Raw genomic sequence first — 57,671 nt, forward strand, 5'->3', positions numbered from 1 at the left:
CCTGTTGGAAGAGTACAATGTTGATGGTTTCCGTTTTGATCTCAGCAAAGGTTTTACGCAAAAACAATCTTCAGATGATGGTGTATTCAGGATATACGATCCCAACCGAATCTCATACCTGAAGGAATACCATTCGGTCATCAAGGCAAAAAAACCGGATGCGTTGGTAATTTTGGAACATTTTGCCGACGACAGGGAAGAGACCGAGCTCGGTAATGCCGGAATGATGGTATGGCGAAATATGAACGACGCCTACTGTCAAACAGCGATGGGTTATCCGATTGACCAGAACAATCCCAATCGTTCAGATTTCTCGAGAACCTATTACAATGCCAACCCACCCCGTCCGGCAAACAGTTTGGTATCGTACATGGAAAGCCACGATGAAGAGCGTGCTGCTTTCAAACAGGTGGCTTTTGCCCAAACACCTCTTCATTCGGATTTAACAGCCCGAATGAATCAATTGGCTACAAACGCAGCTTTCTTCTTCCCTGTTCCCGGACCTAAGATGGTATGGCAATTTGGTGAATTAGGATACGATGTTTCGATTGATGAAAACGGACGTACCGGTAAAAAACCTATCAAGTGGGATTATTATGATGTTTCACAACGAAAAGCCCTCCACGATACATACGCAAAACTGATCAATTTGAGAAAGAACCACAGTGAATTGTTTACATCTACCGCCACATTAAACTGGAAAGTTTCAGCAAGCGACTGGACGGGAGGCCGTTTCCTCACCCTCTCCTCGTTCGGAAACAGCAAGCAGATAGTTGTCGTTGGCAATTTCACGAATACAGCCATGAATGCTTCAACAACATTCCCGAAGACAGGGACATGGTACAATTACATGAACAGTCCGGAAACCCTGAACGTAACCTCTTCAACGATGAACATTGCCATTCCCGCCAACAGTTTCAGGATCTATTCCACGTTTGCACCGTAAACAAACTGTTCACGGAAAAGGAAATCCGCAAAAGCGTACTGCGGCTCAAAACCGACGCACGCTTTTCTGTTTGCGGATATGAAACTAAATGTTAACTTTGCAACATCATTTTTTTAATCACATAATCCTATGAAGTCAATTGCAATTATATACGGCTCCAGCACCGAGAACACCAAAAGAGCTGCGGAGAAAATCGCTGAAAGACTATCGGAATACTCTCCCGCCCTGATCGACATTTACGACGGTGATGAAGAAGCTTTTCATTCCAACGATGTACTTATCCTCGGCATTTCGACCTGGGGAGTAAAGGATTTGCAGGATGACTGGTCTGATTTCTACCACAAGCTGGAAAAAATGGACCTGACGGGGAAAACAGTTGCTCTTTTCGGGTTGGGCGACTCATTCATTTATCCCGATTCTTTCGTGGATGCGATGGGTATTTTGTACGAAACAGTTTCGGAAAAAGGAGCAACAACAGTTGGTGAAGTTTCTCCCGACGGCTACCAATTCGATTACTCCAGGGCATTAAAAAACGGCGTTTTTGTGGGATTACCGCTGGATGAAGACAACGACGCCGACCTCACCGACGAACGCATCGAAAAGTGGGTGGAATCGTTGAAGGAGCACCTCAGTTAAACAGGCCCGCCCCCGGCAAACCCTTTATCCCAGCTTACATCGCTTCACAAAATCATCCAATACCTCATTCAACGTAGGAGTGCCTATTTCCTGCAAATCGTAGTGAACCCGAACAACGGGCTTCTGAATGTGGATCAACCGATTCAAGTCGATGGGTGTGCCAATGACAACCGTATCACAATCTGCACGGTTAATGGTTGTTTCCAGGTCCTTCAGTTGTCGATCGCTGTAACCCATGGCCGGCCAGGTCACCGTATGGCATCGGATGGCGTAAAAGCCACCACACGGTAATCCTTATTCTTCCTGAAAAACGTGTTGAAGTTATGGAAGTCCCTTCCGGAAGCTCCAATGATAATGGCATTTCTTTTCATAACAATGAAGATTAAATGAGTTAATTCTCTGAAACAAAGGTATAATAATTTTTATCAAAAAGATAATTATTCGGTTTGTTTTTTTCAAAACGACAACTCATGTCTGACATACTGAAAGCTTTCAATTATAAAAATACACGTGTCTAAAAAACAGGATAACTTAAATTTTACTATTTTTGTGTTTTAAATCAAATCTTACGCATTATGTCTACGAGCAAACTTACCTTGAACGTTCAATCGGAAATCGGAAAGTTGGAAGCGGTAATGTTGCACTATCCGGGTCCTGAAGTGGAAAACATGACACCAAAAAATGCTCAGCGGGCACTCTACAGCGACATCCTTAACCTCTCTATCGCACAAAAAGAATATGCCCAGTTAAAAGGTGTACTGGAAAAAACTTCTTTAGTATATAAAGTTTCCGACCTGCTTGAAAAAGTGCTGGAAATTCCCGGGCAACGATTATCGTTGCTTCAAAAAATCTGTGTGACGGAACAGGTAGAAGATTATTTCGATTATCTCCTGGAATTATCCTCATCCCAGTTAACAAAAATATTGATTGAAGGGCTTCCGATGCAGGTAAAGACCCTGACCGACTTTCTGAAAGAAGAGTATTATGCGTTGCAGCCCTTATACAATTTTTATTTTACGCGCGACACATCGGTAACCATTGGCAACACCTCGTTGGTTTGTAAGATGGCCAATGCGGTGCGCATGAGAGAATCGTTTATCATGGATGCGATTTTCAATAGCGGGTTGTTTTTCAACGGCAAGATCACTAACATGTATGATGCTTCACAAAACAACCCCTCCGTGAAAATAGAGGGGGGCGATGTATTGGTCGCACGTGAAGATGTGCTGTTAATCGGAAGCGGAGCACGCACCAGTCCCCAAGCCATCGATCTATTGATTCAGGAGCTGTGCAGGGAAAAGCTCAGCAAAAGACATGTTATTGTTCAACAATTACCGGAAACACCCGAATCGTTTATCCATTTGGACATGGCTTTCACCTTTCTAGACAAAAATACCGCCATGGTTTATAAACCTCTGATATTAAACAGCAATCCCTACAAAACCGTACACATCCAGATCGAAAACGGGAAAGTGGTTAAAATCTCCCCAACGAACAATATCCCGGCAGCACTGAAAAAACTGGGCATGGAGGTCGAACCGGTCATTTGTGGTGGAAGGGCCGACGACTGGGACCAAGAGCGGGAACAATGGCACAGCGGAGCCAATTTTCTGGCAATCGCACCCGGCAAAGTAATTTCGTATGCCCGAAACATTAACACGTTGGAAGAATTAAATAAAAAGGGATTTGAAATTGTACGGGCCGACGATGTGATAAGCGGAAGATTCGATATGGAAACGTCCGTGAAATGTGTGGTTACACTGGATGGATCCGAACTTCCGCGTGGAGGCGGAGGGCCGAGATGCATGACCATGCCACTAAGGAGGCAGTAAAACTACAACAACTCTTTTATCTCTTCCAGCATTTCCACAGTGTAGGTTGGTTCAAACCCGTCGGATGAAAGATTCGCCGGATTAAACCAGATTTGTGCGATACGGCTCTTTTGTGCTCCTGCAATATCTGCATCCCAACTGTCGCCAATCATCAGGGTTTCGTTCCGGCGGGAGTTGGTATTTTTCAGTGCGTAAGTGAAAATACCGGGATGCGGTTTATTCACCCCTGCATCTTCCGAAAGAATAATTTTATCGAAATAGGGCTGCAAACCCGAGTTCTCAATTTTCTTAAACTGAACTTCACGAAACCCGTTGCTGAGTATGTGCATCCGGTATTTCGGCCTCAGATAATCCAGAAGATCCAAGGTGCCGTCGATCAGCTTTGTTTTTCGGGTGGTACGCTCCAAAAAATCGTCGCTCAACGATTTGGCATATCCCGGATCCTCGATTCCAAACTTCCTGACCGGAACCAGAAAACGTTCCACAATCAGTTCTTCCTTTCTTATTTCACCCAGACGGTATAAGTTCCACAGATGATGATTGGATGGCATATAAACGTTGTAGTAATCATCGAACGTAGGATAAAACCTATTGTAACCGTAATCCGAATAAATCTCTTCCAGGCATTCCTTGCCGTTTTGGTGAATATCCCACAGGGTATCGTCCAGATCGATAAAAAGGTTTTTATATTTCATTTCGAGGACCAAAAATCAGTAATGCTTTAGACAACACATCCTGAACGCAATAAACGCCCAGGATGCTATTTTTTTCATAATTTCCCCCTTCGCTCTTAATTCACCTCAATAATCAAATACTTCGTGAGGCTCCAAAACCGTTGAGTATCGGTGATCTGGAAAGTGAGGTTGTCGTTGGCTCCCTTTACGAACTCGTAAGTTCCCTCGGGATGCGTCGACCAGATTTTAGCCTTGGGAGCATACAAAGGAATTTCCGTCACTTCACGGACATCGATTTGCAGGAAATAATCCTTGTTAAAAGTATCCTGCATCACTTTAGTGGATTTCAGGAAACCTCCCGAAAGAATTTTTTGTTCTTTCAACTCGTTGGCAGTACCGAAAACATAATAAGCCGTATGTAACGATTTGTCCTGTTCTTTGATGGTCGAAGACTGTTCTTCCGCATGTTGAGCCAGCTCGCTGATGTCACTCGACAATTGGGCAATGGTCGCATCGCGTTTAGCCAATTCCCCTTGCAGTACCACCAGCCTTGCAGAACTTTCCTGCATTTCCTTGTTCAACCGGTCAATCGTACTTTGCATCGACGCCACCTGCTTGTTGCTGGAAGCGTACTTCCTGTTCAGTTCCGTCAGTTGAGCTTTGTTTCGTTTCAAAATCTCCTGAATCATCTGGAAGTTATCGCTTACTCTTTTTTTAGTATCCTGACTCATCTCCCCGCTTTGCGCGGATTGAGTTGAAATGTACTTTTCCGCTTCACGGATCTTATCGAAATTCGCTTCAACTTCACTGATCACAGCCATCATTTCCTGGGTTTCGGCATCCGACGTTTTCAAAACCGCCTGCAATGAATCTCGTTCTGCCTGCAACTTTTGATATTCTTCGGATTCGGTCACTTTCTTTCCAAAATTGGTACAAGAAAACAAAACTCCTGCGCCGAGCAATAGAATGAATACTTTTTTCATAATTCAATACTTTTATTGTTATTAAACGAATTCAGTTCAAAAATGTTTATTTTGATTTTCCCTCTACAACGATCACAAATTCTCCTTTGGGTTCATGAGCCGTAAAATGCTCGATAAGTTCCGACAATGTTCCACGAATGGTTTCTTCGAATATTTTGGATATTTCCCGCGAAACGGATGCTTTTCTATCTGTGCCCATAAATTCAGCCAGTTGCGTTATCATTTTTACTATCCGGTAAGGTGACTCGTAGAAAACCATCGTTCGTGACTCTTCAGCGAGCTCTTTCAACCGGGTTTGCCTACCTTTTTTCTGCGGTAAAAACCCCTCGAAGCAAAACCGGTCGTTGGGAAGCCCCGACATTACCAGAGCCGGAACAAATGCTGTTGCTCCCGGCAAGCACTCCACCTCAACATCTTCCTCTACACAGGCACGGACAAGCAGGAATCCCGGATCGGAAATCGCCGGAGTACCGGCATCCGATACGAGCGCAACGGTCTCTCCCCCTTTGATCCGCTCTGCAATATAAATGGACGTTTGATGTTCATTAAACTTGTGATGCGATTGCATCCGGGTTTCAATGCCGAAATGTTTCAATAGGAAACCGGTTGTCCGTGTATCTTCTGCAAGAATTAAATCACAACTTTTCAGCACGTTAATCGCCCTCAACGTCATATCTTCCAGATTTCCGACAGGGGTCGGTACAACTACCAGCTTTCCCATTTTAATTGTTATTCGGTTTTTATTTAGCTGTAAATCAATCGCTATTCGATCGTTTGGGAGAAAACATCAACACAGCGACTCATAACGCAGAGCAATTACAATTTACTCAAAACCCTTTTTCAGCAGTTCCAAAAAACTTTTCACCCTCTCGTCCTTAAAATCCCACGAGGTTTTTTCTCTTAAATACCGTTCGGTATCTCCATAATTATCGAATGCATTGAGGCGGATCATCATCGCATTCATCGCTTCACGATCGTTATCAAATAATTCTCGCTGAAAATAAAACCGGTCATTCAGGCTCAGCCCGCGTTTGACATCCAACTTGGGAGGAGGTGCCTGAATAACATCGTTTACCGAACGGATCACACCGGAAAACTCCTCAGAGGCCTCTTCTTTTTTCGATTCTGTATTCCTGGGATTGGTGTATGTGGGTAAAGCGAGACCTTCCGCATAAGCATTTTTCCGGATGTGGGCTAACTTCTCCTCCTGCGCAGCAGGCGGATCAATACTTTTCACCTCCTCTTCAGGCTTTCGCAGTTTACTTTCCGACAAGAACAACAGCAGTTTCTCCATCTGGTGTTTCATATCTTCTATCTGAAACATTTCCAGTTCATGAAGCAAACGCATCACCTCCTGCCCCTTCTGAAACGCGTCGCGAAAGAAAGAGAAAGAAACAGACTCATCCTGTTTGATGGCGGAAACCTTTGCTTCAAGGCTTTGTAAGTTCTGAAGCAGCCTATCGATATATTCGTTTTTCTTTTCCATGATTATCCGGTTTCAGTTGCTTTTTTGTTAAAAAACGGGATAAATTCGACCACAAAAGTAATCATTATTTGTTTCCTTCAATAAAATCGTTTGGCAAATTCACAAGATATAACATTTGTGAACTTCTTGTTATTGAAGTGTAAAGCCAACGGTAGAAATTATCTCCCATATGCGACTTATTCACGTACCCCAGGTCCAGGAAAACGTTTTTCCATTCTCCACCCTGTGCCTTGTGGCAGGTAACAGCGTATCCATACTTCACAAGAAGCGCATTGAAATAAGGATTCTCTTTCACTTTTTTGTACCGGGCACTTTTCCGGGAAATATCGGCATAATCTTCCATTACGGCCGCGAAGAGCTGCTCGTTTTGCTCACGGGTCAGGCCGGGCACCTCGGTATGCAGGCTGTCGAGATTGATTTTCGCCTCAAATTCCATGCCGTAATCTTTGTGCCGAAGCAGGACATTGCCAAAACGGAATCCGTACATCGTCTCCTCCCGGCGAACACGCATCACCTCCACAAACTCACCATTGGCCAGAAAATCAATATTTTCAATACCACCTGCCCAATGGTAATTGTTTTTTGTAATCATCAGCAGATCGCCGGGCGAAAGTTCCTCTTCCCGGTAAAGCACCGTGTTCCGGATACCCAGATTGTAAGCGTTTACCCGTTTGTTGGAACGTGAAATCACAACGGTTTCCTCCATACCGTCACGGTGGTAAGCCGACGCGATCTCGTCGATAAGCTCCGTACCGGTTACTCTTTTCACGTCGTTGAACGCATCGACATTGAATTTGGGGAAATCAACCGTATTGCCATTCTGCAAGGCGCTACGCAACATCGTTGCGTTGACCAAAACTCCCGATTTTTCCGATTGACGCACTATTTCGGTGAGTGTGCAGGTAACTGTTTCGAAAAAAAAAGATTCGATCGTTTTTTCGTCGAGGGCCGGACTGAACTCCTGCTGCACAGGCGGCAATTGAGCCGTATCTCCAATGAGCAGCAGCCGGTTTCCCTCGCCCGAGTAAACATACTCCATCAGGTCGTCCAGTAGCCTGCCCGATCCGAAAACGGAAAACTCACTGCTGTCGTTGCTGATCATCGATGCCTCATCCACGAGAAACAGTGTGTGCTTGTGTTTGTTTTCTGCCAGTGAAAAAACACCGGGACCTTCGGTAAACTTGTCCATCCGGTAGATCTTCTTATGAACAGTGAAAGCCGGTTGGTCAGCATACGCAGAAAAAACTTTTGCTGCGCGTCCCGTCGGAGCCAGCAAAACGGCTTTTTGATTGAATTGCGACATCGTTTTAACCAAACTACCAATAAGGGAAGACTTGCCTGTCCCCGCATATCCTTTCAGCAAAAAGACCTGATTATTTGACCGCGAGTAAAGAAAATCAACTATCTTTGCAACCGCAGAACGTTGATCGGCAGTAAAATCGAAAGCGAAATTTTCGTTGATTTTTTCGATAAAATACCGATTTATCATTTTTTTGAGTTATTTTTGTGGTAAATGTAGCACATTTATTATTCTTTTTCTAAATTTGTACTCTAAAATCAAAAATAATAATTTAAAAACTCAATAAAAAATTAAAAACGAACATCCATGAAAGTTGTAGTAAGAGTGCTTTTAGTAGCAGCCATCATCCTATTAGCTTTCCTTTGCTGGAAAAGTATTCAAGGCCCAATTGACTTCAATGCAGAGGTAAAACGTCGCGACAACGCAGTCATCCAGCGTCTGGTTGACATTCGCACATCGCAGGTTGCTTATCGTACGCAAAAAGGTTCATATACGGCTAATTTCAATGAATTGGCAGATTTCATCAAAACCGGGAAGGTAGCATCTGTTGCCAGATCGGGAGACCTTACCGAAGAGCAATTAGAAGCCGGAATGACTGAAGCGAAAGCCATGAGCATTATCCGCACCGGAGACGAAAAAGCGATCCGTGCTGCAGGCTTGTGGGATGAAAGCAAAAATGCTCCTCAGCTTATGCGTGACTCTATCTATGCTCCTGCTGCCGAAGTACTTTTCCCGAACAGAAGAATCAATCCCGATTCATTGGCCTTCGTTCCTTTCGGAAACGGTGCAAAATTTGAAATGGCAGTGGATTCTCTGATTACAGCCTCTGGTTATCCGGTACAGGTTTTCGAAGCAAAAACTCCTTACACGGCTTATTTGGGCGATCTGGACAAGAAACTGTTGAACCAGAAAATCCAAGAGGTGTTGGATCGTCCAGGAGACAGGTATCCGGGTATGATGGTTGGATCCCTTCAAGTGGCTAACAATAACGCCGGAAACTGGGAATAATTTCAGCAGTAAACACTGCACTGGGTTATGTTTTTACCGGAAAATATTGATTTAGCTCAATCTGAAAAGTATACTTTATCCATTCGGCTTATGCCGGATGGATTTTCTTTTTGTATCTTTTCACCAGCCGATAAGTCGGTGTTCCATTACCAGGAAAAAACATTCAGTAAAAACTTATCTTTAATAGGAAACATCGAAAAAACATTTTTTGAGGTCAATTTTTTCTCACAGCCTTTTAAAAAAACCTTTGTAACGATTGTATCACCCCGTTACACGATCGTTCCTGACTCCTATTTTGAATGGAGAAAAGCAAAAGAGCTTTTTGAATTTAATATTCACGGAGAGAGCGGGAAGGTTTTAAATAATTACATTTCTGAAAGTAGCTGCCGTATCCTTTTTGATTTGGACGAAGAGGTTTATTCGTTTCTATGTAGGAACCTGTGGAATCCTTCCTTTTTCAGCCATAAAGCCCGGCTTCTTCCCTTTTTTGCCAACTATCGGGTGGTAGACAGGCGAAAAAGATGTTTTGTGGATTTTCACGATGAAATGGTTTCCGTAACCTGCTTTTCAGGGTCAACGTTACTGTCTGCCAACACCTATCCGGATAAGGACAAATATGATGCGCTATTCAATATTGTAAATGTATGGGAAAAACAATCCCTGGATCAAAATTCCGACCTGTTGGTCCTTTCGGGAAATTTACCGGATAACAAAGAAAGCATTGCCACATTGAAAAAACTCATTAAAAACGTGGAAGAGCTCAATTTGCTCCCTCCTGGAAACGAAAACTATATTCCAACCGATATTCTTTTGGATATGGACGCCTGTTAATATGCGTATCATCAGTGGAAAATATAAGTCGAGGCGGATTCCGGTTCCTGCAAACCTTAAAGCAAGGCCCACAACTGATTTTGCGCGTGAGAGCCTGTTTAATGTACTCAATAACCGGGTGGACTGGGAAGAAACTACAGCCCTGGATTTGTTTTCTGGAACAGGCAGCGTAGCCCTGGAATTTGTATCCCGCGGATGTCCGTTTGTTGTAAACGTTGAGACGAATCAAAACCACTACAACTTTATTTGCAAAGCACAGGAGTTACTGGGTGCGAAAGAGTTATTCCCGGTAAAAGCCGATGTGTTTAAATACCTCCAATCGGTAAAACAGAAGTTCGACCTTATCTTTGCGGATCCACCTTACGATTTACAGTCCATAGACACTATTCCCGACCTTATTTTCAAAAAAGAACTCCTGAAACCCGAGGGAGTTTTTATTCTGGAGCATTCCAGAAAACAAAACTTTTCCGCTCATCCTCATTTTGTATCGGAGAGAAAATACGGGAATGTGCATTTTTCATTTTTTGAGTAATAATCTTACATCGCTCCATATTGTCGTTATCCTAAATGCCGAAAGGAATCTAAAACATCACTTTGGATTTCAAATTGACACAGTAAATCCTGTTGCACAACCCAACATCCTGAAACATCGCGTCATTTTGATTTAATTTGATTACCTTTGTCTTTTCAAACAAGGCAGTAATTCTCACCGCCCTTTCCTGTAAGAGCAGGACCTCCAGACAGGAAAGACACAAAGAAAACTATTATGACTATATGTAACGAAAAAGACCTGCTTAAACTAATCAAAAGGAAAGAATGGACAACGTTGCGAAACGCCATACACGAATTTGATCACCTTGAACTTGCCGGCATTATCGACCGAAGTAGCGAGTTTGAATCAGTGATATTGTTCCGTTTTCTGACGCGTGAGCAAGCAAAAAATGTTTTTCAGGAGCTTTCGCACGACAAGCAGGAACAGATTATAGAGAGACTGGCGCAACATGCTTTAAAAGTAGCCGATCTGCTCAACGATATGGAGCCAGACGATCGCACAGCTTTTCTGGAGGAACTTCCCGGAAAGGTAACACAACGTCTTATGCAGTTGCTTACTCCCGAAAACAGGGAGATGGCAACCAGACTTCTTGGATATCCCGAAGACAGCATAGGTAGGCTGATGACACCGGAATACGTAGCCGTTAAACCCCACTTCACGGTTGAACAAACGCTGGCGCATATTCGCCAATACGGACAAGACTCCGAAACACTGAACGTAATTTACGTAGTGGACAACAACTGGCGCCTTATCGACGATATTCGCATACGTGAAATAATCCTGGCCTCGCCCGAACAGATGATCGGAGAACTTATCGATTATAAATTTTCGGCACTGAGCGCATTCGACGACCAGGAGACCGGTGTAAGCATGTTCAAGGACCACGACAGGGTAGCACTTCCCGTGATCGATAGTGCCGGAACGCTTCTGGGCATTGTAACCGTTGATGATATTTTTGATGTAGCCGAAGAAGAACAAACCGAGGACTTTCACAAGTTCGGCGCCGTACAAAACGCCATTATCAGTCCGTTACAGGCAACCGTTACTTTTTTGTACAAGAAACGGGTATTCTGGCTTACAACACTGGTTTTCGTAAATATCTTTTCAGGAGCAGTCATAGCCGGCTTTGAAAACGTGCTGGCTTCCGCCATATCCCTTGTTTTTTTTCTTCCTTTGCTTATCGACAGTGGCGGGAATGCCGGCTCTCAATCCGCAACACTTATGATCCGTGCATTGGCCATGGGCGATGTTCAGACAAGGGATTGGATAAAACTGTTGGGAAAAGAGTTTATTGTTTCGTTACTCTTAGGCCTGACAATGGCTGCAGGAGTAAGTTTGGTAGCAGCAGTCCGTGCTCCTGAAATAATTTTGATTCTCGTTATAACCATGACGCTGGTGGTTATTGCGGGAAGCATTATCGGGATGATCCTGCCCTTCCTATTCACGAGGCTGAAAATTGATCCGGCAACGGCAAGCGCCCCCCTTATAACATCCATCGCAGACATATTAGGTGTACTCATCTATTTCACCGTGGCCAGCAAAGTGTTGGTCGGCCCTACTCCACCCTTTTCAACTTATTGACAGAGATATTCTCTTCTACAATAGCATCAATAACAGCAATAACCGTCATGTTCACAATGTCGCGGACCGACATGCCCACGTCTAAAATATGAACCGGCTTGTTCAACCCCATTTGGATTGGACCGATAATGTCGCCGACTCCACTTTCCAGAAGTAGCTTATATGCTGTGTTTGCCGAACTCAGGTTAGGAAATATCAACGTATTCACATTTTTTCCTTTCAGCTTGGTGAAAGGAAACTTCTCATCTCTGAAGTCTTTATTCAACGCCACGTTCACCTGCATTTCACCATCCACCACCATATCCGGATAATCCCGGTGTAATGCTTCCACCACTTTGTGGACACTGGCAGGACTTCCCACTTTGTCGTCACCAAAATTGGAATAGGAGAGCATGGCAATTACCGGATCATGAGCGAAAAACTTTACCGTAGAGTTTGCCAAACGGGCAATATCGATCAGAACATCGGAATTTGGATGACGGTTAAAAAGCGTATCGGCAAGAAAGAGCACGCCTCTCTTCGAGTTGACAATGTGCATGGCTCCAATGTGATTAAGGCCCTCACGAATGCCAATAATATCTTTGGCGAGATTGATGGTATCGAGGTATTTCCCGAAAACACCGGTAATAAGTGCATCCGCGTCGCCAGACTCCACCATCATCATCCCGAAAGAGTCGCGGTTAAACATCTGCTCGGCAGCTTCCTGAAAAGTATACCCCTCGCGGCTCCGCTTTTCCGAAAGCAATTTCGCGTAATGCAACCGCCTGGATTCTTCCCTATCGTGGCGGAGATTAACAATTTCTACTCCCTCTAGACTGATCTGATTTTCGGCAGCAATGCTGGCTATTTTTTCTTCATTGCCCAGTAAAACCGGATAACAGATACCCTCGTTAACACAGGTCTCAGCAGCTTTGAGCATATTCAAGTGGTTGGATTCCGAGAAAACCACCCGTTTAGGGGTTTGTTTTGCCATATCGTAGAAACGGCGCAACATTTTATTGTCCAACCCCATCCGTTCACGAAGAATTTCGCTGTACTCTTCCCAGTCGGCAATGGGTTTCCGGGCAACTCCAGACGCTATCGCCGCTTTGGCAACTGCTGGTGCAACAACTGTCAGCAACCGGTTGTCGAGTGGTTTTGGAATGATATAATCGCGGCCGAAACTCAACCGTTTCAAGTTATAAGCGGCATTCACCACATCGGGAACTGCCTTTTTTGCCAGATCAGCAATAGCACGGACAGCGGCAACCTTCATCTCTTCGTTAATGCAGGTAGCACGGACATCCAACGCCCCACGGAAAATATAGGGAAAACCCAGCACATTGTTTATCTGGTTGGGATGATCGGAACGTCCCGTCGCAAAAACAATATCTTTCCGGGCGGCGATAGCCAATTCATACGCTATTTCCGGATTAGGGTTCGCCAATGCGAAGACAATCGGATTTTCATTCATCGATTGAACCATTTCAACGGTCAGCACATCGGCCACCGAAAGTCCGAGAAAGACATCCGCCCCTGCAACAGCTTCTGCTAAGGTTGAGATATTCCGTTCGGTAGCAAACGGTTTTTTCCGTTCGTTCAGATCGGTCCTATTTTTCGATATTACTCCCCGAGAATCGAGCATCACGATATTTTCCAATTTGGCTCCCAACGCCATATAAAGTTTTGTGCAGGAATTGGCTGCTGCACCCGCGCCATTCACCACAATCCTCACCTCTTCGATCTTCTTTCCTGTCAGTTCCAGCGCATTAAGCAATCCTGCAGATGAAATAATGGCTGTTCCGTGTTGATCGTCATGCATGATAGGGATATCCAGTTCATTTTTTAACCGTTCTTCAATTTCAAAACATTCGGGTGCTTTGATATCTTCCAGATTAATCCCTCCAAAAGTGGGAGAAATAGCTTTGACCACTTCGATGAATTTTTCCGGATCTTTCTCGTCGATCTCGATGTCAAAAACATCTATTCCGGCAAAGATCTTAAAAAGCAGCCCTTTCCCTTCCATCACCGGTTTTCCCGAAACAGCACCGATATCACCCAAACCCAGCACTGCTGTGCCGTTAGAGATAACCGCCACTAGGTTCCCTTTGGAAGTATATTCGTAAGCTTTTTGCTCATCCTTTTCTATTTCGAGGCACGGTTCGGCCACACCGGGCGAATATGCCAGTGATAAGTCGTGTTGGGAACTGTAGGGTTTGGTGGGAATCACCTCTATTTTTCCGGGACGCCCCTCGGCATGATACCTGAGAGCATCTTCGCGTAATTTAGTTGACATTGTGCAGGATTTTTAAGTATAACCTAAATAATTACACAAATTTACGCAATGAAATTTAATATATGAAAGATTTTGAAAGATTTTTGTGACAAAACCTCAGCAACCGACCTCTCAAGTTTGGTAACAGTGAGGTTTGATTGGGTTATTTAATAGCATCAACAATTCCCGCTACAAATCCGTTATGGTCAAACTCTCCATTTTTTGAAAAACCGGTCCGGACGATCACCAGTTCTTTCGATGGAATAATATAGATAAACTGCCCGTCATGGCCGCGGCAGCTAAACATATCGCGGGGCACATCGGGATAGTCGATGCCAGCTTGGTTCAGCCAGAAAAATGCACCGTAACTTCTATCGGAACCGTTTGCCGCAGTGGTGCTGTATGCAACCCAGTTTTCTGGCAGGATCTGTTCACCCTGCCAGTTGCCGTTGTTCAGGTAAAGTAAGCCAAAGCGCGCATAGTCACGTAAGGAGGCATAGAGGTAGGACGACCCCACAAAAGTACCCGATGCATCGACCTCAAAAACAGCACTGCGCATCCCAATTTTGTTGAAAAGTTGTTCACGCGGAAAAGCGAAATACTCTGCATCGTCTCCAATTGCCTTGCGCATCAGGTAAGAAACAATGTTGGTAGATCCCGATGAGTATTCAAATACCGAACCGGGGGAATACTCCAGTGGTTTCGAACTGGCAAACCGCGCCATATCACCCTCCTTGTGCAACATGTTGTTCACGTCGGAGCTGTTTCCATAATCTTCGTTCCATTCTAGGCCGCTGTTCATCTGCATCAGGTGGTGGATGGTGATGTTACGCCTTTCGTCATTCTTCCACTCATCCATGCCGGCAGACGCATATATATCCAGTTTACCCTCTTTCACCAGAATACCGGCCAGGGCATTGATAAAGCTTTTGGCCATCGACCAGCTCAGAAAAAGGGTTTCGGTACTAAATTCATCAGCATATTTTTCCGCAACCGGTTGTCCTTGACAAACAACCATCACCGCAAATGTACCCTTGTAGGGGACAGTATCGGCAAATGCCTGTTCCACCGCAAGGTTGAGTTGTTGCATGTCGATACCGGAAGGGATGGTGTCGACAATGAGGTCCCCCATGGGCCATGCAATCGTGTCGGGGTTTTCCGGTAAAACCGGCACAACCGGATAAGGACGTGCCTCTATATCACTCACGGGGTAGTCGTTTACCAGGATGTTGCCATAGCCATTCACGAAAGAAGTATGCGAAGTATGCCAGAGAAAGTGGCTTGTCACGGTTTTACTCCTGGAATCGACCCTGTTTTTCACGAATCGGATAAATGAGAAATTCAGGTCGGTTGCCTCCATCGATTCCTGTGTGCGGTTAGCCAGGAAGATGCCCGACGACAGGTTTTTAGCTGCATAACCGGTAATAATCGGCAGGAGAGGGTTTATGTAAAGAATACCCCCCAAGAGCATGAACAGAATAAGGACTGCGATAATGATGCGTACTCTTTTCATGGAAGCCTGACTTGAATATATCAGCAAAGATAAATAAAAAAAGGACTACTTTTGTTTAGACACTATCATAGTTTTTTTAGGGATCGCAGTGTTCTTAATTCACGTCTAAACGAGCGAACATATCCGAGTACGATGAATCACCTTTAGGCAATCTTGCTCGATCATTACTCTTCAAAAATCAGGATTTTCTCAATTCTGTCACCCTGACGGATCTTGTCAATTACCTCGACCCCTTCGTATACTTTTCCAAAGCAAGTATGGTTACGGTCGAGATGAGCCGTATTCTCGCGGCTGTGGCAAATGAAAAACTGCGAACCTCCGGCTCCTGTGCCATCGGGGCATCCCCCCTGAATCACAAAGTTTGGAATCACCCGGTGGAACGTCAATCCATCGTAAAAGCCCTTTCCGGCCAGTTTCACAAAGTTGGCCACGGTGTTTGGAGCATCTTCCTCGTAAAACTTTACTTTCATAACCCCTTTTGCGGTGTGTATCTCTGCTGTCAGCATATTAGTCCCTTACAAATACGCTACTAAAATCCTGAATCGAACCATTGGCGATGATGATTTATATGGTCGCAGGCTGATCAATAAAAATCAGTTCTCGCTTCTCGCAAAATATGACATCGTTGTTTTCGGCTTTTTTATCCGAAAGCAACTCACCTACTGGTACCCAATCGGATATATCGAATCAAGAACTATCGTTGAGAATTATCCGCCAACATTTAAAAGGCCGGATGGCGGTAGCTATCCATTCCCCGGAAGCCCTGTACCAACTTCAATTTTAAAACCAATATCGGATTTGAGATAGTCGTCATTTTTTAAGTAAACAATCAACTAAAGAAGTGTGTCCGGAGAATGGAAGCGACCCGGTAAAGTCACCCTCTCGACCTGACCTCCCGTCGCATAAAAGCTATATAGGAGAGGATAAAACAGAAAAGGGTGAGGGCAATCAGGCCGGTGAGCTGTGGCCATACCAGCAGCAGGCTCTGCCCCAGTGGCAGGGGACCGGGGATGGCGCCCTCCATCTGCTCCATGGTGAGCGGTCCCAGGCTGCGTACAGAAGGCATCAGCAACGTGGAGGTGGCCTGACTGTAAAGTTCGTTGGGCATTGCCTGCATCAACAGAAAGCGAAACCGCTCGAACAGGTAGATCGACCGGCCCGTTGCGTAGGATGGCGGCGTTGCCGCCTTAATCAACAGGTTGGCTATTAGTGGGTAAAACACCGTGAAGAAGAGCCAGACCGCGATACCGGCCAGTGCCGAAGTGGCAGGCTGCCGGAACCGGACGGAGAAGTAGACCGACAGATTAAGCCACAACGCCACGTAGACGATGCTCAACATCGTGAAAGAGAGGATCCGCATGAACTCGGCCGGTGTGGGGGGGATGCCCAGTGCCACCAGTCCGGCACCCAGCATTGCAAAGCTCAGCACGAAGAAAAGCAGGGAGATCACCAGCAGTGCAGCAACAAACTTGGTGTTAATCACATAGTCACGTGGGATGGGTTGTGCCAGCAGACGGCTCAATGTACCCCTGTTCTGCTCCGAGTTGACAGCATCGAAGCCGAGGCTGATGCCCAGGAGTGGTCCCAGAAAGCCGATGAAAACGAAAAAGGGGGGCAAGCTGCCGTCCGACAGGGTGAAGAGATGCAGGAAAAAGAAAGCATCGTCACTGTTGCCTGAGCTTCCGGCATCGCTCATCGCTGTAAGGGAGGTATAAAGCGAACCGATACAGGTGAGCAGGATAAGCCCCATAAGGATGACCACTCTCCAGCTGCGGATATGATCACCCACCTCCTTGAGCACCATCGTACGAAACACACCTGGAGCTGCTCCCGAACTCCGGTAAGAGCTGAACCGATCACGCAGCTCCTCCCAATACACACCGGTAAAAAAGTTATGCTGAATAGCTGTTATTTTCATTCTTGTTTCCTCCTTCAAAATAACGGTAATAAATATCTTCCAGCCCATACACCCGGTCCCCCTCATCTTCACTATCGGCGAAGAGCTGACGGGCCAGCGAAGCGATATCGCCCTGCGCCAGCAGGCGTCCTTTTACAAAGATGCCTACACGGTCGCACACCTGTTGCACCTGATGCAGGTGGTGCGACGAGAAGAGTACCGTAATGCCCTCCTCCCGGCTCAGGGAAACAATCAATCCAAGGAAATCCCTGATTCCCGAGGGATCGATGCCCAGGGTGGGCTCATCAAGTATGATCACCTCGGGATTCTTTATTAACACATCGGCAAGGCCCAGGCGCTGACGCATGCCGCGGGAGTATTTACCGGCCTTTTTTTCAATCTCCTCTCCCAGTCCCACGCGTTGCAAGAGCCTGTGTGCTCTTTCCTCCGCTTCCCTTTCAGAAATACCGTTCAAGCGGGCGGTGTAGATTAAGTTCTCCGGTCCGGTGAGGTCGTCATAGAACCCCACATCTTCGGGCAGATAACCCACCCGTTTCTTCACCTCGATAGGCTGTCGTACCGGGTTCAGCCCACAAACCCGTACACTGCCGGAAGTCGGCTCGGTCAGCCCCATCATCATCAGGATGGTGGTTGATTTGCCTGCACCGTTGGGGCCCAGCAGACCGAAAATCTCGCCCTTATCAATCGAGAGGGTGAGATTATCCACTGCCGTGAAATTGCCGTACTTCCGTGTGAGGTTGGAGATTTCTATGGTTGATGACTGCATACCTTACCTCCTCCCGTATTTGCTGAACAACCAATACACTGTTCCTACCGCACCCAGGATGATTAATATACCCAACCAGCCCCAGAGCAGGGGTGTCCTGACCGACATGCGGAACGAAGCGTCAGCATTTATTTCGGGGGTCTGCGCAGTAAGGCTAACCACGTAATCGCCCGGAATGGCCTTTCCGTAGGCTCTCACTTCTGCTTTCACCTGGGCACTCTCTCCTGCAGCAATAAAAGGAACGGTGTCCGGAGAGAAAGTCACTTCCCAACCCCGGGGTTTGTTAGCGCTCAGACGTACACTGTTCAGATCAGTGGAACCGCTATTGCGTACCACCAGGTCGAGTTTCTTTCGCCTGCCTGCGGTGATCTTCTCACTGAGGCGTCCCTCGGGGGTGGTCAGCTCAACACCGTATGTACCTGAAATATCTGCTTCCAGTTCCAGCTGTGCTGAAGAGGAGCCGGTGGACGCCATAACAGGAATGGTGTATTTCCCTGCTTTCACATTATAGGGAGGTTTGATTTCCACAGAAATATCCTTGCTCTGTCCCGGTTCAATCTCAACCGACGTCGCCTGCTGGTAGTTGGGTTTGAAGACCACTGTCCAACCGCGCGGCGCATGGGAAGAGAGCGCGTAGAGTTGTTTCTCGCCCGTCTGATTCTCCAGCTTTGTCCTGAAGTTGAAATCAGAAGTTGCATGTCCCTGCATGTTGCTCTGGTCGGCGGTGAACTCGGTCTTCACTGTCCCCTGTTCGGAGACTTCGATGGTGATGGGCAGCACGCTGTGGTTCCGTGCATTCACGCGAAAGGTGTAGTTCCCCTTGTCGATATCGTAGGGCAGCTCCACCTTGAGGTTAAGTGTTTTCTTTTCTTTCGGCAATACCGAGATGCGGCGGGCGCTCCATCCACCCGACCGGAGTGTGTGCGACCAGGTTTCGGGAATTCCTTCGACGAAAACCTCTGCCGTAGCAATGGATGCGCCGTTGTTGATCAGGTCGATGGTGTAATCGATCGTTTCTCCCGGGGGGACAATGATCTCCGGGTAGGGTGTGTACAACCGCAGACTCTGTGCGGTGAGAGTTAAACATCCTGACAGCATAAGCAGCAGGAACGGCAGAAAAATTCGGGTCAAAATCTGCGTGCGATTCAACATAAATAATTCTCCTTTCATAGCTTTACAAAAATCGAATAATAAACTTTTAAAATGGTTATGTATAATAAAAAATGCCGGTCGGCCCCAATGAAACGAGATCCGGGTAAAGCCTGTTTTTTTCATTCCGGTGGAGGCCGGCACAGTATAGGGATAAGGTTTTCCCTGACACAAAATTAAAAAAAATGATTTTTACCTGTCAAATTTTTGACATAATTTAACGTTGGATAAAGGAGCGGGCAGGGAGATTTCATCCGGGGAAACAGGTTTTTTGTTGTTTCATTATTGAACATCCTCCTCCGGTGGAGAAACTGCAGCCTCTTTTTCGTCCGTTAAAGAGGCAATCTCCTTGCGATGACGGATTTTATCGATGGTTGTCTCTTCGGCATATCCGATAATCACTCCAAACTCGTAGAGCCGGGTTATCGTCACCCCTTCCTCCCGGAGGTTCTCCGCCACAACGTCTAACCGGTCGAGATAGTAAGCAGATACGGTAATAACAATTTGTTTCATGGCGCTAAAGGGAGTCCTGCACCTACATCCTGTGCAGGTGACGTTAAACTGCCTGCCGTCCGGATCAACTCCTGTCCGATCATCGCGGGCGTGGCATCGGGAAACTTTTCGCACAGCAGGGCAGTTATTCCCGCCACATGCGGTGTAGCCATGCTAGTCCCGGAAAGGGTACGGTATCTCGCGGGCATGGGCCAGGAAGAATATATCCCGACTCCGGGTGCCGCCAGATCCACCAACCCGCTCTCATTAAGTGCCCGGTTTGAGAAATCGGCGACCTCCAGAGTTGAGTCTACTGCACCTACTGCCAGGATGGAAGGGCAGTCGGCCGGGCTGCTCACCGGACTGAATTGGTTTTCAGATCGTCTGCTGTCATTCCCTGCTGCCGCCACGACGAGCGTTCCTTTTGAAAGTGCGAACCGGGCAGCCCTTTCGTAGGCAATGTCGTAACTTTGTCCCGGGAGGACTTTCGATCCCAGCGACATGGACAACACTCGACACCCGTTATTCGCAGCCCAAGTCATTCCGTCCAGAATCCAGGCCTGCGCTCCCCTTCCCCCATTATTCAACACTTTTCCCGCATAAATCTGAGCTTCCGGAGCCACACCGTACCGCATATCCCGTAAACCCGACGAACCGCAAACAATCCCGATACAATGCGTTCCATGCCCGTGGAGGTCATCCACAGCTTCATCGGGAACAAATGAAAAGGCCGTAAGACTTCTCCCTTTAAAGTCTGGATGCTTCATGTCGAAACCGGTATCCAGCACAGCGACTTTTATCCCTGCCCCGGTATATGCCGACTCATGCGCCTTTACAGCCCTAATCCCCCAGGTGGAGTTTACGGCTGTGTCAACCGGAACATCGTCGGGAATATAAACTACTTTTTCCGGTTCTACAACATAATCGGCTTGTGCGGTATGCAACAGTTTCATTTTATCATCGTTTACCGCCACAAGAGCAATACCCAATTCATTGTAAAACAATGCATCCGCATCCTTTATCCTGCTTTCGCACATGGGTTCCGACACAAAATCAGCCGTATTGGCAACCAAAAACCCCCATTTCGTTTCGAGCAGTTTGGTGGTTTTTACCACGTCTTTATTCCCATCCCTGAGAATGAGCAGGTATCTTCCTGTATAAAGCGGATTCTCTTCCGTGTCATTGGCAAGAGCTTCACGGGGCAATACACCGGAGGAGCTCTCCGCTGCGGGATAATCCCTCAAGAGTTTTTTTCCTAAAACGGGCGGTTTCATTGCTTTTTAATTTAAGTGGTTTTGTACAATTTGTTTAGGGCTCGCGCCATCTGGCTTTCGATCCCCGGTCTCTATTTATTGCAGCGATTGCAATACCTCTTCGTCAGTGATGTGCAACGTTTCCTTCCCTGTTGAAAGGTTACCGGGATAGATCTCAACTATTCCCTTTGCAATCAACACGTTCAGGACAGCATATTCCTGATGGCTCAGCTTATGAATGTCGGCAAACACGTTATTTTGCACTTTAATCTTTTGCAGCATCTCTCTCTCCTTGTCGGTGAAGTACTCAATCTTATGGGAGACCTCCGGCTCACCGGCCAGGGAGAACATTTTTTTGCCACCTTCTCTCCAGATGGCAGTCTCGGCTTTAAGGATGCTATTTTCCTCCATAACGGAAAACAGGTTAGGCAGGAATATCCGGGTGTAGTAGTAACCGGATATAAAACCGGCTATAAAGAAATAGATAAAGAGCGAGATAATCACCGGCCCGGCAAAGTTACAATCCAGGGTGCTGCAGTTGCTGTTTGCAACAATATAGTCCGCCATGTCCTGCAGGTAACCGGGAATCTTTGTCAGTTGTGTCAGCGTAACCCCGATAATAATTTTTGTCAGCCAGTCCGACACCTCTTCGAGATTTGTATTGGGCATGTACTTTGTGGTACGTCCATAATCTTCCCGCGGATCATAGTTCCGGTTCAATCGCGGCACTCCAAAAAGAAAACCAAACAGGGCTCCGCCAAGCAACGCTGCCAGAGAGAGAATAAGAAGCAATCCGAAGAAATCCCAGTAAGGTTGAGAAACGGCCGCACCGGCAGCGCATGCCCCTATTCCGATAATGATGACTGCGAGGGGCCACAGGTGAGCAAGCCGGTACACGCTGGGTGCGCGTTCATTTTTTTTCATTGTTTTTTAAGCAAGGTTTTTTCAATTTCTCACCTCTGACAGGCGTAAATACCTGTCTTGGACACAGGTAAACCTCAATCCTGCAGGAGCAGGCTAAATGGGACCACACAGGCCAGAAAATCCTGAGTAGCAGATTACATCGCAACGAAAGTGCAAATTAATGGAATCTTTTGAGATATCCAAGTTTCAGGCCCTTAATTTTGTTTAACCCGTTGGGGCAAATATAACAGACTGAGCTGTGGTTTATCATTACTGCGGAGTGATGAGCTATACAGGTCGGAGAAAAGTAAATGAAAGTTACAACGAAGTGATATGTAAACCTATCGGAATAAATATCCGGGAAATATAAGGGGCGGATTTAGAATCCGCCCCCCAAAAAAAGAATTCATTTTCCTATTGATTCAAAAACCATCTTTTAGTATCCGGGGTTTTGAACAAGTCCCGGTTCCACTTTCAGGCTGTTCTCATGGAACGGCCATAGGTAGTTGTGGGATTTAAAGGACCGGTCCTCCACCTTTAATGTTTCCTTACGTCCCTCAACGATCCTCGTATGTCCTTCTGCCGGCTTGTTTAAAACATTCTCTGCAATCTTCCAACGGATAATATCATCATAACGTTGACCTTCTGCAGCAAGTTCCAACCTTCGTTCATTCCGGATCAACTCAACCCACTGTTGTTGAGTATACGAAGTATACGCAGGAAGAGTAACATCGGCAAAATTCATATCCAGACCAGCTCTTCTTCTTACATCATTGATACATTTCTTTGCCAGATCATCGATCTGGTTAAGCATGATCTTTGCTTCGGCATAGGTCAGTAGTACCTCGGCATAACGCAGTAATGGGAAATCCATATTACCGCCGCTTTTGAAAGCATCCGTTTCATCCACAAACTTTTTGAACCAGAAACCCGTTCTGCTGGACCTCAGTTTTTGATAGAACATTGGAGAGTTTTCATTGTAAATGTCTATAGTCTCACCATAAAAATTATCTCCATGACCCATAATTGACGCACTGTAACGGGGATCTCTGTTTAGAGATGGGTTTAGTTCATACTCCTCTTTAGTATGCAACGGACATTCATCAATGGATCTTCCCTGTGCGGTCCAGTAAGCATCGACCAATGCTTTCGTAGGCACACAGTATGATTGTCCGGGTCCTGTCCTATAATGAGGCCCCAAATGCTGGAATGATTGTGTTGCTCTATTGTTATGGCTTGCCATATCAAACCATATAATAAACTCATTATTCGTTTTTGCAGCCTTGTAATTAAAAAGATCACCATATACTGAATGGAGGGAATATTTCTTACTGTCCATAATCTCTTTTGCCAGTTTTGCAGCCAACTCATACCTGCCGTTATAGAGAGCATAACGCATAGTAAGCGCCTTAAATGAGTATCTGTTGAACATATATTTATCGGAAGTATATTCATCGGGCGGCAATTTAGCTGCTATCTCGTCGGCCAAAGGGAATAATGTTTTTAGAATCTCTTCTTTGGGTGTGGCCGGTTGGCGCGCAGTCTCCAGATCAGCCGGTTCCAGGACAAAGGGAACATTCCCCCATCGCATGGTCAGCCTGAAATAGTGCCAGATCCGCAACGCCTCAAGTATGCCCTGGTATTTATCACGCACACTCTCATCTTCCACATACGGCACATCCGCATTAGCAATAAACGTGTTCAAACGTCCCAGATGCTTCATATAAAGCTCATAATAATAGAGGAAATCATAGGTATTGCTGTTGAAATTCCCGTTGGCAATATTCTGATGCCTGTCTCCTTCAAGCCTGCTGTATGCATTATCGGACTTTCCTTCATCCATATAAAAGATTATCCCTCTTGAGGTGGGATTCGTAAAAACGTCCAGATAACTGCTATACACAACTCTTCGCAAGTCTTCTTCATCATTGAAAAACTCAACAAAAGAGGTAGCAGTAGGATCCCGTTTATTCAAGAAGTCGTTACAACCGCTTACCGCGAACATTATCAAGATCAGATATATAATTTTTTTCATCATTGTATAGTTTTAATTTTAGAATAATGTCACCTGAAAACCAACGCTGTAAGTAGCCATCCTTGGATATGCCCCATTACCTCCGTCACGCTCCGGCTCAAGTCCCTCCCAATTGGTAAAGGTGAGAAAATCCTGAGCATTGAAATATATACGAAGATTTCTTATGTTATTCCTCACTTTAGGCATGGTATAACCCAACTGGAGCGATTTAATGCGGAAGAAAGACGCATCGCTCAGCCATACATCACTTAAATATGTATTCGTGCTTGAGCCTGTCCAGACACGGGGGAAGCGGCTATTCGGCGTTTCAGGGGTCCAACGGTTATCGGCATAGTATTGACGGGGAGCACCCAGATTATTGCTCCCTCCATCCACAAACACCGGATAACCTTCCTGACCTCCCAGTCTGCCCACTCTCTTTCCTACACCTTGGCCAAGCAAACTGAAATCCCAATTTTTGTAACGCATATCTAACGTAACAGAATAGTTGAAGTGAGGTGCGGTATCACCTAAGTAGGCCCTATCTTCATCATTTAATATACCATCTCCGTTCTGGTCTACGTACTTAATATCTCCGGGGAGCGTATTGGGAAATTTTGCTGCTGTTGCGTCAATCTCTTCCTGATTTTGGAAATAACCGTCGGTTCGATAACCGTAATAGTTATTAATGGGGATACCCCGATACCAAATCCGGTCGTTCGTTCCTTTGAATATCAATGTATCCGTGGTGTTATATCCGGCCTTAAGAACCTGATTCCTGTTGTCGAACAACATCCCGCCTATACTGTACGAGAACTCATCAAGCTGGTCTGTCCATTTTGCCGAGATCTCCCATCCCTTGTTTTCAACCTCCCCAATATTTACTGAGGATGTCAGATAATACGATCCTGTTAACGGCGGAACCGGAAAGTCGGAGTATATCAGGTCAAATGAATGTTTTTTATAAATATCGGCAGTAACTGTCAAGCGGTTATTCAGCACCCCAAAATCCAACCCAAGATTCCCTTGATTCTGCTTTTCCCAAGTAAAATCCGGATTCGGCACTCGCATAATCCATCCCCAGGTATTCACTACTTCCTGCCACAAATAGGGATCTACATTCTCATTTCCGATTCTTCCCCAGGAAGCCCTTATTTTAAGATTAGAGATAGCCCCCGATTCTTTCAATGGCCTCATGAAAGCTTCATTATGAGCATTCCACCCAAAAGAGACTGAAGGGAAAAAACCCCACTGACGGCCGGGAGCGAACTTGCTGCTTCCATCGGTTCTAGCAGTTGCTTCCAGCAAATATCTGTCATCAAAAGAGTAGTTCAGCTTGGAGAAAAAGGATGCTTTAGTTATTTCCCGATAATCTGTGAATATATAGGACATTACTTCTGTCCCCCCCACGGCATAAAGTTTATCCTTACCTCCCCTCAATTCTTTTTCGAAATTCAACAGGGCCCTTCCGGTCAACTGGCTCTGACTCACGTTCTGTTCAGCACCAATATCATTACCCCATGTTGTCACCGGCTTGCCGTCTCCATCGAAAAACTTATGTGTTAAACGTCTCCATTTGCTTGCTGATTTATCAATCATATACGATACGTTTCCCTCAAAGTTGAGATCATCCGTAATATAATAACGCGGGCGCAGATTGATCGTACTCTTATCATACATATAGTTCCAGGTTCCTCCCTTATCAATAAAGGCCACAGGGTTCATATCATTGTGAAGAATATAATGGTTCGGGATATCCGTGTCTTTATAAAACACCCCCTGAGTAGGATTCATTCTCCAGGCAATCTGATACAATCCATGCCCGTCATTGTTCCTTCTAAGCCTGTCTACTTTCAATCGATGCGCATAAAAGTCGGCCAAAAGAATAAACCGGTCCGCAATATTGATATTTGTATTAAAACGGGCACTAAACTTATCAGAACCTTCAATCTTATTCATCCCGTTCTCTTCAATATAACCAAGCATAAGGTTAAATGTTCCTACACCTCCTCCTCCGGAAATACTCGCCGTTGTATTGTAAGCCGTGGCTTGCCTTTCTATAATCTCTTTCATCCAATCGGTATTGGGAGTAACGCCCTCTTCTGCCTGACTGATATCCAAATCTGTATAAAGCAGAGGCTGACCTTGTAACGTATGTGCTTCATTTCTGAGTTTCATAAAATCGGCCGAGTTTACAAACTTCGGCAGATTGAGAGGATTTTGAATAGCAAACCATGAATTCACATTCACCCTGAACTGCCCTGTCGTTCCTCTGTTAGTCTCAATGATAATAACTCCGTTTGCACCTCTTGATCCATACATGGATGCTGCAGCAGCATCTTTCAGAATATTAATACTCTTAATCTGATTCGGATCCACGTCAGTGAGAGGCTGTTCCATACCATCCACAATCACCAGTGGAGCTGCATTTTGCAGGGTACTTATTCCTCTGATAGAGATACTTCCGGGAACAGATCCGGGAAGATTGCTGCCCTGAAGCATGGTCACGCCAGGAACAGTTCCGGCAAAAGCCTCCTCAAGTTTAACGATGGGGCGACTCACAACCCTTTCCATATCCACAGACTCGATGGAGGAGGCTAAATGCCTCCTTTCTACTGTATTATATCCGGTTACCACTACCTCTTCCAACCTTACATTATCCTCTAAAAGGATGACATCGATCTTTGTCTTTCCTGCTGTTGTTACTTCATAATCCTTAAAACCCATGTAACTAAAGATAAGCGTTACATCTCCATTTACATTTATTTCATAAATACCATTTTCATCAGTAGTTGTACCGATATTAGTCCCTTTAATAAGTACAGTAACATAAGGCAAAGTCTCTCCTCTCTGGTCAGTTACCATTCCATATACCCTCTTTTGTTGCTCCACATCTACTTCACTGGAATGTAGAGTGACCGCTTCTTTTCTTGCTCCTTTTGCGTTTTCGCACAACAACCATGAACAAAGAACGAAAAAGACAATAAAAACATTGAACTTACTCATATTCATTATTTTAATCTGGTTATTTTAATTTCATTTATCAAACCTTGTTCGGTTACAATAAACTGTGCTTTCTTTATTTTCTTTAAACGGGATGCGGAAGCCCTGACAGAACTGGAATTAATCGTTCTCGCAGATATCATCACAGTTTCACCTACCTTTAAACTTAATAGTGTATCGGGTATCGATATTTTAGTAACCGGTTTTATGGTATTTGCCTGATTATTCATATCTTTGTGAAATGTCTAATTTTGTTGCAACGCATTAAACATTAATTAACAATGCAAATATACTGTATATATTCAGTGATTACAAGTAATATTCGTATTTATGGAGTAATTTAGATTTACTCTAAATAATAAAATTGATAATTACCTGAGAAACAATACAAAATATGGAATTCATAGACAGGTTAAAATTATTCATAAAATCAAAAGGACTGGGACAAACTAAATTTGAAGAGCGGGTTGGTTTTTCGCGGGGATATATCAGTAAGGTAAAAACTTCGATTGGTGCGGACAAACTGTCCAATATCGTGGAAGCTTTTCCGGACCTAAACCTTGATTGGCTTATCACGAGGAAAGGGAAGATGACAAGCACTCCGGTTCAGCCAGCCGCTGTCGAACAAACAACCGACACCTTGGAAGAAAACTCCGTAAAGTATAAAAACAAATACCTGGAAATACTGGAAGAGAACAGGGTTCTCCGCTTAGAGATAGAAAAACTCCGCAAAGGCACCGGGACAAGAGCGGATAATCCGTTTTAAGTCCGCGAAGTTCCTGCCCATTTATCCATAATCAGCGCAATGGCTCCGTCGCCTGTAACATTGCAGGCAGTCCCGAAACTGTCCACCGCAATATAAACGGTAATCATCAATCCGATCATTTGTTCGTCAAAGCCCAACATGCTCTGGATAATCCCGATGGCCGCCATAATAGCCCCGCCGGGAACACCCGGCGCTGCAATCATGGTAATCCCCACCATAAAGATAAACCCGATAAAAGTGCCCGGATCGACCGGTATCCCGAAGAAATACATGATCGCTAGCGAAAACCCGACTATTTTCATCACGCTTCCCGCCAGATGGATGGTCGCACACAGCGGGATCACAAAAGAAGCAATACTGGGATTGATCTTATTGTTGAAGGCACATTGCAGCGTCACAGGGATGGTTGCTGCTGAAGAAGCCGTTCCCAATGCCGTCATATAAGCAGGCAGCATCGTCTTTAACGCTTTCAGCGGATGACGACGCGAGATGGCGCCTGCTACCACATACTGGATAACCAGCAGCAGGATATGTAACACGAAAATCACCGAAATCACTTTCAGAAAAAGCATAATCACGGAGTAAACCTGTCCGGTGATGGAGATGGAGAGAAACATTCCAAAAATATAAATGGGTAGTAACGGAATGATTACCGTACGGATAATCATCGTCACAATATCGCGGAAATCAGAAAAAGCTTTCTGCAACGTATCACCCTTGATAAGGGAGAGTCCGATCCCTATGCAAAACGACAAAATCAAAGCTGACATCACATCCATAATAGGAGGCATCCCTATACTGAAAAACGTTTTCACAGCACCTTCATCAATGCCCTGTACCGATCCGGTGTCGATTGCGCCGGTTATTATATTCGGAAAAACAGCCTGACACGAAAAAAAGGTAAAAAAACCCGAAAAAAGAGTAGACATGTACGCAATAACGGTTGTGATCAGCAAGAGTCTCCCCGCTCCTTTCCCTAACTCGCCAATAGCGGGAGCAACTAAGCCGAGAATAATCAGCGGAATGATAAACGACAAGAAATTACCGAATAAATCGTTAAACGTGGCAAAGATTCGTGCAAACCACACCGGTACAAACTGACCGAGGATAATTCCCGAGACAATGGCGATAACAACGCGTCCCAACAATGGTATTTTAGATAGTTTCATTTTTCCGGATAAAAAATTTAGCGCAAAAGTAAGTCTTTTTCCGGATAAACCAGAGAATAGTAAATAACATTTTGTATGAGATAAATTAAAGTACTACCTTCGCGACGTGTAGAACCTACCTCGTGGATATTTAGTTTGTCCGGAATCAGGAATATCCGATTTCGCTATAACAATATATGGAACAAAGTCTTATCTAACATCCCATGCTGTTAACAAGCCCACAGGGAGCATGGATTGATGCTACTCATATTGCGCCAATCATAAACAAATGAAGAAAAAAAGCATTCTCATATCCGTCTTGGTCGGTTGCTTCGCAGTAGCAAGCGCCATCAACCCTGTCGACTCCATTCGACAACAGATGAAGCACCTTAAAAATAAAGAGTTATTACAGGCACACAGCAATCTCTGCGCCATTGTATTTGCATTGGATGACTCTATCCAAGAGTTGAATTGTCTGAATACCTATATACAAGAAGCCCACAAGCAGGGAAATCTGTCGGAAGAGGCTTTCGCCCGCAACAGCAAACTTGTCTGTTACTACAACTACAATATGACAGACCAACTAACCACATCATTACCCAAAGAGCTTGTTTTTTTCGCGGAACACAAACTGTGGTCTTCCTATTATGATGGCTGGAGTATTCTGATAGATCTGTACATTTATCAAAACAAGTATCAAACAGCATTGCAAGAAGTAGAAAAAATGTATGCAGATGCTCGAAAAAGAAATAGCAGGTACGGGCTTGGGGTTGCTTCTTACAGTATGGGCGATGTGTACCATCATATGCAGAATACAAACGAAGCCTCCCGAGCATACGATGAAGCAATACGTCTGCTTTCTAACGAAAATGAACCTACAGTGCTGATGTATGCCTACGAGAATTATAGCGAAGTACTGATAGCAGACCTGAAATACGAGAAACTCAAAAAGCTATGTGTCTCTTGGAGGGCGAAGTTGGATGCCTTGAAGAACCATTATAAAAGTAGAGGTGAAGATGTTTCTGCTTTAGACTGCAAATACAGGTATTACCACTTAGCCATGGCGTGCTTAGAGATGGAGACCGGACATATGGATGCATCTGCACAGCATCTTCTTGAAGCCGAGAAACTGACCGAGAGAAATGCGTCTATAGCACGGTTGATGTTGCTCAGGGATTATTCCAGACATTATGAATTGAAGAAGGAATACGACAAGGCGTTAGCTTGTAATGAGGAACGAATACAGATCAATCTGACAAATGATAACTACCGCGGACTACTGGATGCTCGCGAACAGCGCGCAGAGCTTTTGATGTCTGCCGGAAGATATGCCGAAGCGGCACACATCTATCAAGCTATTATCCCTGTTAGGGACTCACTCATGTCGGCACGCACGGTAGAGCAGCTCAATGAATTGAACACCTTATATAAGGTAGACGAACTGACCTTGCAAAAGAAACTCACCACCAGCCGCTTTTACTTCGCGTTGGTATGTAGCGTATTGCTTTTCGTCTTGGTCATCATCTATATCATCTATGCCCGTCGGCTACGTCGAAAGAACCGCATACTCTATGACACCATCGCGCAGACGGAGAAAGCTCAGGCGATACTTTGGAATTCGATGGTCGAGAAACCGGAAGAGCAATTGGAAGCCGACGAGCGGCTCTTCAAGCAATTATGCAAATTAATGTCGGAAGAACAGTTGTTTAAAGATTCTGATCTAAAGCGTGAAATGCTGGCTGCCAAACTCAACACGAATCGCACCTACCTTGCCGATGCCGTAAAGAAATACGCCGATGACGCAACCCTCACGGAATTTATCAACGAATACCGCCTGCGTTATGCCGCTGCCATGCTCACAAATGATCCATTAAAAAGCGTAAGCGAGGTAGAACTTCTTTCAGGTTTCAATTCAAGAAGTACTTTCAGCCGCCTATTTAGAGATTACTACGGGATGTCTCCATCCGAATATAGAGCGATCTCTAAAGAAAAGAAAGTCGAATCGACCTCTGAAGACAACGATTGAAGTCGTTCCTAAAGAATCGTTCCCTCACAACATCCCAACGCCATGCCTTTCCCCAAAGGTGTGGCATTTTTTCTTTTAGTCCATCTATAATAGCCATTGATTATCAATATATTGCTCATATGAGACAATGTTTTGCGTGAGCAGGACATGGTCTAAGCAACCCAATCCTATTTTTGCAGCGTAGGAAAAAAAACGAGATATGCGAACGACTCATTGGGTTTATATTTCAAAAGATGCCAACGGGGAGCTTTCTAGCAGAATAACCTCGGAGATTGACAACATCATGTTCTGCGTATTGGTTCGCGGTTGTGATGTGGTTTATCTACATCCTTTTAATAGCCCGTTCGATGCGTTGGCTCATAAGCATCTGATAGACGATCTGTCAAGAAGAACAATCAAAGCAATAATCAAAAAAAAAAAGACAGAGACTGAAATGCTACTTAAAACGATGCTATTTACCATACACTAAGTTATTTATCAGCCTCTACGTATAGAATAGCCAACAAACAATAAATTGAATATGAAGACAAAAGTTCTATCTCTATTTTTCTTGCTTTCCCTATTGTCCGGCGGGAGCCTTGCTGCTCAGACAAAGGGAGGCGTAACAACCTTACATACCACCGATGGTTGGTATGTAGGAGTTAAGGGCGGTACGCTCTTCGGCACGAGTACATTTACATCGTTTGGCGCGGATAAAACACGCGTTGGTCTGTCAGCAGGCATCTCCGGAGGCTACCGTTTCAACTCCATCCTGTCAATGGAAGCCTTTGTCAAGCCAGGACAGCTAAATCTTGCCGTTCGCAAAAACGATGTAAATGCTAACTATTGGCTCGGCAGTGATATCGTTCGCTACTTCGCTCCGGTTATTGATGCCGAAGGCTGGGATTACACCAATCTGACGAGTAAAATCGGGATGCAACATTTCGGACTGCAAGGTAATGTCAATCTCTTGGGCTTCTTCTCTTCGCACGCTTGTCGTTTGCGTCTGGAACTTTCGCTTATGGTCTCAGCCATTCGCACCCAAACCGATCTGGTTACCATCAACGGCAATGAGACCGTGATAACAAACGATGCCCAATGGCATTTGGGTATAGGGGCAGGGGCACAGGCAAGTTACCGTATATCCAAGCATCTGGAGTTGGGACTTTATGGCAACCTTACCCATCTTAGCGGCACTCGCTTCGATCACATCCCCGAGCATCTCTACAAGGCAAACCATCTCTACGAAGGAGGTGTGAAGCTAACCTGGGCTTTCGGCAAAGACGTTCCGACGAAGATTCAAAACTCGTATGTTGCAGCTGTGGAGACACCGATAGCCGCACCCAAGCAGCAAGAGCCTGTACGTGAAGAAGCCCAAGAGCCCGTAACAATAGCTGTCGAGCATACGATCGAAAAGGCCGAACCCATTATTCAAGAGCCGGTCGAATTATCATTCCCCACCATCTATTTTGTATTCAACCGCGCTACGATTAGCACATCCCAGATGCCGAAGATGCAGGAGATACTACACCTGTTGCAAAACAATCCCAAGACTCATGTTACCATAACAGGCTGGTGCGACACCGTCGGCAGCGACTCCGTAAACCAACGTCTTTCCATACGCCGTGCCGAAACTGTAAAAAACTGGCTTACGACTCGTGGCATCAGCACTACTCGCATTCAAACGATTGGCAAAGGGCGGGACTTCAACGAAAAGAATGCCGCAAAAGCCCGCCGTTCAGAAACTAAAGAAACAAAGGAGAACAAACAATGAAAAACAAACAATTCCATATACTACTGTGCTTTGTGGCACTATTGCTCACCGCTTGCGAGAAAGAGCCCGTCAATAACGATCACGGCATCTCTGTCGCTCTCAGCTGGGCAGATCCTGCCGATGCAGGAAGAGAAATCAAATTGGCTAACGTCTGGATATATCAATCCGACGGAAAGCTAATCTCCCAAAAACAATACAGCACGAAGCAAGAGGTAGCTCTTTACATCCATCCTATTGAGGCGGGAGAATACAAGGTGGTTACGTCAATCAACCTCCGCACGCCTTTCTCTTCAGACAAAGCCGAAACGTTAGAAAATCTCATTATGAAGCTTGATCAGGCCGCCGCTTCACCCGAACACGCTCATTACAGTGTAGCGGAAGTTAAAACCGAAACAGGAAAAAACATTCGGGCACAACTCCCTCTGCGTCGTGTCCTCGCCGAGCTAAGCATCGAAGTGGAAGGCGCTCCTCAGGGCACGACATTAGAACCCTCGGTATTGAATGTCGCCGATGGAGTCATTCCCTCAAAAAAAGACAACGATAAGACTTGGGGCAAAGCAACCGATAACAAGCAGCTCGTAGCTCTTAAACCTACTACGGCAAAGAACGGAAAGCTCGAAATAGCCCCCACACGGTTGATGCCTACCGTGAGCAATGCCTCGAATACCTACCTGCATCTTACGTTTCGATTGGCGAATGGTATGCTGCGCGAATGCGAATGCGAAGCTCCCCTGATGAAATCGGCAGGGAAATACGCCCTGAAACTGAAATACTCCGAACTGAAGCCCTTCATGCACGTCAATCCCATCAAGATTAACGATTGGGAAGAGGGCTGGACAGTAAGCGGTGAAATCTTAAACCCTGATAAATAGTCTGCCTTATGATAAGAAATAGCCTCATTAAACTCTTGCTCGTATGGGTAATATGGGTAGGACTTTCCTCATGCTCAAAAGAAGAAGCACCCACTATTGACTCCAATCCTATCCCCATGCAGATAGAACTCGATTTGAGAAACTTCGCTCCTACAACCCGAGTCAATGCCGATGGCATTTCAGCCGGAGATATTCGGGAGTTCTTCCTCTTTGTGGAGAATCCTGAAGACCCTAATTTCTCCTATATGGTGAAGATGGATCACTCCTATAGTGATTGGCGTGCCTACGACTTGGGAACTATCAACGAGCGTAAATTATTCTTCAAGAACGGAAGCGACCCTGTGCGTATCAAGGCTGTACATTGGGGGTTTGCTCATTTCAATAAGTTTATGATTGAGAAAGCTGACCGATGGACACGCCCCTATAACATTCTTTTGGATAGAGATGTATCGTATACCGGGGGATACATGTTAGCTAACGACCCGGTTTACACCAATACGACCATTATACCCAAAGAAAGTTGTCCGGACGGCAAGTTGCGTCTCGCATTCCGCCATCTTTTTGCAAAGGTGAAGTTCACCGTACAAATCCCCTTAACGAGCGATACTCGAAAGTATATGATTGCCGAATTCTCTCCGATTAGTGACTTGAAAGTGGAAGGGCTGTTCGGGACAGTGGCTAATGGTAGGTATCTCAACTGGGTAGCAGCTTCGAGCGAAATCAACAGACCCGAGGGTGTCGTATCCGAGCCCATTACCCTTACCCGTTACAAGTGGACACCTTATGACATACTCACAACCGATTACGTACTGATGGTCATCCCGCAAGCCGTTGCCGATGGCACATTCAAGGCTTCGTTCCAATTCGAAGGTAAGACCTACAACTGGACGTGCGGGGAGAAAGACTTCCGCTTCGAGACCAACAAAGAGTATGAAATCGTATTACAAATGACACTTGCAACAAGAAGCGCCACCGCACTAAGCGGCACAATTCGGGAAGGAGGCAGACGATGAACAAATATACCCTTGCGATAATAAGCTGTTTTGCATGCCTATTGGCATCATGCACACAGGAAACAATAATTCCTGAGCAACCCGCATCAAATTCACTCCGCATCAGGGCGCAGATAGAAAATACCTTTGGAGCGACTCGTTCCACGCCCACCGGTACGGCGGACGAACAAACTCAGTTTAAGGATGGAGATGTGGTAGCGGTATCGTACTATGATGTGAAAGACAGACCACATAAGAAGTTGGCGCACTTCCGCAAGAACGGAAACGAATGGACACCACTAGACGGCGGCATTCATTGGATTCAGAGTGCCGACCTTCTGATTGTAGATGCTTACTATCCCGCAGAGCATTCCAATGAGTTGGACGGTTCCAACCAAGCATCGTGGGTCAATGAAAACGCTCGCTTTGTCGTTCCCTCTGATCAACGGAGCACCAATGCCGACAACGACATCTCATGGGCAGACCATATGACTTGCCGTGTGGCTGTAAAGAAGGAGAATAAGGACAAGACCATAGACTTGAACTTCAAACGACAAATGGCGAAAGTAAACATCCGCGTTACATCTCTCGATGAACAGTGGGATCCCGATAAGGCTTGGGTTTCCATTGACAATCTGCACACGCATCACACGGATGTGAGAGACTTCTTCCCCAAAGGAGGCGAAGAACTGATGCTCAACAAGGGCGAAGCCACCTGCCTATTTCCATTAGGAGTATGGTATGCCGGATATGGGCATAAGTTTGCCACTATCAGTGTCTACGAGTCCAAAGGATTGCTAACAGGAAAGATTACGATGGAACTGAACGATAAGCCCGTACTTTCGGCAGGAAAGGCCACAACCATAAATCTCAAAATAGGTAAGAAAAAGGCGGAAGTGGAACAATTCACCATAGAGCCTTGGGGAGGTAAGGTGACGATAACCGATGCCGTAGGCCCGCATATCCCGGTAATGATAGTCAAGGACGGTTTGGCACATATCTATCTGGACAGGGCCACCAACGGTACGGCACAGATTGCCGACTCCATCCGCTCAGCAGAGAGCCATAAGCATAAGGTACACGACCTTGTGTTTTACGGAAATACAGCAGGCAAACTGACCCTTGATGCGAACAACAACATGATAAGGCACACAACTGTGCGCTCGCTCGATCTCTCTCACGTTACCGACCTTACGGCAATAACGGATAGAGCTTTCAAAGTAATGAACGAAGCCGATGATTTCACCAAGTTTGAAGAGTTGGTTCTCCCTGCTTCCGTCAGAACAATAGGCAAAGATGCTTTCATAGACAACAAGATGCTCAAGCGAATTGCAACGTCCGGCGTGGAGGAAGTGGCAGATAATGCCTTCAAGAACTGTCGTAGCCTCCTTGCCGTAAGTTTTCCGAAAGTGAAGAAAATCAATAAAAACACCTTTGAAGAATGTGTTTCCATGGCAGAAGCCGACTTCCCCATAGCAGAGGAGATAGGCGAACACGCTTTCAAGAAGGCAAGTCTATCGGGTGGCGTCAATGGCAAGGTCAGATTTCCTCAAGTGAAACAGATTTATCCTGAAGCATTTGCCTATTCTTCACTTACCGGTGGAGCATTCATCGGGAAAATAGGGGCAGAACCGATAACGGGTATGAAGGTGAAGGATGTACTCGTCTTTCCCGAAGTAGAGCAAATCGACACGAGGGCATTCTTAGGTTGCAGCCGGTTGATTGCCATATCCTTCCCGAAAGCAATACGATTCCATGACTATATCTTTTCGGGTTGCGGCAGTCTTTCTGCTCTTAAAATTACCGCTAAGGGAGAGATGCGTTTTCTTGGGGAAAATGGCACACCCTTCGGGCGAGATTACAAAAATTATCCCAATAGCCATGCCGGTGAGGATTATAACCCAGCACGCAACGACTCTTGGCACTTCGGCGTAGGTACGCTCTATGTCAATATTGACAAGATGTACAACGTATCTAAACTGCATATCAGGGTGAGGAATTATGTTCATTACATCGGCTATGGAGACAACAGGGGACAAGCCGAGTTTGGAGATATGTGGCCAGATAAAAACGCCACTTGGTGTGAGCTCATCTACGTGGACGAACATGGCAAGGAAACATGGGCACACACTATTCATTAAATAAAATAACAAAATGAAAAAGAATGATTTGAAAATAAGTCTTCTACGTGAGGATTATGAAGCGCCGGAAATTAAGATTTTTGATATTGAAATTGAGCAAAATATTCTCGGCGGAAGTACAACCGGAACCGCAGGGCCTGAAGACATGCCTACGGAGCCTTGGTAAAAGTCAACAAACATAAAATGAAATTGATAACCGAATGAAAATGAAAAGATATTTTTCGCTAGCAGCCATTTTTCTTATTTTGAACGGCTGTTCTAAAAATGAGTTACTACAACCGTTTAAGGGCTCTGAGGATGCCGAGTGCAAACTATTGGTTGTAGCCGCAATGCCCGAGGAAAAATCGCAAACCCGTGTAACAATGAAAAGGAATGCCACTGAAAAAACACTTGTTGTCAAATGGGCAGACGGAGATAAGGTTAACTGTTTTTTCAAGGAAAAAGATAAAAATCCGGTATCCGGAGGAGAAATTTCAGTAAGCCATATCAATGAAGATGGTAAGCAAGCCTCTTTCTTTGTTAAAGTTCCCGAAAGTATAAAAAAACCGTATTCTATATATTTTGTGCATGGAGCTGAAGCAGAAATTCAGGGAGCAAAAATTAGTATAAATGTGTCTCCTACACGCTTTCAAAATATCGAAAATGCGGCTTCCATACCTCTTCTTGGGAAAGTTGAAGTTTCATCAACGGAGATAGGTAACATAAACATGAAACATCTTGGTGCTATACATAGCATATATCTTTCTAATTATAGTTCTTCGAAATCCATAAATACTTCAGTTGGATTAGCCTATACAGGAGATTCTTGGTTCTATTCTGCCGGCTCTACGTTCGATGCTATCAGTGAGACTGTGTCAGAAGGGAATAATGCACCGACTAATCCGGAAAATGTGGCTATTCCGGCTCTATCGGATGTAGAATTTGTGCAATGGGTGATGCCCAATGGAAAAACTCCACCCGCAATACAATTAATAGTCGGCTCCGTTCTCTCCGTGAACAGCAAGCCGGCACGCCAGGCTGCGCTTGTTAAAGGGAAAGCCTATAATCTATACGGAATATGGAACAATGGTAAAGTGATGTTTGACGAGCTGCCCGTTTTGCCTATTCAATATGTGTCATATTACAATGTAAACGAATCCCGGAATGGATTCGCGATAAGTCATGACAATGATAAGTGCGGAGGATTGTTCCCTCAATATACAGCTCTTAGTTATCTCAATTCCGTCGATTGGGAAGGAAGGGAATGGCATCTGCCCAGCAAAGATGAAATTGCTTGCCTCGTTTCGACCCGTGTTTATTATAGTAAAGCTCAAGACGAAAGAGATAGTAAAGAAGTTATTCAGATTGTAAATGACAAGAAGACCTATAGCTCCGATTATTTCAGCAGCGGTAACGGTGTTTGCTATGCCTTGAGACTTAAACAGAGCAATACGGCTCTGAATCCCTCGGCTCCTGCGGCTCCGGACAACTCACTGTTGTGTGCCTATCGTTATGAGAAAGTGGGAGAATTCACAGAGGGTAATACCAAATCCGGACTCAAAATCTCTGTCTGCTATTTGGGTGAGATGTTTGAAGGAACAGTAAACGACATTGCCAATGAATCATGGTGGGCTACGCGTAAAAACAAGGGCAAAGGTTACTTCGAAAGAATTATTCCTATGTGTGGATATAAGGCAGATGGCGGATCGACATTGTTTAGTATGGGTACCGGAGGATACATCAACTCTTCATCAACTCATAAGGGTGTAAATAATTGGACCAGAGCTTATGTCATGGCTTTCGGAAGAAGCGGTTGCTCTTTGATAGGAGAACAAAATCCCGGAGTAAAGTGTGCCGTTCGTCTTTTCTGCAATACCCCATTACAATAGATATTTCCTAAAAAAATTATTTCAAAATCACAATGAAAAAGAACATTCTTCTTGCTGTCACGTTGGCAGCCGTTGCGCTCACCGGCTGCAACAACGACAACGAACAGGTACAACCCGTGGGCAAACCTGAGTACATCACCGTAAGCACCCACATCGGGGCTATGACCCGTGTTGCCACCAACGGCAATACTTCCACCTTTGAAGATGGCGACAAGATCAGCGTCTATTCCTGGACGGGCAATGCCGACGAAGTGAGCAATACGCTCGTGGTGAATAACGCTGTAAACACCCTCACAACAGGCAAGTGGGTGGCTGCTCCCATGATGAAGTGGAACGACATGACCATGCCTCACTTCTTTCTCTCGGTGTATCCTTCGAAAGCTATCATCGACTTCAAGGCGGATGCCGTAGCGGTAGATCCTGCCAAGCAGATGGAGAGCGACCTCTTGGTAGCCGTCAATGCAGGGGATAGCAAAAAAGGCATCACTGCCACCAACACCCCTGTATCGCTCAAGTTCGACCACGTCATGTCGAAACTTGCCGTGCAGCTCACCTTCCGCAACGAGTTCAGCGGTACACACACGGTAACTTCCGTCAGCGCCGAAGCGATGAATGCCGGCACCATCAATTACCTCACAGGCAGTGTAACGCCCACAGGTGCAGCCGCTCCGTTCACCCTTCCCGTGGTGAAGGCAAACGACACTTATGCCTCCGTGATTTTGCCGCAAGAGATGAAGAAAATCACCGTGGTGATCGATGGCAAGAGCTATGTATATACGCACCCCACAGCACTCCAACTCGAAAAAGGCAAAACGCAGACCGTCAAACTTATCGTGGGACGCAACCGCATTGAGCTTGATCAAGTAATCATCAACGACTGGGAAAATGCTGCCGACATCACAGGCGGTGAAGCCGTAGATTAATGAACCATTCAAAGAAATACACATTCGTATGAAAACATCTCATCGTTTCTTTTCAATAGCAGCGGCAGCCCTACTCATGGGGCTGACCGCTTGCAACAAGGACGTTGTCGAGCCAAACGCCGACAATCTCCCCGACAACGCCGTGCGCATCACGGCAAGTATAGGCAATCCGTTCAGCACCCGAAGCACACCTCTTGTGGACGATGCCACCACCTTTGCCGAGGGTGACGAAATCTATGTTATGGCGACAGGAGGGGCAGGGCCCGATGCCTACGAGGGTAAAACCACTTACCGCCTCAGCAATGGCAAGTGGGCTCCCGCTGAAGGGCAGCACTATCTGCTTTGGAAAGCCGATCGACTCACGTTCGATGCATTTTATCCCGCTTCCGTAGCCAAGGAAGCTTTGGCTGCAGATGGGAACTTCAGCAAATTCATCTCCCACGTGCCTACCGACCAAAACACCAAGGAAAAGATCGCAAAGGCAGACCTGATGATGACGGAAACAGAGAATACGTACAACAAGGACGAGGCGGTAACGCTCCGCCTCTTGCACAAAACCATAAAAGTCACCGTCCGTATCAAAGCATTCAACAATGAGTACGAACCGGAAACCAAGGTGGAGAATGTACGCTTCATTATTTCAAGCATCAATCCCTCCATTACCGACACCAAGGAATACCTACCCTATACCGAGAGTGATGGAGGCGTAAACAGCTCTTACACCATCCTCTTGCCCTATGTCTCGGCAATCACGCTCGGTAATCTGAAAATAAATTTGCAGCCGAAAGGGCAGAGTCAGTTATCCGCCGACCTCACTTCTCTCTATGGCGGTTGGATAATCGGAAAGCATTACATCGTAAACCTCATCGTGGGTAAAGACAAGCTCGAAGTAGGCGAAGTTACCGTATCCGACTGGAGCGCCACGCAAGACCTGCCCGAAGGCCATGCCACAAAACAAGGTATTTTATCCACCGGCACAACGGGCATTACCATCGTGAACCTTGACTATGCGAAGGATTTCGACGAAGTAAAGGAAGTACTTGCGGGATACTTCGTGCTCACGGCAGGACAACCCGAACATAAATTCAAGGTTATCGGCTCTTCTGCCAACCTCTTCCAGAACGGTCACACCGTATTTCACGATACTGAAGCTACGGAAATTGATTTGAGGGAGGTAACAGGTATCACGGAGATAAGGCCTTCTCAGTTCAATGGGGGTACAAGTGGCGACCAAATCACAGGCTTAAAAACCATCGTATTGCCCCAAACGGTTACCGTCATCGGTAATGAAGCTTTTATCAACAATGTCAATCTGCAAACGGTGATTTGCCCAAACGTACGCACCATCAAAGAGGAGACTTTTATGGGCTGTACTGCATTAACAAGTATGGTTATGCCCTTGGTTCGAGAGTTGAAACGGGGCTGTTTCAAAGGATGTGCTGCCCTCCGAGAAGTCGAGCTCCGCACCGGCATCACGGAGATGGGTGCAAATGCCTTTACCGAAGAGATGGCCAGAAACATCGTTCTTAAGGTGCAACCATTCCAAAAACAGCTGGAGTGGAATGAAAACAAACAGGGCGGCACTGCCACTGAAACGGACATTGAACTGGGTGAGAATAAAGTTTTTGGCTTCGGCACAGATGCCACAAAGCCACTCATTTGGAAAGAAGTCAAGAACATAAATATGGGTTGATGAATTGTTTCAACCCGCGAAATATCAACATTAAAAAAGGACAGATATGAAATTCATTCAATCAATTATAAGTATGGCAGCCGCTGCGCTGCTCGTTACTGCGTGCAACAAAAACGAGAACCTTGCACCGCAGGCAGACAACTTCCCTGCCGACGGCGTAATACGTGTGGCAACCCAAGTAAACCAACCCCAAACCCGTGCCGGAATGACTTCCGACAACCTCACCGACTTCTTCATGCATGTGGAGAATCCTGTGGAAATGACAGGGAAATACACCTACTTCGTAAAGATGAAGAAAGAAGCTAATGCTTCATGGATGTCTTACAATCCGCAAGACGATAGTGCAATCAGTCAAGGCCTTCCCGTTTCGGAAAAAGTGATGCTTTGGCAAAACAAGGTAAATTCCGTAAACGTAACCGCCTTCCGCATCCCCAATAATGTGGTGGACTCAAACTGGGCAAGCGAACACCGAATTGGTGTGGAAACAGATCAAACCGTAAAAGCGAATATGGAGAAATCCGACATCCTTTTGATGATCAAAAAATCCGTCAATCCCTCCACCGATCTCACGGTTGATGGCAAGATGAGAATACAACTCGATCACTTCCTCACAAAGCTGAACCTTACATTCAAGCTCGGAACCGAGTTCAATCTACTGCCCGGGGGTACAGCATCTAATATTATCGAAGAAGTACGTATCGGGGGATCCTCTACCGGAGTGATGTGGAAATTAGGAGAACCATCCCTGACAATCAACTTCTCTAAACCAGAGGACATTCTGCCCCTTTCCACCAGCTATACCGCAGGCGAAGCCGATAGTAAAATGGCAGAAGCCAAGTATGAGTGCATCCTTATTCCGCAAACTGTACCCAACATGTATGCCAACACCGGCGATCCAATGACTCCTCCTTCCAATCTTATTATCAAAATAAAAATTGGGGGCAAGACCTATGCATGGGAGCACAAGAGTAATATTTTATTTGCCAATAATTCACAATACAACCTCACGCTCAACGTGGGCAAAGATGCTGTTACGCTCAGTGGCTTCACCGTGCAGCCATGGGGAGATGGCGGCAGTCACGATGTAGAAACGGAATAGTCTCATCAGCACAATAAGCAACATCGAATAATAGATAATAAGTAAGATTCATCTCCTTTTCGAATCTCTTAATCATTATTCATCATTAATCGAGTAGGAGGAAAACGGAGTAGTTTTCTTCCTACTTTCGTTTTCCGACCTCTCAGTCGAGTAGATAAAAGGGATTTCACCTTAAACCTCTCACAGAACCGTGCGTGAAACTCTCATTTCACACGGCTCTTCTTATTCAACCTCAATAACATTTCACATTCTTGGGATATATTCCAAGCTTCCAGTGATAAAACATCGGTTCTCTTTTTGCAATACCGCCAAGCCATTTAAGAGCCAAATAAACAGGTTTTCTTTTGAAACGTTTATATTTGGCTTTTGCCCAGCGGGATAGCATAAGATTAAAGTCGTCCATTATACCTTTCATGGAATGCATACAGTACTTCCCGTAATAATTCATCCATCCTCGTACTACTGGATTCACTTCCGATACTATTAAGTCCAAAGGGGTGTGAGACTTTGATTTGAGTTTCCATGAACGCATCGTGTTTTTAATACGTTTCTTCGCTTTTTGACTGATATCAGGGAGAAAACGGGTAAAGGCTTTTCGTTGAGCCCTATTCATGGTTTTGCGGGGACAGAACGTATGACCCAAAAAGTCAAAAGAGACGTTGGGATGATCCTTCCGTCTCCTGTCGTCCTTACAATACACGATTTTCGTTTTATCAACGTTAAGACTCAACTTGCAAACGGAAAACCTGTCCGATAGTATTTCAAGCAGAAACTCCGCTTCTTCGCGGCTTCGACAGTGGCATACAGTATCAATCATCCGCGTACCGTTCAAACTTGATGGAGGGATGGTTTATTTCCATCCATTTATCAAAACTGTAGTGAAGATACAGGTTTGCCAGAATCGGGCCGATTACTGAACCTTGCGGTACTCCGCAAGTCCTTTCCATAATCTCGCCATCGGTTTTCTGATACGGGACTACAAGCCAACGCCGTATATACAACAACATCCATTTTTCCTCCACATGACGTTCCACCGCTTTCATCAAAAGTCTGTGGTCTATCGTGTCAAAGAACTTGCTTATGTCCATATCCAACACCCAGTCATATCGCCAACAGCGCTCCCGAGCCTTTCCTATGGCTTCATGTGCCGATTTGTTCGGCCGGTAACCATGGGAGTCCTCATGGAAAACCGCATCAATAGACGGTTCTATCAGGCGAACTACGAGCATTTGGGCTATCCTGTCCTCAACAGTCGGGATACCTAACGCACGGGTTCCACCGTTTGGTTTCGGTATCTCTACAAGTTTGACGGCTTTGGGCATATAGCTTCCCGAATTCATACGATTCCATAATTTATAGAGGTTGCATTTGAGTTCCTTCCCGTATTCCGCTAATCCGATATCGTCGATTCCGGCACTACCCCGGTTGGATTTTACCTGCTCGTACGCATGATATAATTCCCAACAGTCAATGTTAAATGGTTTTGCTCCTTGTAATTGCTTCATCCTTAATCCAAGTTGTTCAATTCAATTTGCTGAATAAGTTACTCCCTTCGCTCCCCTCACATTACAGGAGTTTCGTCACTACTACGGAGTAATCCGCCCCTGCTTTGGTCTTCAGTATTTCTACCTCGTGTTTCTTTCACTTGTGTATTTTCCCTTGACATTCCAAAGCAGGTTCCTGCGTTCCGATTCAAAGCCTGTAAATGGATTATGCCGTCTTAACACCGTACACCGAAACGGGCAGCGATACAGGTATCCCCCATTCCTTATCCTGAACTTGTGGTGAGAGTTCAGTTCTGATGTAAACTAACGCACTTTCGATGCTTCATCAACGGTTCACTTGCGTTCATCTTCCATTTACGTACCTGACAATTTATCATTGCCTTTTAACAAGTCGTTCACCACCCACGTCTTGCAACGTAAGCGGCACTTGCCGGTTTGCTGCCAGCACCTATTTGCCGACAGCGGAAGGCCTCCTTCCATCTTTCAACCAGTTACGGGTCTTGTAGACCCTCGCAGCACACCACCACCGTACGTACGGTTCTCGTATACGGCGGTTCCTTAGTTCTGATGCAATTTGACATATAAATCCACAAGACAAGGGTAGCCTTGGCGTTTTAGCATTTCATTGCTGATGGCACGTTGCAGTATAGGGCTTCCTGCTGTGTTCCAATACCCATCACGGGTATTAGCCCATTGCCAAGCCCTCCATTTATCAATGCCGCATTTCATGAGATTCTTAAACTTGGGACTAACATTCTTCCAGCATTTTCATATATAGCTGCAGAGTCTATGGCGAAACCATTTGTCCGTTTCTGTGAGGATATTGTGCATATCGGCCAGCTTGAAGTAGTTCATCCATCCATTGACAAATTGGGTCAGTTTAGCTTTCAGTCTTGCATACCCCCAGCCACTGCTTCTTGATGTAAGCTCTTTTAATTTTGCTTTCATCTTTGCTAAGGTTTTGGTGTGCAAGCGATAGCGGCACTTGCCATTCATCACATGGAAGGAATAACCTAAATACTTGGCCCTGCTTACATAAGCCACCTCCGTCTTCTCTCGGTTCACTTTTAGATGGAGCTTCGATTCGATAAAGGTGGTTATGCTATCCCGCACTCGTTCAGCGGCTCGTTTGCTTCTGCATCGTATCAATCGCTTAAAATCGATATTTTCTGCATTCGTTCCTTCATAGGGTAACATTCATTTACTGTTCAATTGACTCTGGTTCAGTCCTTCCCCACGATGAGCAGATTAATTCTCGGGTACGATGACCTCGGCCGTCAGCTTCCTTCAGATTCCACCTCGCGATGGACACCCTTGCTCTTGGCTATACACTTCCCGCTATCGGGTGTGTTACGGACTTGCACCGATTAGAGAATGTTCGTGCTGGGCGAACAATAAGGACCTGTCTAACAACAAAACCGGTAGACAGGTCCTAAAAAATCGTCGATAATTGACGTTCAAAAGAATAGATTTTAGAAAATTTATTGAATCTGCAAAATATAGTTCTTAAATCTATAGTGAATACGCTTAATCTCTATTGAATTGAGCATTACCCTCATCGTTGTCTGAAAATAAATGAGTACTTTTGCAGTACAATTGGTAATAAAATGTTGAATAAAGAATCCGACAATATAGTTTACTCATCTACCGTAATTGATTTCGTGACGGTCGCCGTAGAATTTTGCGCCTTTCTGGAAAAGGAAGAAATTGCCTCGCGGGAAAAGTGGATCGACAAGATGCTCAAGCTCCTGCCCCTGATGTACATCAAGGCGTCGCTCCTGCCTCAAACTGTGGAAATAAACGATGAATCTCCCGAAACGTTTGTCAAAGAAGAGGATTATACCCGAGTATCGGCCACTGTTTCATCCATCATGGGCGAGGAGGATGTTTATCTGGATGTTTTTGTTGAGGATATGAAATACAGCGAACGTCCGGTTTCAGCATTTGTTTCGGAAAATATCGCCGACATCTATCAGGATGTAAGGAATTTTGTTTCGGTTTATCAATATGGCTTGACCGATCAGATGAATGACGCACTTCTCATTTGCCAACAAAACTTTCAGGCATACTGGGGACAAAAACTGATCAATGTATTGAGACCGTTACACTCCGTACTTTACCACAGCGAAGAGAAAGACAATCTACTGGAAACCGATTTAAACGAGGAGGATTTGTGGGATTAACCATTTCAAAAGAAGCAGTAGCAGAACTTCCGTCAGAGGTTTTTGCTGGAAAGACAATAGTTGTAGATCACGAAAGTGAAGTAGAGAAAGCGGTGGCTGACCTGATGAAACATTCCCGATTAGGGTTTGACACGGAAACCAAACCGGCATTTAAACGGGGACAGACTCACAAAGTGGCGCTGATGCAGCTTTCCACCATGGAGGTATGTTATCTCTTCCGGTTAAACAAAATCGGATATCCCGATGAACTGGACGAAATCATCTGCAACCCGGACATCAAGAAAATAGGACTTTCACTTCGTGACGATTTTGCCGCCATCCGAAAACGCTCCGACAAAAAACCGCAAAACTTTATCGACCTGCAGTCTTTTGTTGATGAATACGACATTGACGACAACGGTTTGCAACGGATCTATGCTATCCTTTTTGGGAAAAAGATTTCTAAAAATCAACGCCTCTCCAATTGGGAAGCCAGCGTCCTGAGCGAAGCTCAAAAAAATTACGCAGCTATGGATGCATGGGCCTGCCTACGTATTTACAACCACCTGATCAGCAATGGGAGCGAATAAAACAAATCAGATCATCCTGCGCCCCAGAAAAGAAGAATCACTCAAGCGGTTTCATCCCTGGGTCTTTTCCGGCGCCATCGCCAAAACTGGGCAAGGCATTCAGGAAGGAGACATTGTACGGGTTTTTTCTGCCAGTGGAGAATTCCTGGGTGTAGGGCACTACCAGGTCGGCAGCATTTCCGTCCGCATATTGTCCTTTACAGACGAAACTATAAATGAGGATTTCTACGCGCGTCGCATTTCTTCCGCATACCGGATGCGCATGAAGATTGGATTGTTGCACGCTGGCAACAACACCTTCCGGTTGATTCATGGCGAAGGAGACCATTTACCGGGACTTATTATCGACATGTACGGAAAAACGGCGGTAGTCCAGGCACATTCTGTAGGAATGGATGGCGATAAAGAAAAAATCGTTGACGCATTACAGCGTGTACTGGGAAAAGATAACCTTGAAAATATTTTTTATAAATCAGAAGGGACACTTCCCTTTAAAGCAGGCATTGAAGCCGACAACGATTACCTGCTGGGCGGGCAAAACGTAGACCCCGTCGCCCTGGAAAACGGATTGAGATTCAATATCGATTGGCTGCGCGGGCAGAAAACCGGCTTCTTTATTGATCAACGTGAAAATCGCCGGTTGCTCGAAAAGTATGCTGCCGGTAAAGACGTACTGAACATGTTTTGCTATACTGGAGGATTCTCTGTATACGCGCTGCGCGGAGGGGCCCGGTCGGTTCATTCCGTCGACAGTTCTGCCAAAGCCGTATCACTTACCGACGAGAATATAAGGCTCAACTTCGGAGAAGAACCCCGACACACCTCTTTCTCGGAAGATGCGTTTAAATTCCTGAAGGCATCTACAGCGAATGCTTACGACCTGATTGTTCTTGATCCGCCGGCATTTGCCAAGCACCGAGGAGCCATCAGCAATGCCCTGCAAGGGTACAAAAGACTCAACCTGGCAGCATTGGAGAAAATAAAACAGGAAGGAATCCTGTTCACCTTCTCCTGTTCCCAGGCCATTAACAAAGAACAGTTCCGCCTGGCAGTTTTCAGTGCAGCCGCTATTTCGGGAAGGAAGGTCAGCATTCTGCACCAACTTACCCAACCGGCCGATCATCCCATTAACATTTATCACCCCGAGGGTGAATACCTGAAAGGATTGGTTTTATTCGTAGAATAAAGTGTGAAAAAACACTTATTATTCATTCAAAACAGCATTTTTAGGTTAATTGATGCAAAATAGAGCGATTTTTCCCCTGAAATATTTTTTTAGTGTAAAAAAAGCCTTTATATTTGCACTGTGTTTTTCATGGTATTAGATTTAAGGTTAACAATGAAGATTGGTTGTCGTGAGACAACCTTTCCTTTTTTATAGCCATTTCATTTCCCCTTTTCACAAATTATAATCATTCAGATTTCGAAGTTGGAAGGTTAATCGCTATTTTTGTACAAGAATTTATTTGCGATGGATTTCAGGACACCGGTAATTATTCCGGAATCAACTTTCCGGATTGATCATTCCACAGGGATAATGCTGTTCGGCTCTTGTTTTTCGGAGAACATGGGTTCCAAACTGCTGGAATACAAGTTTCAGGCAAATGTGAACCCTTTCGGGATCGTGTACAATCCGTTCTCCGTTGCGGCAGTTGTAAATCGATTGCTTTCCAACCGGAATTTCAGCGGAACCGACCTTATTTTCCACAACGGCGTTTACCAAAGTTTCATGCATCATGGCCGGTTTTCCCATCCTGACAAAAACAAGTGCATGGAAAACATTTCCCGGATGTTTGCCGAAGCAGCAGCATTTATTCCCCGGACAGATGTATTCTTCATCACTTTTGGCACGGCTTACGTTTACAAACTGAAATCGACAGGAGAAGTCGTGGCCAATTGCCACAAATTTCCACCGGACACCTTTATAAGGGAACGATTAACGGTCGAAGCAATCGTAAAGGAATGGAGCGGCGTCATCAACACCATCTCGGCACTTAATCCTGCTGCAAGATTTATTTTTACCGTTTCACCCATCCGGCACTGGAAAGACGGTGCCCACGAAAATCAGATCAGCAAATCCATCCTTCATCTGGCAATAGACGAATTGCAGGAAATGTTTACATCCGCACTCACTTACTTTCCGGCCTATGAGATTTTATTGGACGAACTGCGTGACTACCGTTTCTTTGCAGAGGACATGATGCATCCATCTGGTGTTGCCACCGATTACATATGGGAGCGCTTTTGCAAAACCTTTTTCCGGAGAGAAACCCAAGACGCCATCTCAGAATGGAATCAGATAAGCCGCTCTCTAAACCACGTACCGTTGAATGAATCAACCGAAAACTACCGTCGATTTTTAAAGCAAACGTTACAAAAACTGATTCTGTTCCGGCAAAATCACCCCCGAATAGATTGTCGCCGGGAAACGGAAGAATTAACAAAAAAAATAAAACAATGAAGTATTCCATCCTTAAAATAGCCTCTATACTGGGCATAAAGAATCAAAATATTGCCGAGGGTGAAATATCGCTGTTGCTTACCGACAGCCGAAAACTAAGCTCTCCGCAGGAAACACTGTTCTTCGCCATCGAAACCAAACAAAACGATGCGCACAAATTCATTTCCGATTTATACGGATCGGGCGTAAGGAACTTCGTGGTGACCAAGCTTTTTCCGGAATGGAAATCCTTTACGGATGTCAACTTCCTGAAAGTTATCAACACGCTTCACGCACTGCAGAAACTAGCGGCCTATCACCGGAAACAGTTCAGTATCCCCGTCATCGGGATAACCGGAAGCAACGGAAAAACCATTGTCAAAGAGTGGCTGTACCAGCTTCTGGAGGAAGACTACAACATCACCCGCTCACCCCGGAGCTACAACTCCCAAACCGGCGTTCCGTTGTCCGTCTGGGAAATGACCGAAAACACCACCTTAGCCATATTCGAAGCCGGGATCTCCCAACCCGATGAGATGAAGTATCTGGAACCGGTTATCCGCCCCACGATCGGTGTTTTCACGAAGCTGGGGGAAGCACATCAGGAAAATTTCTCCTCGCAGCAACAGAAGTGCATGGAGAAAATGGAACTTTTCGTTAACAGCAACGTGTTTATTTACGAAGAGGACAACAAGATCATTAATCAATCAGCCGACAGGATGGTATTGTCGCAAAAATCGTTTTGTTGGTCTCGAAAAGACCCCGATGCCCCGCTTTACATCCGTAAAACGGAAAAAAACGGAAACAAAACCACCATTCACTACTCGTTCCTCAACTTCGAGTACTCCGTCTCCATACCATTTACAGATGAGGCATCCATTGAGAACGCCATCAGCTGCCTGGCCGTTATGCTTTACTTAAACGTTAAGCCCGGGACAATCTCAGAACGCATGATGAAACTGGAGCCTGTAGCGATGCGCCTGGACGTACGTCAAGGAAAAAACAACTGCACCATCATCAACGACACATACAATTCAGACATTAATTCCATAAAGATCGCGCTCGATTTCCAGCAACAGCGAAAAGTAGAACAATCGTTGAAAAAAACGCTGATTATCTCCGATATCCTGCAAACGGGGTTATTGCCGAAATCGCTATACAAACATGTAGCAGAACTGGTGCAGCAAAGCGGGATCGAAAAGCTTATCGGGATCGGACACGATATTTGTGAGAACAGTGAGGTATTCACTGTCCGGGAGAAACACTTTTTCCGCTCTACCGAAGATTTCATCCGGTCCAATACATGGAAAGAATTCGAAAACGAGCTGATTCTGTTGAAAGGCGCCCGGAGATATCATTTCGAGCAGATCAACGAGCTTCTGGAACAACGGATTCACGAAACCGTACTGGAGGTCGACCTGGATGCCCTCGTTCATAACTTCAACTTCTATAAATCGAGAATATCCCCGCAAACGAAACTCATCTGCATGGTGAAAGCCAACGGCTATGGAGCCGGCGCCGTGGAAATTGCCAAGACGCTTCAATATCACCGTTGCGCATATTTTGCCGTCGCCGTTGCGGAGGAAGGAATTGAGTTGAGAAAGGAAGGCATTTCCACTCCGATAATTGTGTTGAACCCGGAAGTTAACGGATTTGAGGAGTTGTTTTCGAAAGATCTGGAACCCGAAGTGTATAATTTCAGGATATTGGATGCATTTATCCGGGAAGCCGAAAGACGCGGCATAACCAACTATCCCATTCACCTGAAGATTGACACCGGCATGCACCGGTTGGGATTCCTTCCCGCTCAGATACCGGAACTCCTGGAAAGGTTAAAATCACAAAAAGGATTAAAGGTGAAGTCGGTTTTCTCCCACCTCGCTGCTAGTGAAAGCTGGATGTTCGACAGCTTTACACAGGAACAGATCGATATTATTGATGTCGCCCACCGGGAAATTGGGGAGAAACTGGGATATCCTGTCTGGAAACACATCCTAAATTCCGCAGGCATTGAACGATTTATCAACGCACAATGGGATATGGTTCGCCTGGGAATAGGATTATACGGAGTGAGCGCAAGCGGATTAAACGGGCTGAAGAACGTCTCCACACTCAAAACTACCATTCTGCAGATCCAGGAGATCCCAAACCACGAGACGGTAGGCTACGGAAGGAAAGAGGCCCTAAACCGCGATGCGAAAATAGCCACTATCCGAATTGGCTATGCCGACGGGCTGGACAGAAAATCAGGGAACAGGAAAGGAAAAGTATGGATAAACGGCAAATATGCCCCCATCGTGGGAAATGTCTGCATGGACCTCTGTATGATTGACATTACCGGCATCGATGCGAAGGAAGGTGATCCGGTGATCGTCTTCGGTGAAAACCTGCCGGTATTGGAGGTAGCCGAAAGCATAGACACCATCCCTTACGAAATCCTGACTTCCATTTCTCCCCGTGTAAAGCGTATATACGTAAAAGAATAAAACAATCCAATTATAAACAAGATGGAACAATTAAGTTTAACTACGCCGTCGCTGTTGTTTTCGGCTATATCCTTACTGATGCTTGCCTACACTAACCGGTTCTTGTCTTATGCACAACTGGTGAGAAACCTGAAAGAGAAAGTGATCGAAGATAAAAGTTCAGTAGCGCTTCCGCAAATTGCCAATTTACGAAAAAGGCTAAACCTCATCCAGAGCATGCAGGTTTACGGAATAATGAGCCTTTTGTTGTGTGTGGTAAGCATGTTCTTCATTTATATAAAAATGTATAATGCAGCCGGCTACATCTTTGGCATTGCATTGATCCTGCTTATAGTTTCTTTAGCCATATGCGTACGCGAGATACAAATTTCGATGCGGTCGCTAAACCTGCATTTACACGACATGGAAGAAATTGAAAAATAAACCAGCCCCATACGCTCTTGGGCTACTCCACAGGATCCTGCAGCACAAACAATGGCATATAGCCCGCCGGCAAGCATCATCTTTACATCCATTTGGGACAGATCAAAAGCAATATTCGACTTACAACCACAACCGGCTGGTGAACGAAGTATTTGTTTATCTGTTATTTCGTTGTTTTCAGAAACCGTATAGATGGTGTAAAATTCACAATGCCCGAAATGCGCATCGATTTGATTGTTCTCTTTTGTAGGTAATGCAATTTTCATGCTTCAGTTTTTTTTATTCAATTATTGTTGTGTATCCGGTGTAAAAACGGTTCAGTTGATTTCCCAATTTATTCCGGAGCCGTTCATAAACCTTTTCTCCAGTACAATGTCCTGTAATGAAGCTGGTCTCCGGATAATTCGTTTTAAGCGCTAAAGCAATTGAATCTATTTCATCCGGAGATTCATACAGCCGTCCTTTTTCACTATCGAGCAGATGAAAGCCGCCCATCAGTGTTCCCACTTTTTTCCCGGTGGACAACCTGACGGAATCCAGGATATTCAAGAGCCCCCTATGTGCGCAACCGCTATAGACAAACAGTTGCTCCGAACCAAAAGCAAAAATGATCTCATGGTTGAAATCGTCCGGAACAATTCCCTCTCCGGCATCCTTGTACAAGTCCTGATTCGCTTTGGGACGGGGATACTGACGGGAAGAGGCCATAGACAAGGTAAGCTCATGACTGAAAACAATTCCTGGCCCAACATTGACAAAACGGTCTTCATAAGGTGTAAGATCCACATCGAGGCTTATCCGGTGAAATCCGTTTCTTTCGGAGTAATAGATTTGACTCAACAGGTTTTCTGAGAGATAAACAGGCGCCGTTTGGTTAAACTCCAGGAAGGCAGGCAAACCGCCGATATGATCCATATGCCCGTGAGAGATAAATACAAAATCTACTGCACGGATATCAATATTCATCTTTTCAGCGTTCCTTATAAATCGGTCAGAAGCACCCACATCTAGCAAACAGCTGAATTGCGCAGTTTCCAGATAGAGGGAAAGCCCGTGTTCCGGTTCCAGCGACCCACCCTCAGCCCGATTATCAGACAACACCGCAATTTTCATTTCCCGTCTGCATTTATTGGCATTAACTCGTCGTTTCCATATATTTTGCAATCCTTGCAACGAACATGATTCTCTCTCCCTCCGATCAACTTGTAACAACGTCTACAGCGAAACCATTCCCTATCGAACTGCACATTGCCACCCTCAATATTGACCATGTTCCCTTCCACCAAAGCCTGAGCAAGAGTCTTACGGGCCTGTTCGTAAATACGCGTCAAGGTAGGCCGGGATACGTTCATCTGCCTCGCTGCCTGTTCCTGATGCAAGCCTTCGTAGTCTACCAAACGGATGGCCTCATATTCATCATACAATAAAGTAACCTCCTTCAACATTTTCCGAGGGATGCCAAACGGCTTAAATCCCTGCATCAGGGGAGGATTGGATATTTTTCGGTTTTGTTTGGGACGCGACATATTAATTTTCTTTTTTAAAATTGATTTCCTTCCTGGTGACGTTTTCTATTACCGTCTCCTCCGCCTGCCTTGCGGCGCTTCCCCATTCCAAGCCCCAACCCTTTCGCTTTTTCTTCAGGTGAAAGCGAACTACAATTACCTAATTTTCGTCCTGTTCCACAGCCTTGTCCGACAGGACCGCTACCGTCCATTTTTGGCATGACATCAGTTTTTTTTACGTGTTTTAAACTTACTTATCAAGCTTTTCAGCTCCTTATTTATAAATTTATCAGATGTAAAGATAATAATAGTTTTGAACATATGCTCACTAAAAGATCTGTTTTTTTAAATTGAGAAATAAATATCGGAAATACAAAGTAGGGAGAGCGTTTTCATAAAGAAGAAAAGCCGGATGTCCGGCGTAAACCGGGTCCCGGCTCAGCATATTACAATAAAAAAAGCATCTCAAACGAGATGCTTTTTTTAGTATATCTTGGCTTTCTGAATTATTCAGCAAAGAAGATAGCTACGCGGTTCCAGTCGTTTTCTGCGTAAGGCTGTTCAGCATCACCTTTCCAGTCAACAGAGATGCGGCTGCTGTCAATTCCGTATTCCGAAGTCAATGCGTCAGCAACGGCTTTAGCACGTTTTTCAGAAAGAGCCAGGTTGTAAGCAGGTGTACCTGTTTGTCTGTCGGCGTAAGCAACGATCTTAACGGTTGCGTTAGGATTAGCTTTCAAGTATTCAGCAGTGTTGTAAACGCTAACTTGCTGGCCTTTATCAATCTTGTAGGAGTCGATGCGGAAGAATACTACGTTAGGAACGTAAACACTTTCAGTAACTGCAGGAGCAACTTCAGGACAATCCGGGCAAGATTCCGGTCTTTTTCTGAGTTCTTCGTTTTCTGCGCGAAGTCTGTTGATCTGGCTGTTCAAATCGTTGATCAGGTTGTAATCCATCAACTCAGCAGGAGTGAAATCTTGTTTACCAAGGCCGAATTTGATTCCTGCGGTTCCGGTAAGCATGCTGTCGTAGTCGTAATCTCCGCTTGTTGGGCTTCCGTCAAAAGATTCCTGCATTACTCTCCATCCCAATTCGAGGAATAAAGCCACGCTTCTTGAAATCTGGAAGTTGTTGATCAAACCAACGTTGTAAGTAAGGGATTGATTTTGGAATTTTAATGTTTCACCGTTTGGATTCGGTTTCTTCCAATCTTCATCCAATCCATACATGTAACCAATACCAAGATAGGGAGCAAGGTTCCATACTCTATCAGCATTGTAACCACCCAAAGCATTGGTCATGCTCCACATTATATCAAGATGACCGCCCAACCAATTTTGTTCAGGTCCGAAAGGTACGTTAGCTACGTGTTTAATATGACCGCCGTCAATAACCAGGCGGGTACCCCATACCGGAGAATTCCATCTTCCAACTTCAAGTTGTCCCATCCATCCTAAACGATCGCCAAAACTTGCATCTGCATCGTTCTCTGCTTTAGTAAGATAGAGGTTTGTTCCACCACCAAGACCAATATACCAATGGTCACTAGCTTTATCCTTCAGGTACACCGTACCGTTGGAAACGTTTTGTACTTCTTGTGCACTCATGCCGAATGCAAAAAGAGCCGTAATTAAAAGTAAACTAAACTTTTTCATAAATTTAAATTCTAATTAAAATTTGTTTTATTACAATAACTCGATAATTAATGTCTATAGTTAATACTGCTGAGTATGATCTATGTTTTATAACATTTGTATTTTTAAAATGTTCGCAAAAGAATAAAAAACTAATAAAATTAGCTTTTCTTAAGCGAAATCATCGCAAAGATAAATCTAATTTCCAAAACACAATCGTTTTTTTAAGGAAAAATGATAAAAATGACCTGATTTAGGGTATTTTTCCACATTTTTCATTATATAGACGGTTCTATCAGCCCAAATAGCTTTTTAACAGTTTACTCCTCGAATCCTGACGAAGCCTTCTTATGGCCTTTTCCTTTATCTGGCGCACACGTTCGCGGGTAAGTTGAAATTTATCTCCAATCTCCTCCAGTGTCATCTCCTGACAACCTATGCCAAAAAACATCTTGATGATGTCGCTTTCACGGTCGGTAAGGGTGGCCAGAGCACGATCAATCTCTTTTTGCAACGATTCGTTAATCAGTGTCCTGTCTGCAATGGGCGCATCGTCGTTTACGAGGACATCCAGTAGACTATTGTCCTCACCCTCAACAAAAGGAGCGTCCATCGATATATGCCTTCCGGAAACCTTCAGCGAATCCGTCACCTTATCAACCGAAAGGTCAAGCTCCAAGGCCAGTTCTTCAGCAGAAGGACGCCGCTCGTTCTCCTGTTCAAATTTCTGGAAAGCCTTGCTGATTTTGTTCAAAGACCCCACCTGATTAAGCGGCAGACGAACGATTCTCGATTGCTCGGCCAACGCCTGCAGGATAGATTGACGGATCCACCACACCGCGTAACTGATGAATTTAAATCCCCGGGTTTCATCGAATTTCTCGGCAGCTTTTATCAACCCGAGGTTCCCCTCGTTAATCAGGTCGGGAAGGCTAAGCCCCTGGTTTTGGTATTGTTTTGCCACAGACACGACAAACCGCAAATTAGCCCGGGTCAATTTTTCAAGAGCTTTCCTGTCACCTTTTTTAATTGCCTGAGCCAATTCCACTTCTTCCTCCACTGTTATCAGGTCTTCGCGGCCTATCTCCTGAAGGTATTTGTCCAAAGAAGCGCTTTCACGATTTGTGATCGATTTTGTAATCTTTAATTGTCTCATTTATTATATTTTATCCTTTCTACTTTTAAAACGGGGGTGCAAAGATACTGTTTTTTTTTGCAATAAGAGAATTTTAATCCATCTTTATATCGTTTGCTTTTAACAGCGAAGGATTTGGATACTCCAAACCCTTTGCTATACAAACACACTTCGGTATGTTTTTGTTACAAAAAAAACAGTCAATTAACCTAAATTAACACAACCTCCTATTTTAGGCCTTGCGATAAGTCTATCGCAATGTATTGAGTTCTTCCGTTCGGGTAAAAACCGGCAATCAATATAACTTTGTCCTGGCTGCTTCTGCTCACCGATGAAACAATTTTAGCAATTTCGTCTCCGCTGTTTACAGGGGTATTATTTACCCGCATGATTATAAATCCTTTGTTTATTCCTTCTTTCCTGAATAAACCGCTGTTATCCACGCTCGACACCTCGACACCGCTGTTAATCCCAAGCTGTTGTTTTCTGCTGTTGGGGATGTCGCTGAAAGTAGCACCCAACAAACTCATACTGTCCGAACTTCTTTGAATTTCCGTATTTCCGGCATCGTTTTTCAATTCAACAGTATACGAATGCTCTTTACCATTTCTGTCGACAGTTACCTTTACCTTGTCTCCGGGACGATACCTGCTCAACTGGTCCTGCAATCCTGCAAAATTACGAATTTGCACGTTGTTAATCGCTTTAATGATATCCCCTTTTTCCAGGCCAGCGGCTTTAGCAGCACTTCTGTCACCAAAATCTTCCACCAAAACTCCTACAATCTGGGAAAGTTCACTGGCTTTGTCAGGATCCTGGCGTCTGACCATTTCAATGTTCGGCACTTGTATTCCCAGCACGGCTCTCTGCACGGTTCCGAATTGCTTCAAGTCTGCCGCCACTTTCCCTGCAATAGAGATAGGTACGGCAAAAGCCAAGCCATTAAAATCACCCGATTGAGAGAAGATGGCTGTATTTATTCCCACCAATTCACCTCGGGTGTTGACCAATGCTCCCCCACTGTTACCTCTGTTTACGGCAGCATCAACCTGGATAAAAGATTGGATATTCAAATTTCCACCAACAATATTTCCCCTATTTTTAGCACTAACGATCCCTGCGGTTACAGTAGAAGTCAGGTTAAACGGATTTCCAACGGCAAGAACCCACTCTCCCACTTCTAAAGCGTCGGAATTTCCGAAAGTGAGATAAGGGAAATCATCCCCTTCTATTTTTATTAAGGCAATATCTGTCTGCGGATCCGCACCGATAACTTTGGCCGTCATCTCCCTGTTGTCGTTGAGAGAAACCGTTACTTCGGTTGCTCCTTCAACCACATGGTTATTGGTGATTATATATCCGTCCTTTGAAATAATAACCCCCGACCCGAATCCGATTTGTTCACGGGGTTG

The 57,671-nt window shown here is 45.2% G+C and carries 56 protein-coding genes and 1 pseudogene (2 of these 57 running past the window's edge); 27 read left to right on the forward strand and 30 right to left on the reverse strand.

From position 1 onward, the window contains the following. Positions 1 to 946, forward strand: the end of a protein-coding gene (locus AACM02_RS14305; protein ID WP_339117345.1) for an alpha-amylase family glycosyl hydrolase. 1,406 nt of this gene lie to the left of the window's left edge; 946 of the gene's 2,352 nt are visible here — the last part of the coding sequence; its start codon lies off the left edge, out of view; it ends in the stop codon at positions 944 to 946. 129 nt (positions 947 to 1,075) lie between these two features. Beyond that, positions 1,076 to 1,582, forward strand: a complete 507-nt coding sequence (locus AACM02_RS14310; RefSeq protein ID WP_214062002.1) for a flavodoxin — start codon at positions 1,076 to 1,078, stop codon at positions 1,580 to 1,582. Positions 1,583 to 1,606: 24 nt separating this feature from the next. On the opposite strand, the gene AACM02_RS14315 is transcribed toward AACM02_RS14310, so the two are convergent. Continuing rightward, positions 1,607 to 1,819 carry a hypothetical protein gene (locus AACM02_RS14315; protein ID WP_332457062.1) on the reverse strand — a complete coding sequence of 71 codons (213 nt, stop codon included), beginning with the start codon at positions 1,817 to 1,819 and terminating at the stop codon, positions 1,607 to 1,609. Positions 1,820 to 1,830: 11 nt separating this feature from the next. Next, on the reverse strand, positions 1,831 to 1,953 hold the full coding sequence (locus tag AACM02_RS14320; protein ID WP_339117346.1) for a hypothetical protein: 123 nt from the start codon (positions 1,951 to 1,953) through the stop codon (positions 1,831 to 1,833). A 204-nt stretch (positions 1,954 to 2,157) separates the two neighbouring features. Between AACM02_RS14320 and AACM02_RS14325 the strand changes: the two genes are divergently transcribed. Then, positions 2,158 to 3,414 (forward strand): arginine deiminase family protein, encoded by a 1,257-nt coding sequence (locus AACM02_RS14325; RefSeq protein ID WP_339117347.1) that lies wholly within the window; start codon positions 2,158 to 2,160, stop codon positions 3,412 to 3,414. A 2-nt stretch (positions 3,415 to 3,416) separates the two neighbouring features. Here AACM02_RS14325 and AACM02_RS14330 read toward each other — a convergent pair whose 3' ends face one another. The 5 genes from AACM02_RS14330 to AACM02_RS14350 form a co-directional block, all read right to left on the reverse strand. Further along, positions 3,417 to 4,109, reverse strand: a complete 693-nt coding sequence (locus AACM02_RS14330) for a YjjG family noncanonical pyrimidine nucleotidase (RefSeq protein ID WP_339117348.1) — start codon at positions 4,107 to 4,109, stop codon at positions 3,417 to 3,419. 95 nt (positions 4,110 to 4,204) lie between these two features. Continuing rightward, positions 4,205 to 5,071 (reverse strand): hypothetical protein, encoded by an 867-nt coding sequence (locus AACM02_RS14335; protein ID WP_339117349.1) that lies wholly within the window; start codon positions 5,069 to 5,071, stop codon positions 4,205 to 4,207. A 46-nt stretch (positions 5,072 to 5,117) separates the two neighbouring features. After that, positions 5,118 to 5,792 (reverse strand): 16S rRNA (cytidine(1402)-2'-O)-methyltransferase, encoded by a 675-nt coding sequence (rsmI, locus tag AACM02_RS14340; RefSeq protein WP_214063727.1) that lies wholly within the window; start codon positions 5,790 to 5,792, stop codon positions 5,118 to 5,120. 102 nt (positions 5,793 to 5,894) lie between these two features. Next, positions 5,895 to 6,557 carry a hypothetical protein gene (locus AACM02_RS14345; protein WP_214063726.1) on the reverse strand — a complete coding sequence of 221 codons (663 nt, stop codon included), beginning with the start codon at positions 6,555 to 6,557 and terminating at the stop codon, positions 5,895 to 5,897. Between the two features lie 64 nt (positions 6,558 to 6,621). Next, the gene (locus tag AACM02_RS14350) at positions 6,622 to 8,046 is read right to left on the reverse strand and encodes an AAA family ATPase (protein WP_339117350.1); all 1,425 of its coding nucleotides are present in this window, start codon (positions 8,044 to 8,046) and stop codon (positions 6,622 to 6,624) included. A gap of 117 nt (positions 8,047 to 8,163) precedes the next feature. Here AACM02_RS14350 and AACM02_RS14355 point away from each other — a divergent pair, with 117 nt between their 5' ends. From AACM02_RS14355 to mgtE, 4 genes are all read left to right on the forward strand, one after another. Then, the gene (locus AACM02_RS14355; RefSeq protein ID WP_339117351.1) at positions 8,164 to 8,865 is read left to right on the forward strand and encodes a hypothetical protein; all 702 of its coding nucleotides are present in this window, start codon (positions 8,164 to 8,166) and stop codon (positions 8,863 to 8,865) included. A gap of 27 nt (positions 8,866 to 8,892) precedes the next feature. Next, the gene (locus tag AACM02_RS14360; protein ID WP_321716237.1) at positions 8,893 to 9,696 is read left to right on the forward strand and encodes a DUF3822 family protein; all 804 of its coding nucleotides are present in this window, start codon (positions 8,893 to 8,895) and stop codon (positions 9,694 to 9,696) included. Between the two features lies 1 nt (position 9,697). Next, complete coding sequence (gene rsmD / locus AACM02_RS14365; RefSeq protein ID WP_214062422.1) at positions 9,698 to 10,228, forward strand: 16S rRNA (guanine(966)-N(2))-methyltransferase RsmD; 531 nt, start codon at positions 9,698 to 9,700, stop codon at positions 10,226 to 10,228. Between the two features lie 234 nt (positions 10,229 to 10,462). Further along, positions 10,463 to 11,830 carry a magnesium transporter gene (gene mgtE / locus AACM02_RS14370; RefSeq protein ID WP_339117352.1) on the forward strand — a complete coding sequence of 456 codons (1,368 nt, stop codon included), beginning with the start codon at positions 10,463 to 10,465 and terminating at the stop codon, positions 11,828 to 11,830. Here the strand turns inward: mgtE and AACM02_RS14375 are convergent. The 3 genes from AACM02_RS14375 to AACM02_RS14385 form a co-directional block, all read right to left on the reverse strand. Beyond that, a complete protein-coding gene (locus AACM02_RS14375; RefSeq protein ID WP_339117353.1) occupies positions 11,805 to 14,105 on the reverse strand; it encodes an NADP-dependent malic enzyme in 2,301 nt (766 codons plus the stop codon). The genes mgtE and AACM02_RS14375 overlap by 26 nt on opposite strands. 142 nt (positions 14,106 to 14,247) lie before the next feature. Then, positions 14,248 to 15,597, reverse strand: a complete 1,350-nt coding sequence (locus tag AACM02_RS14380) for a serine hydrolase (protein ID WP_332457051.1) — start codon at positions 15,595 to 15,597, stop codon at positions 14,248 to 14,250. Positions 15,598 to 15,761: 164 nt separating this feature from the next. Then, positions 15,762 to 16,103 carry a peptidylprolyl isomerase gene (locus AACM02_RS14385; RefSeq protein WP_339117354.1) on the reverse strand — a complete coding sequence of 114 codons (342 nt, stop codon included), beginning with the start codon at positions 16,101 to 16,103 and terminating at the stop codon, positions 15,762 to 15,764. 110 nt (positions 16,104 to 16,213) lie between these two features. Between AACM02_RS14385 and AACM02_RS14390 the strand changes: the two genes are divergently transcribed. After that, positions 16,214 to 16,381, forward strand: a complete 168-nt coding sequence (locus tag AACM02_RS14390; RefSeq protein WP_339117355.1) for a hypothetical protein — start codon at positions 16,214 to 16,216, stop codon at positions 16,379 to 16,381. 90 nt (positions 16,382 to 16,471) lie between these two features. Here the strand turns inward: AACM02_RS14390 and AACM02_RS14395 are convergent, their stop codons facing one another. The 8 genes from AACM02_RS14395 to AACM02_RS14430 all read right to left on the reverse strand — a co-directional run bounded on the left by AACM02_RS14395 (position 16,472) and on the right by AACM02_RS14430 (position 27,098). Beyond that, entirely contained in the window at positions 16,472 to 17,401 is a 930-nt protein-coding gene (locus AACM02_RS14395; protein ID WP_339117467.1) for an ABC transporter permease, read from the reverse strand. Positions 17,402 to 17,489: 88 nt separating this feature from the next. Beyond that, positions 17,490 to 18,281, reverse strand: a complete 792-nt coding sequence (locus AACM02_RS14400; protein WP_339117356.1) for an ABC transporter ATP-binding protein — start codon at positions 18,279 to 18,281, stop codon at positions 17,490 to 17,492. 3 nt (positions 18,282 to 18,284) lie between these two features. Beyond that, positions 18,285 to 19,451, reverse strand: a complete 1,167-nt coding sequence (locus tag AACM02_RS14405; RefSeq protein ID WP_339117357.1) for an NEW3 domain-containing protein — start codon at positions 19,449 to 19,451, stop codon at positions 18,285 to 18,287. 261 nt (positions 19,452 to 19,712) lie between these two features. After that, positions 19,713 to 19,943: a hypothetical protein gene (locus AACM02_RS14410; RefSeq protein ID WP_339117358.1), complete on the reverse strand. Its 231-nt coding sequence runs from the start codon at positions 19,941 to 19,943 to the stop codon at positions 19,713 to 19,715. After that, on the reverse strand, positions 19,940 to 21,196 hold the full coding sequence (locus AACM02_RS14415; RefSeq protein WP_339117359.1) for a S8 family serine peptidase: 1,257 nt from the start codon (positions 21,194 to 21,196) through the stop codon (positions 19,940 to 19,942). The genes AACM02_RS14410 and AACM02_RS14415 overlap by 4 nt, the downstream gene beginning before the upstream one ends. 75 nt (positions 21,197 to 21,271) lie before the next feature. Next, positions 21,272 to 22,099 carry a hypothetical protein gene (locus AACM02_RS14420; RefSeq protein WP_339117360.1) on the reverse strand — a complete coding sequence of 276 codons (828 nt, stop codon included), beginning with the start codon at positions 22,097 to 22,099 and terminating at the stop codon, positions 21,272 to 21,274. 415 nt (positions 22,100 to 22,514) lie between these two features. Continuing rightward, the gene (locus AACM02_RS14425) at positions 22,515 to 24,113 is read right to left on the reverse strand and encodes a RagB/SusD family nutrient uptake outer membrane protein (RefSeq protein WP_339117361.1); all 1,599 of its coding nucleotides are present in this window, start codon (positions 24,111 to 24,113) and stop codon (positions 22,515 to 22,517) included. An 18-nt stretch (positions 24,114 to 24,131) separates the two neighbouring features. Then, the gene (locus AACM02_RS14430; protein WP_339117362.1) at positions 24,132 to 27,098 is read right to left on the reverse strand and encodes a TonB-dependent receptor; all 2,967 of its coding nucleotides are present in this window, start codon (positions 27,096 to 27,098) and stop codon (positions 24,132 to 24,134) included. Positions 27,099 to 27,489: 391 nt separating this feature from the next. Here AACM02_RS14430 and AACM02_RS14435 point away from each other — a divergent pair, with 391 nt between their 5' ends. Next, positions 27,490 to 27,861, forward strand: a complete 372-nt coding sequence (locus AACM02_RS14435) for a helix-turn-helix transcriptional regulator (protein ID WP_339117363.1) — start codon at positions 27,490 to 27,492, stop codon at positions 27,859 to 27,861. On the opposite strand, the gene AACM02_RS14440 is transcribed toward AACM02_RS14435, so the two are convergent. Beyond that, a complete protein-coding gene (locus tag AACM02_RS14440; RefSeq protein ID WP_339117364.1) occupies positions 27,858 to 29,030 on the reverse strand; it encodes a dicarboxylate/amino acid:cation symporter in 1,173 nt (390 codons plus the stop codon). The two genes, AACM02_RS14435 and AACM02_RS14440, sit on opposite strands and share 4 nt — an antisense overlap. Before the next feature lie 268 nt (positions 29,031 to 29,298). Between AACM02_RS14440 and AACM02_RS14445 the strand changes: the two genes are divergently transcribed. From AACM02_RS14445 to AACM02_RS14480, 8 genes are all read left to right on the forward strand, one after another. Beyond that, positions 29,299 to 31,035, forward strand: a complete 1,737-nt coding sequence (locus AACM02_RS14445) for a helix-turn-helix domain-containing protein (protein ID WP_339117365.1) — start codon at positions 29,299 to 29,301, stop codon at positions 31,033 to 31,035. A 199-nt stretch (positions 31,036 to 31,234) separates the two neighbouring features. Next, the gene (locus AACM02_RS14450) at positions 31,235 to 31,504 is read left to right on the forward strand and encodes a hypothetical protein (RefSeq protein WP_339117366.1); all 270 of its coding nucleotides are present in this window, start codon (positions 31,235 to 31,237) and stop codon (positions 31,502 to 31,504) included. Between the two features lie 81 nt (positions 31,505 to 31,585). After that, positions 31,586 to 32,788 carry an OmpA family protein gene (locus AACM02_RS14455; RefSeq protein ID WP_339117367.1) on the forward strand — a complete coding sequence of 401 codons (1,203 nt, stop codon included), beginning with the start codon at positions 31,586 to 31,588 and terminating at the stop codon, positions 32,786 to 32,788. After that, complete coding sequence (locus AACM02_RS14460) at positions 32,785 to 33,660, forward strand: FimB/Mfa2 family fimbrial subunit (RefSeq protein ID WP_339117368.1); 876 nt, start codon at positions 32,785 to 32,787, stop codon at positions 33,658 to 33,660. Before AACM02_RS14455 ends, AACM02_RS14460 begins: the two co-directional genes overlap by 4 nt. A gap of 8 nt (positions 33,661 to 33,668) precedes the next feature. Next, positions 33,669 to 34,673, forward strand: a complete 1,005-nt coding sequence (locus tag AACM02_RS14465) for a fimbrillin family protein (RefSeq protein WP_339117369.1) — start codon at positions 33,669 to 33,671, stop codon at positions 34,671 to 34,673. Next, a complete protein-coding gene (locus tag AACM02_RS14470) occupies positions 34,670 to 36,793 on the forward strand; it encodes a leucine-rich repeat protein (protein WP_339117370.1) in 2,124 nt (707 codons plus the stop codon). The genes AACM02_RS14465 and AACM02_RS14470 overlap by 4 nt, the downstream gene beginning before the upstream one ends. A 13-nt stretch (positions 36,794 to 36,806) precedes the next feature. Next, the gene (locus tag AACM02_RS14475; protein WP_339117371.1) at positions 36,807 to 36,959 is read left to right on the forward strand and encodes a hypothetical protein; all 153 of its coding nucleotides are present in this window, start codon (positions 36,807 to 36,809) and stop codon (positions 36,957 to 36,959) included. Between the two features lie 40 nt (positions 36,960 to 36,999). Further along, positions 37,000 to 38,661: a hypothetical protein gene (locus tag AACM02_RS14480; RefSeq protein WP_339117372.1), complete on the forward strand. Its 1,662-nt coding sequence runs from the start codon at positions 37,000 to 37,002 to the stop codon at positions 38,659 to 38,661. 16 nt (positions 38,662 to 38,677) lie between these two features. Here the strand turns inward: AACM02_RS14480 and AACM02_RS14485 are convergent, their stop codons facing one another. Then, positions 38,678 to 38,875 carry a hypothetical protein gene (locus tag AACM02_RS14485; protein ID WP_339117470.1) on the reverse strand — a complete coding sequence of 66 codons (198 nt, stop codon included), beginning with the start codon at positions 38,873 to 38,875 and terminating at the stop codon, positions 38,678 to 38,680. Between AACM02_RS14485 and AACM02_RS14490 the strand changes: the two genes are divergently transcribed. The 3 genes from AACM02_RS14490 to AACM02_RS14500 are packed head-to-tail and all read left to right on the forward strand — an operon-like array spanning position 38,823 to position 42,376. Continuing rightward, entirely contained in the window at positions 38,823 to 39,584 is a 762-nt protein-coding gene (locus AACM02_RS14490; RefSeq protein WP_339117468.1) for a fimbrillin family protein, read from the forward strand. The two genes, AACM02_RS14485 and AACM02_RS14490, sit on opposite strands and share 53 nt — an antisense overlap. 28 nt (positions 39,585 to 39,612) lie before the next feature. Next, positions 39,613 to 41,277, forward strand: a complete 1,665-nt coding sequence (locus AACM02_RS14495; protein ID WP_339117373.1) for a fimbrillin family protein — start codon at positions 39,613 to 39,615, stop codon at positions 41,275 to 41,277. A gap of 46 nt (positions 41,278 to 41,323) precedes the next feature. Further along, entirely contained in the window at positions 41,324 to 42,376 is a 1,053-nt protein-coding gene (locus AACM02_RS14500; protein ID WP_339117374.1) for a fimbrillin family protein, read from the forward strand. Between the two features lie 232 nt (positions 42,377 to 42,608). On the opposite strand, the gene AACM02_RS14505 is transcribed toward AACM02_RS14500, so the two are convergent. The 3 genes from AACM02_RS14505 to AACM02_RS14515 all read right to left on the reverse strand — a co-directional run bounded on the left by AACM02_RS14505 (position 42,609) and on the right by AACM02_RS14515 (position 44,946). Then, entirely contained in the window at positions 42,609 to 43,193 is a 585-nt protein-coding gene (locus AACM02_RS14505; protein WP_339117375.1) for a group II intron maturase-specific domain-containing protein, read from the reverse strand. Then, positions 43,186 to 43,881: a reverse transcriptase domain-containing protein gene (locus AACM02_RS14510; RefSeq protein ID WP_339117376.1), complete on the reverse strand. Its 696-nt coding sequence runs from the start codon at positions 43,879 to 43,881 to the stop codon at positions 43,186 to 43,188. Before AACM02_RS14510 ends, AACM02_RS14505 begins: the two co-directional genes overlap by 8 nt. A 768-nt stretch (positions 43,882 to 44,649) precedes the next feature. Then, positions 44,650 to 44,946, reverse strand: coding sequence for a group II intron maturase-specific domain-containing protein (locus tag AACM02_RS14515; protein WP_339117377.1), 297 nt, complete (start codon positions 44,944 to 44,946; stop codon positions 44,650 to 44,652). A gap of 174 nt (positions 44,947 to 45,120) precedes the next feature. On the opposite strand from AACM02_RS14515, the gene AACM02_RS14520 reads away from it, so the two are divergent. The 7 genes from AACM02_RS14520 (at position 45,121) to AACM02_RS14550 (ending at position 51,982) form a co-directional block, all read left to right on the forward strand. Further along, entirely contained in the window at positions 45,121 to 45,252 is a 132-nt protein-coding gene (locus AACM02_RS14520; protein WP_339117378.1) for a hypothetical protein, read from the forward strand. Between the two features lie 236 nt (positions 45,253 to 45,488). Next, positions 45,489 to 46,064: a DUF5063 domain-containing protein gene (locus AACM02_RS14525; protein ID WP_332457037.1), complete on the forward strand. Its 576-nt coding sequence runs from the start codon at positions 45,489 to 45,491 to the stop codon at positions 46,062 to 46,064. Then, entirely contained in the window at positions 46,055 to 46,633 is a 579-nt protein-coding gene (locus AACM02_RS14530; RefSeq protein ID WP_332457036.1) for a 3'-5' exonuclease, read from the forward strand. Before AACM02_RS14525 ends, AACM02_RS14530 begins: the two co-directional genes overlap by 10 nt. Continuing rightward, entirely contained in the window at positions 46,620 to 47,819 is a 1,200-nt protein-coding gene (locus tag AACM02_RS14535) for a class I SAM-dependent rRNA methyltransferase (RefSeq protein WP_332457035.1), read from the forward strand. Before AACM02_RS14530 ends, AACM02_RS14535 begins: the two co-directional genes overlap by 14 nt. A 285-nt stretch (positions 47,820 to 48,104) precedes the next feature. Then, positions 48,105 to 49,094 carry a GSCFA domain-containing protein gene (locus tag AACM02_RS14540; protein ID WP_339117379.1) on the forward strand — a complete coding sequence of 330 codons (990 nt, stop codon included), beginning with the start codon at positions 48,105 to 48,107 and terminating at the stop codon, positions 49,092 to 49,094. Next, the gene (locus AACM02_RS14545; RefSeq protein ID WP_339117380.1) at positions 49,091 to 51,559 is read left to right on the forward strand and encodes a bifunctional UDP-N-acetylmuramoyl-tripeptide:D-alanyl-D-alanine ligase/alanine racemase; all 2,469 of its coding nucleotides are present in this window, start codon (positions 49,091 to 49,093) and stop codon (positions 51,557 to 51,559) included. The genes AACM02_RS14540 and AACM02_RS14545 overlap by 4 nt, the downstream gene beginning before the upstream one ends. Positions 51,560 to 51,580: 21 nt before the next feature. After that, positions 51,581 to 51,982 (forward strand): DUF2721 domain-containing protein, encoded by a 402-nt coding sequence (locus AACM02_RS14550; protein WP_214062045.1) that lies wholly within the window; start codon positions 51,581 to 51,583, stop codon positions 51,980 to 51,982. Positions 51,983 to 52,056: 74 nt separating this feature from the next. Here AACM02_RS14550 and AACM02_RS14555 read toward each other — a convergent pair. The 7 genes and pseudogenes from AACM02_RS14555 to AACM02_RS14585 form a co-directional block, all read right to left on the reverse strand. After that, a pseudogene (locus AACM02_RS14555) lies at positions 52,057 to 52,248 on the reverse strand (NifB/NifX family molybdenum-iron cluster-binding protein); the annotation flags it as partial. Between the two features lie 13 nt (positions 52,249 to 52,261). After that, complete coding sequence (locus tag AACM02_RS14560) at positions 52,262 to 53,095, reverse strand: MBL fold metallo-hydrolase (protein ID WP_339117381.1); 834 nt, start codon at positions 53,093 to 53,095, stop codon at positions 52,262 to 52,264. Next, complete coding sequence (locus tag AACM02_RS14565) at positions 53,092 to 53,508, reverse strand: DUF134 domain-containing protein (protein WP_332457031.1); 417 nt, start codon at positions 53,506 to 53,508, stop codon at positions 53,092 to 53,094. The genes AACM02_RS14560 and AACM02_RS14565 overlap by 4 nt, the downstream gene beginning before the upstream one ends. Before the next feature lie 14 nt (positions 53,509 to 53,522). Beyond that, positions 53,523 to 53,708, reverse strand: coding sequence for a DUF5320 domain-containing protein (locus tag AACM02_RS14570; RefSeq protein WP_332457030.1), 186 nt, complete (start codon positions 53,706 to 53,708; stop codon positions 53,523 to 53,525). 285 nt (positions 53,709 to 53,993) lie between these two features. Next, on the reverse strand, positions 53,994 to 55,145 hold the full coding sequence (locus AACM02_RS14575) for an OmpA family protein (RefSeq protein WP_339117382.1): 1,152 nt from the start codon (positions 55,143 to 55,145) through the stop codon (positions 53,994 to 53,996). Between the two features lie 274 nt (positions 55,146 to 55,419). Then, complete coding sequence (locus AACM02_RS14580; RefSeq protein WP_332457028.1) at positions 55,420 to 56,280, reverse strand: RNA polymerase sigma factor RpoD/SigA; 861 nt, start codon at positions 56,278 to 56,280, stop codon at positions 55,420 to 55,422. A gap of 206 nt (positions 56,281 to 56,486) precedes the next feature. Beyond that, a protein-coding gene (locus AACM02_RS14585) for a Do family serine endopeptidase (RefSeq protein WP_214063808.1) crosses the window boundary here: on the reverse strand, positions 56,487 to 57,671 show its 3' portion. The gene runs 339 nt beyond the window's last position; only the last 1,185 of its 1,524 coding nucleotides appear in the window; its start codon lies off the right edge, out of view; it ends in the stop codon at positions 56,487 to 56,489.

The organism is Petrimonas sp. (assembly GCF_963921705.1).
Lineage (GTDB): Bacteria > Bacteroidota > Bacteroidia > Bacteroidales > Dysgonomonadaceae > Petrimonas > Petrimonas sulfuriphila.

Excerpts from the sequence above, each read along its gene's own strand:
- AACM02_RS14420 (WP_339117360.1), bottom strand. The coding sequence starts at position 22,099 with ATGAAAAAAAATGAACGCGCACCCAGCGTGTACCGGCTTGCTCACCTG.
- AACM02_RS14430 (WP_339117362.1), bottom strand. The coding sequence starts at position 27,098 with ATGAGTAAGTTCAATGTTTTTATTGTCTTTTTCGTTCTTTGTTCATGG.
- AACM02_RS14500 (WP_339117374.1), top strand. The coding sequence starts at position 41,324 with ATGAAATTCATTCAATCAATTATAAGTATGGCAGCCGCTGCGCTGCTC.
- AACM02_RS14410 (WP_339117358.1), bottom strand. The coding sequence starts at position 19,943 with ATGAAACAAATTGTTATTACCGTATCTGCTTACTATCTCGACCGGTTA.
- AACM02_RS14550 (WP_214062045.1), top strand. The coding sequence starts at position 51,581 with ATGGAACAATTAAGTTTAACTACGCCGTCGCTGTTGTTTTCGGCTATA.
- AACM02_RS14435 (WP_339117363.1), top strand. The coding sequence starts at position 27,490 with ATGGAATTCATAGACAGGTTAAAATTATTCATAAAATCAAAAGGACTG.
- AACM02_RS14320 (WP_339117346.1), bottom strand. The coding sequence starts at position 1,953 with ATGAAAAGAAATGCCATTATCATTGGAGCTTCCGGAAGGGACTTCCAT.
- AACM02_RS14385 (WP_339117354.1), bottom strand. The coding sequence starts at position 16,103 with ATGCTGACAGCAGAGATACACACCGCAAAAGGGGTTATGAAAGTAAAG.
- AACM02_RS14490 (WP_339117468.1), top strand. The coding sequence starts at position 38,823 with ATGACCCGTGTTGCCACCAACGGCAATACTTCCACCTTTGAAGATGGC.
- AACM02_RS14545 (WP_339117380.1), top strand. The coding sequence starts at position 49,091 with ATGAAGTATTCCATCCTTAAAATAGCCTCTATACTGGGCATAAAGAAT.
- rsmI (WP_214063727.1), bottom strand. The coding sequence starts at position 5,792 with ATGGGAAAGCTGGTAGTTGTACCGACCCCTGTCGGAAATCTGGAAGAT.
- AACM02_RS14360 (WP_321716237.1), top strand. The coding sequence starts at position 8,893 with ATGTTTTTACCGGAAAATATTGATTTAGCTCAATCTGAAAAGTATACT.
- AACM02_RS14460 (WP_339117368.1), top strand. The coding sequence starts at position 32,785 with ATGAAAAACAAACAATTCCATATACTACTGTGCTTTGTGGCACTATTG.
- AACM02_RS14335 (WP_339117349.1), bottom strand. The coding sequence starts at position 5,071 with ATGAAAAAAGTATTCATTCTATTGCTCGGCGCAGGAGTTTTGTTTTCT.
- AACM02_RS14575 (WP_339117382.1), bottom strand. The coding sequence starts at position 55,145 with ATGAAAAAGTTTAGTTTACTTTTAATTACGGCTCTTTTTGCATTCGGC.
- AACM02_RS14330 (WP_339117348.1), bottom strand. The coding sequence starts at position 4,109 with ATGAAATATAAAAACCTTTTTATCGATCTGGACGATACCCTGTGGGAT.
- AACM02_RS14395 (WP_339117467.1), bottom strand. The coding sequence starts at position 17,401 with ATGGTGCTCAAGGAGGTGGGTGATCATATCCGCAGCTGGAGAGTGGTC.
- AACM02_RS14470 (WP_339117370.1), top strand. The coding sequence starts at position 34,670 with ATGAACAAATATACCCTTGCGATAATAAGCTGTTTTGCATGCCTATTG.
- AACM02_RS14355 (WP_339117351.1), top strand. The coding sequence starts at position 8,164 with ATGAAAGTTGTAGTAAGAGTGCTTTTAGTAGCAGCCATCATCCTATTA.
- AACM02_RS14350 (WP_339117350.1), bottom strand. The coding sequence starts at position 8,046 with ATGATAAATCGGTATTTTATCGAAAAAATCAACGAAAATTTCGCTTTC.
- AACM02_RS14440 (WP_339117364.1), bottom strand. The coding sequence starts at position 29,030 with ATGAAACTATCTAAAATACCATTGTTGGGACGCGTTGTTATCGCCATT.
- AACM02_RS14405 (WP_339117357.1), bottom strand. The coding sequence starts at position 19,451 with ATGAAAGGAGAATTATTTATGTTGAATCGCACGCAGATTTTGACCCGA.
- AACM02_RS14390 (WP_339117355.1), top strand. The coding sequence starts at position 16,214 with ATGACATCGTTGTTTTCGGCTTTTTTATCCGAAAGCAACTCACCTACT.
- AACM02_RS14325 (WP_339117347.1), top strand. The coding sequence starts at position 2,158 with ATGTCTACGAGCAAACTTACCTTGAACGTTCAATCGGAAATCGGAAAG.
- AACM02_RS14540 (WP_339117379.1), top strand. The coding sequence starts at position 48,105 with ATGGATTTCAGGACACCGGTAATTATTCCGGAATCAACTTTCCGGATT.
- AACM02_RS14580 (WP_332457028.1), bottom strand. The coding sequence starts at position 56,280 with ATGAGACAATTAAAGATTACAAAATCGATCACAAATCGTGAAAGCGCT.
- AACM02_RS14475 (WP_339117371.1), top strand. The coding sequence starts at position 36,807 with ATGAAAAAGAATGATTTGAAAATAAGTCTTCTACGTGAGGATTATGAA.
- AACM02_RS14505 (WP_339117375.1), bottom strand. The coding sequence starts at position 43,193 with ATGATTGATACTGTATGCCACTGTCGAAGCCGCGAAGAAGCGGAGTTT.
- AACM02_RS14510 (WP_339117376.1), bottom strand. The coding sequence starts at position 43,881 with ATGAAGCAATTACAAGGAGCAAAACCATTTAACATTGACTGTTGGGAA.
- AACM02_RS14310 (WP_214062002.1), top strand. The coding sequence starts at position 1,076 with ATGAAGTCAATTGCAATTATATACGGCTCCAGCACCGAGAACACCAAA.
- AACM02_RS14525 (WP_332457037.1), top strand. The coding sequence starts at position 45,489 with ATGTTGAATAAAGAATCCGACAATATAGTTTACTCATCTACCGTAATT.
- AACM02_RS14415 (WP_339117359.1), bottom strand. The coding sequence starts at position 21,196 with ATGAAACCGCCCGTTTTAGGAAAAAAACTCTTGAGGGATTATCCCGCA.
- AACM02_RS14495 (WP_339117373.1), top strand. The coding sequence starts at position 39,613 with ATGAAAACATCTCATCGTTTCTTTTCAATAGCAGCGGCAGCCCTACTC.
- AACM02_RS14375 (WP_339117353.1), bottom strand. The coding sequence starts at position 14,105 with ATGTCAACTAAATTACGCGAAGATGCTCTCAGGTATCATGCCGAGGGG.
- AACM02_RS14315 (WP_332457062.1), bottom strand. The coding sequence starts at position 1,819 with ATGGGTTACAGCGATCGACAACTGAAGGACCTGGAAACAACCATTAAC.
- AACM02_RS14535 (WP_332457035.1), top strand. The coding sequence starts at position 46,620 with ATGGGAGCGAATAAAACAAATCAGATCATCCTGCGCCCCAGAAAAGAA.
- AACM02_RS14480 (WP_339117372.1), top strand. The coding sequence starts at position 37,000 with ATGAAAAGATATTTTTCGCTAGCAGCCATTTTTCTTATTTTGAACGGC.
- AACM02_RS14570 (WP_332457030.1), bottom strand. The coding sequence starts at position 53,708 with ATGCCAAAAATGGACGGTAGCGGTCCTGTCGGACAAGGCTGTGGAACA.
- rsmD (WP_214062422.1), top strand. The coding sequence starts at position 9,698 with ATGCGTATCATCAGTGGAAAATATAAGTCGAGGCGGATTCCGGTTCCT.
- AACM02_RS14380 (WP_332457051.1), bottom strand. The coding sequence starts at position 15,597 with ATGAAAAGAGTACGCATCATTATCGCAGTCCTTATTCTGTTCATGCTC.
- AACM02_RS14450 (WP_339117366.1), top strand. The coding sequence starts at position 31,235 with ATGCGAACGACTCATTGGGTTTATATTTCAAAAGATGCCAACGGGGAG.
- AACM02_RS14400 (WP_339117356.1), bottom strand. The coding sequence starts at position 18,281 with ATGCAGTCATCAACCATAGAAATCTCCAACCTCACACGGAAGTACGGC.
- AACM02_RS14425 (WP_339117361.1), bottom strand. The coding sequence starts at position 24,113 with ATGAAAAAAATTATATATCTGATCTTGATAATGTTCGCGGTAAGCGGT.
- mgtE (WP_339117352.1), top strand. The coding sequence starts at position 10,463 with ATGACTATATGTAACGAAAAAGACCTGCTTAAACTAATCAAAAGGAAA.
- AACM02_RS14565 (WP_332457031.1), bottom strand. The coding sequence starts at position 53,508 with ATGTCGCGTCCCAAACAAAACCGAAAAATATCCAATCCTCCCCTGATG.
- AACM02_RS14465 (WP_339117369.1), top strand. The coding sequence starts at position 33,669 with ATGATAAGAAATAGCCTCATTAAACTCTTGCTCGTATGGGTAATATGG.
- AACM02_RS14520 (WP_339117378.1), top strand. The coding sequence starts at position 45,121 with ATGAGCAGATTAATTCTCGGGTACGATGACCTCGGCCGTCAGCTTCCT.
- AACM02_RS14560 (WP_339117381.1), bottom strand. The coding sequence starts at position 53,095 with ATGAAAATTGCGGTGTTGTCTGATAATCGGGCTGAGGGTGGGTCGCTG.
- AACM02_RS14445 (WP_339117365.1), top strand. The coding sequence starts at position 29,299 with ATGAAGAAAAAAAGCATTCTCATATCCGTCTTGGTCGGTTGCTTCGCA.
- AACM02_RS14345 (WP_214063726.1), bottom strand. The coding sequence starts at position 6,557 with ATGGAAAAGAAAAACGAATATATCGATAGGCTGCTTCAGAACTTACAA.